We start from the raw sequence: 56076 nt of genomic DNA, 5'->3' as shown, positions 1-56076 counted from the left end.
TCAGCAGACCGACGCGCGCGAAATCGGGAATGAAACGGAAAATGCCGAACCACGAAGCGGCAAGATAAAGAGCGACGACCGAGAGAACAGCGACCAGGGACGGCAGGATCTGCTCGGAAACGAGCACCAGGCGCGCAAAGAACCGCTTTACCGCCACAAGCCTCGCAAGAGAGGGCCGAAGGGCAAATGCACCTTGTCTTTGCCTGCGGGGGCTCTTCGTCAATCCGGTCTCCGCCGTTTGGTGTTAGAGTAACAGATGGCGCTTCCGGCGATTGCTGGGCAATACGCTCGCATCACAAAAAGATAACACTCTTTGTGGCGAAGACGAGGGCGAAGGGCCAGCAAAGCCGGTTTTTCATGTCTATTCGAGAAAAAGTGATGGGTTTCTCAGCCGAGCCAGGCGGGGACGGAGTCGAGACCTATCAGTTCCTCATAGGTTCCGCGAGGACGAACCACGTGGAAATCGGCCCCCTTGACCAGAACTTCCGGTATCAGCAGGCGGCTGTTGTAAGTGCCGGCTTGCACGGCGCCATAAGCACCCGCGGAACTGACGGCGAAAAGATCGCCCGGCTTCGGCATCGCCATTTCACGATCGAGTGCCAGATAGTCACCGGTCTCGCAAACCGGACCGACGATATCGGCCTTGATCCGCGGCGCGTTGGCCGCCGAGATCACCACCGGGCGGATTTCGTGATAGGCGTCATAAAGCGTTGGGCGGATGAGGTCGTTCATCGCGCCGTCCACGATAACGAAGGTCTTTTCGCCGCCGTCCTTCACATAGATGACTTCGGTGACGAGAATGCCGGCATTGCCGACGATGAGGCGGCCCGGTTCGGTGACGATCCTGCAATCAAGCCCGCGCAGCTGGTTCTTGACGACCGCGGCATAGGCCTCCGGAGGTGGCGGCGGGTTGTTGTCGTCCTTGTAGGGGATGCCAAGGCCGCCGCCGACGTCGACGTGGTGGATATCGTGACCGTCGGCGCGAAGCGTGCTCACCAGCTCGCGCAGCAGCTTGAAGGCGTCTTCGAACGGCTGCAGTTCGGTGATCTGGCTGCCGATATGCATGTCGATGCCCGTGACTTCGATGCCGGGCATTTTCGCCGCCTGAGCATAGACGGCGCGGGCGCGCTCCCAGGAAATGCCGAACTTGTTTTCCTTCTTGCCGGTCGAGATCTTCGCATGCGTCCTCGCATCCACGTCCGGGTTGATGCGGAAGGAGACCGGGGCCTTCTTGCCCGCCTTGATGGCGCGCTGGTTCAGGATTTCCAGTTCCGGTTCCGATTCGACGTTAAAGCAATAAATTCCGGCTTCGAGCGCAAAATCCATCTCGCGCGGCGTCTTGCCGACGCCGGAAAACATGATGCGGCTTGCCGGAATGCCGGCCGCGAGCGCGCGGCGCAGCTCACCTTCGGAAACGACATCGATGCCGGCGCCGAGCTTGCCCAGCGTCTTCAACACCGCTTGGTTCGAATTCGCCTTCATGGCATAGCAGACCATGGCATCGATATCGCTGAAGGCTTCGGTGAAGACCCGGTAGTGGCGCTCAAGCGTTGCGGTCGAATAGCAATAGAAAGGCGTGCCGACGGCCTTGGCGATTTCCGGAACGGGGACGTTCTCGGCGTAAAGGATGCCGTCGCGGTATTCAAAGTGGTTCACGGGAATATGCCTTAGAGCAGGGGATCGAGGAGGAACGGCCTGTCGACGGTGCCCGGCTGTTTGGTCGGCTTCGACACGTCGCCTTCCTTCGTGGCCATCGCGCTCGGCGGATCGAGGTCGCCTTTGCGTCCGCATCCGGCAACGGCAAGGCCGACGACGGCAAAAACAACCGTCAGGCGGATGAGGTACGGCAAGCTGGTCTGCATAGGGGCCTCGTATCGAAGGGCAGAAGTTTGGACATCTTCATAGCGAAGTTTCTCAGCCTTGTGCACCCTGATTATTTTGTCAGTTGCGGCCGCGCCAGTAGGCGATCTGCTTTCTGACTTCGGAGGGTGCGGTGCCGCCGAAGCTCTTGCGGCTTGCGACCGATGCCTCGACCGTCAACACGTCATAGACCTTGTCGGTGATACCAGGGTTGATCGCCTGCAGATCGGCAATCGGCAGTTCGGCGAGGTCGCAGCCCTTGCTTTCGGCAAGTGCGACGGCGCGGCCAGTCACATGATGGGCATCCCGGAACGGAAGGCCTGCCTCGCGCACCAGCCAGTCGGCAAGGTCCGTGGCGGTTGAATAGCCCGAGCCGGCCGCCGCCTTCATCCGGGCGGTGTTGATCGTCATGTCGCGCACCATGCCGGTCATGGCTGCGATTGCCAGCTCCAGGCTCTCGGCGGCGTCGAAAACCTGTTCCTTGTCTTCCTGCATATCCTTGGAATAGGCGAGCGGCAGGCCCTTCATGATCGTCAGCAGCGCGACCAGCGAGCCGTTGATGCGGCCGGTCTTGGCGCGCACCAGCTCGGCCGCGTCGGGGTTCTTCTTCTGCGGCATGATCGAGGAGCCGGTGGAGAAGGCATCCGACAGGCGCACGAAGCCGAACTGCGGCGTCGACCAGATGACGATCTCTTCGGCAAGCCGTGACAGATGCATGCCGCAGATTGCGGCGATCGACAGGAACTCGATGGCGAAGTCGCGATCGGAGACCGTGTCGATCGAATTGCGGGTCGGTTCACGGAAGCCGAGCGCCTTGGCCGTCATGTGGCGGTCGATAGGGTATCCGGTGCCGGCAAGTGCCGCAGCGCCGATCGGGCTTTCGTCGAGATGTTCGATGGCGTGACGCACACGCGAACGGTCGCGGCCGAACATTTCCACATAGGCCATGCAGTGATGGCCGAAGGTGACGGGCTGTGCCGTCTGCAGATGGGTGAAGCCCGGCATGACGCTTTCGGCGTGCTCTTCGGCGCGGTCGAGGAAGGCCGCGATGAGGTTCGTCAGCATCGCCTCGGTTTTCTGCAGTTCCTCCTTCACCCAGAGCCGGAAGTCGAGCGCCACTTGGTCGTTGCGTGAGCGGGCTGTGTGCAGGCGTCCGGCGGCGGGACCGATCAGCGTCGCAAGCCGAGCCTCGACATTCATGTGAATGTCTTCGAGTTGGCGGGAGAACTCGAAATTGCCGCTCTCGATTTCTGACAGGATCGTGTTTAGCCCGTGAACGATCTTGTCCTTATCGTCTGTGGAAATGATGCCCTGATGGGCAAGCATCGTCGCATGGGCGATCGATCCACGGATATCCTGGGCAAACAGCTTCTTGTCGAAACCGATCGATGCATTTATCTCCTCCATGATGGCGTCGGGACCGGAAGCGAAACGCCCGCCCCACATCTGGTTGGAGGATTTGGTGTCCGTGGTGTCGGCCATGAAGCTGCCTGCCTTGAAGAATGCATGCTCTGGGGAATGAAATGACGACAAGAAAGCCGTTCGGACTGCCATCTCTGAAGTTGATCGGGATAGCCGCCGTCGCGGGCATCATTGCCGGTGCGGCAGCGGTTTACATTAAGGAGACCGGGTATGGCAATGGCGGCGCGCAAACCGCATCGGGCGAATGTAGTGCCGCCAAGCATCTCGCGGGGAAGATAGGGCCGCTCGCCAGGGGCGAGGTTGCGGCGATGGTTGCCGTCGATGAGCCGCGCAAACTTACATCGGTTGCCTTCAACGGTCCGGACGGCAAGCCGCTGACGCTCGAGAATTTCGCAGGCAAAACCGTGCTTCTCAATCTCTGGGCGACGTGGTGCGTGCCCTGCCGCGAGGAAATGCCGGCGCTGAACGCGCTGGCGAAGGAGATGGGCAACGACAAGTTCCAGGTCGTCGCGGTCAATATCGATACCGGCGATGACGAAAAGCCGAAGGCCTTCCTGAGCGAAACTGGCGTCGATTCCTTGCAGCTCTACCGCGACAATACGATCGGCGTCTTCAACAGCCTGAAGAAAGAAGGGCTTGCCTTCGGCCTGCCTGTCACTTTGCTGATCGACGACAAGGGCTGCCTGGTTTCGGCCATGAACGGCCCCGCCGCATGGGATAGCGGCGATGCGAAGGCACTGATCAAGGGCGCGGTGGGGACGTGAACATCGACAACCTAGAATCGTACCTCAAAGAGATCGCGCGACCATCGATATTGGAGGCACATTGCGGACCTTGCCGTGCGGCGCTACATTATGAACGAGCCTAAGTTGCGTGCTTAACGCATAAGTCGAGCCCGCGACCAAATTGACGCCGAAGGAGACGGCGTCTCTCAAGCTTTTGAAGCTTTAACTCGCTTCGCTCAGGTGGCAGGCGACGTAGCCCTATCGAACGCAGGTCAGTTTACTGGTGGAGGCGTAGATGGCAATTTCGCGCAAGCAGGCAGAGCGTTTGCTAACGGCGGACGAATGGCAACTCGTTCAAAAAACCCACCACCCGGCAATGCAGGACCTGTCGGATGCTGATCTCTCGGACCTCGCCAAGAGAATACGTGAAAGGCGCGATCGCGCACAAAGCGAGGCGAACAGGCAGCGCAGGGAAATCAGAGGCAAGGCGCAACCCAAAGGGGCGACGCCAGCACGCAAGGATACGGGCACGAGAGCCAAACTTGAAGTTCTGGCAATGGGCGTGCGTAGTGTGAACGCCGAACAAGCTCGTCGGCGTAGAATGCTTGCTAAAGTTCAGATGGTCGAGAACATGCGAGCCGCGTTGGCGCGAAAGAAAGAAGCGAAAGGCGAGAACGACGAGTCATTTAACGCACGCCAGGCCCATGCAGGCATGCACTCGATCGAAAGTTCAAAGCCCAAAAATCTCATCCGTCCTATGGAGCGAGGCAGATTGCGGAAGGCTGGCGCTGTTTCACAGGCAAAGCGCGACGCTCGCGGGGCATAGGCCTCGATGGCGTTTTGGTGAGCCGCGAAGCCTCAAATAGCAGGAATGGAAACCGACATCTCGCGGATCCGCGAGATCATCTGGCGCCTCAGCGCGTCGGGACCGGCGTCTCGCCGCGATAGTCGTAGAAACCGCGGCCGGACTTGCGGCCCAGCCAGCCGGCTTCAACATATTTGACCAGCAGCGGGCAGGGACGGTATTTCGAATCCGCCAGGCCATCATGCAGCACCTGCATGATCGAGAGACAGGTGTCGAGGCCGATGAAGTCGGCAAGCTGCAGCGGTCCCATCGGGTGGTTGGCGCCGAGCTTCATGGCCGTGTCGATGGCATCGACGGTGCCGACGCCTTCATAGAGCGTGTAGATCGCCTCATTGATCATCGGCAGCAGGATGCGGTTGACGATGAAAGCCGGAAAGTCTTCAGCAACCGTGACGGTCTTTTCGAGCGACGCGACGAAATTCTTCGCGGTCGCAAACGTTGTTTCGTCGGTGGCGATGCCGCGCACCAGTTCGACCAGTTTCATCACCGGGACGGGATTCATGAAATGAATGCCCATGAAGTGCTCGGGCCGGTCCGTCGCCGAAGCTAGCCGCGTGATCGAAAGCGAGGATGTATTGGTGGCGAGAATTGCTTCCGGCTTCAGGACCGGACAGACCTGCGCGTAGATCTTGCGCTTAACAGCTTCCTCCTCGGTCGCCGCTTCAATAACCAGATCGGACGGAGCGAGGTCGTTCAGGTTGGCCGATCCGGAGATAAGGGAAAGCGTCGCCTTGCGCTCTTCATCCGTCATCTTGCCGCTCGTGACGTGCCGGGCGAGATTGCCGTTGATGGTCGCCAGGCCTGATTCGATGCGCTCCTGGGACAGATCATAGAGTTGGACTTTGTAGCCCGCAGTTGCTGAGACCTGGGCGATGCCGCAGCCCATCTGACCCGCGCCGACAATCCCGATCATTTTCAACACCGCATTCATCGCCAACCCCCGCGGCAGTCGTCTTGCTCTGCCGTGCTTCTCTAAATGAAACTGCCGGGCAAAGTATCGCCCGGCAGCAGTAGTAGCGCTATAAATGATAATTTTCCAGTCTTTCGCAGATGCGAAAAGTGGGCAATCTGCTCGTTCAGAGAGCCTTCTGCAGTTCCGGCAGGGCTTCGAACAGGTCGGCGACCAGCCCGTAGTCGGCCACCTGGAAGATCGGCGCCTCCTCGTCCTTGTTGATGGCGACGATGACCTTCGAGTCCTTCATGCCGGCGAGGTGCTGGATGGCACCCGAGATGCCGCAGGCGATGTATAGATCCGGGGCGACGACCTTGCCGGTCTGACCGACCTGCCAGTCGTTCGGCGCATAGCCGGCGTCGACCGCCGCGCGCGAAGCGCCGACGGCTGCACCCAGCTTGTCGGCGACGGGCAGGATGACTTCCTTGAACTTCTCGGCCGAGCCGAGGGCGCGACCGCCGGAGATGATCACCCGGGCCGAGGTCAGTTCCGGCCGGTCGGAAGCCGACAATGCGTCCTTGACGAAGGTCGAAAGGCCGGGATCGGAAACGGCCGGGATCGCCTCGACCGCTGCGGAACCGCCCTCGGCGGCAGCGGCGAAGGAAGCGGTGCGCACGGTGATGACCTTCCTGGCATCGGTCGACTGCACCGTCTGGATGGCATTACCGGCATAGATCGGCCGCTTGAAGGTGTCGGCGGAGACGACCTCGATGATTTCCGAGACCTGCGCGACGTCGAGCAGGGCGGCCACGCGCGGCATGACGTTCTTGCCGGTCGAGGTGGCGGCCGCGACGATCGTGTCGTAGCTGGCGGCCAGAGAAACGATCAGGTCGGCGAGCGGTTCGCCAAGGTTGTTGGCGAGCGCATCGCTTTCGGCGAGCAATACCCTGGAAACACCTGAGAGTTTGGCAGCCGCGTCGGCGGCAGGCTTGGCGCCCTTGCCGGCGACGAGGATGGTAACATCGCCGCCGATTTGGGTAGCGGCGGTCAACGCCTTGGCGGTCTGGTCGGAAAGGCTTTGATTGTCGTGGTCAGCCAGAAGAAGAATGGCCATGGTCGTAATTCCTTTCTCGAACCTTAGAGGACGCCGGCTTCGGTCTTGAGCTTCTCGACGAGCTCGGCGACCGACTTCACCTTGACGCCGGCCTTGCGGCCCGACGGCTCTTCGGTCTTCAGGACCTTGAGGCGCGGCTCGGTGGAGACGCCGAAATCGGCAGGAACCTTCTTGTCGAGCGGCTTCTTCTTGGCCTTCATGATGTTCGGCAGCGAGGCGTAGCGCGGTTCGTTGAGGCGCAGGTCCGTGGTGACGACGGCCGGCAGCTTGACTTCGATCGTCTGCAGGCCGCCATCGACTTCGCGGGTCACGGTCGCCTTGCCCTCACCGATCTCGATCTTCGAGGCGAAGGTCGCCTGCGAAATGCGCAGCAGTGCCGCCAGCATCTGGCCGGTCTGGTTGGAGTCGTCATCGATCGCCTGCTTGCCGACGATGATCAGCCCCGGCTGCTCGGCTTCGACGACGCCCTTGAGGATTTTGGCGACGGCGAGCGGCTCGACCTGATCGTCGGTCTCGACCAGGATCGCCCGGTCGGCGCCCATTGCAAGCGCGGTGCGCAGCGTCTCCTCGGCCTTGGCCGGACCGATCGACACGGCGACGACCTCATCGGCCTTGCCGGCCTCCCTCAGCCGCAGCGCTTCCTCGACCGAGATCTCGTCGAACGGGTTCATCGACATCTTCACATTCGCAAGCTCGACACCCGTGCCATCCGGCTTGACGCGGATCTTCACGTTGTAATCAACCACCCGCTTCACGGGGACGAGAATTTTCATGGGGTCCTTCCTTCAACTCTTTCGCCAAGAAAATGCGCCCTTCGGCGCCGGTCCGATTGTCGAATGGCGACATGGATACGCGTTTTTCCTCCAAATACAACGCTCGCCGGTCGCAGACAGACAAATTGCTCCGGCAAATATATGCCGCTTACGTTCACGTCAACATTTGAGGTCCGGCTGCTCATGTCCGCCTCATAGCCGGCGTGCTTCGGACGGCCCGGGGCGTAACGATCTCGCGATCGAACAGAGGTACGCCTCTGCGGCGCATGAAGAAGACCAGAAAGGCGCCGGCGATGATTCCGCCGGCATGGTCACTCCAGGAAACACTGCCGCCCGGATCGACAATCAGCATGAAGAACTGCTGCCCGATCCAGAGCAGCAGCGGCACGAAGGCGGGAAGTGGCAAAGGAATGCGCGCGAAGACCAGCACCCAGACCCTCACGCGCGGGTGAAGGATGACATAGGCCGCGACCACGCCGGAAATCGCACCTGAGGCGCCTATCAGCGGTGCCTGCGAGTCGGACGCAAGCAGACCATGGCAGAGCGCGCCGAAGGCGGCGCAGATGAGATAGAACAGCAGAAAGCGAAAATGCCCCATCGCATCTTCGACATTGTCGCCGAACACCCATAGGAACAGCATGTTGGAAGCGAGATGCCAGAAGCCGGCATGGACGAAGGCATAGGTGACGTAGGTTAGCGGGTCGGGCGCGATCGCGAGTCCGGGAGCAAGCACTGCGTGGTGAAAAGCGACAGCCGGTATGTAGCCGAGGCCGACTGCCGCTGCCTGAGCCACCTGCTCTGGAACGAAGAAATCGGTGAAAAGCCAGACTGCGATATTCACGCCGATCAAGCTCAGCGTCACCCACTGCACTTTGATGTGCTTCAGCGTATTGGCATCGTGCAGCGGAATGAACATGAAAGCCTGCCCCCGGCAAATCCTAACCGGTGGGAGCCTACCTGTTTTTACCCGGAACCCAAAGCACGTCCGCATTGCCGCGATCATTCGCGTATCGCGCGGCAACAAAGAGGAAATCGGAAACCCGATTGACATATTTCAGCGCCGCCTCGCTGACGATTTCATCTGGGGTGCGCGACAGCGCCACCATCAAGCGCTCGGCGCGGCGCGAAATGGTGCGGGCGAGATGCAAATGTGCGGCTGCCGCTGAGCCGCCCGGCAGGACGAAGGATTTCAACGGCTGCAAGGCGGCATTCAGCGCGTCAATGTCGTGTTCAACCCGCGTTACCTGCGTGTCGACGATGCGGAGCGGTTCGTATTCCGGCGTCTCTCCCGTCTCGGGCGTCGCCAGATCGGCGCCAAGATCGAAGAGATCGTTCTGGATGCGGATCAGCATCTGGTCGAGATCGGGCATGCCTGCCGTGTGCAGCCGGGCGATGCCGATCGCCGAGTTCGTCTCGTCGATCGTGCCATAGGCTTCGACGCGCAGATCATGCTTCAGCCGCCGCGGTCCGGAAACGAGCGCCGTCGTGCCGTCGTCGCCCGTCCTGGTATAGATCTTGTTGAGCTTGACCATGCATCCTCCTTGGCAAAATCGTCAGGTCGGCCGCCCGCCGCCCGTCAGCCACAGCGTCAGCATGATGAGAATCACCGCGATCGCCTGCAGCAATATGCGCAACTGCATCAGCTTGTTGGAAAGGTTCGGATTGCCGCCCTTCATCATATTGAAGAGGCCGCGGATCAACACGAGCGCCACAAGGCCCATGACGATGATTGCGAGAATGTAGGTGACCGTGGACATGGCGTTCGGCTTTCTTGTTCAGTCGGTCCGGCGCATCAAACGGTAGAAGAGATCCGCCGGAAGCAGCCTCTTCAGGAGCATGCCCTGTTTTGCCGGAGTTGTTACAGGATAATGTGGCCTCGGAGCGTCCGAGTTCAATGCGTGTTTCAGCACGGTATAGACGGCATCCGGCTGAAGCTTATGTCGATTCTTCGTGCCTGTCCCCTCAAGCCGCGCGAGCTGCCGTCGGTAGTCTGCCGCATGTACCGAATTACCGATATCGACATGCTCTTTGAACTTGGCGAGCGCATTGACGGTAAAGCGGGAGGCGATCGGTCCCGGCTCGATCAAGCTTACATGGATGCCGCTGCCTTGAAGCTCCATACGCAATGTAATGCTCAGGCCCTCGAGCGCGAATTTCGATGCAATGTAGGCGCCGCGAAAGCGATAGGGTACCAACCCTAAAATGGACGAGCATTGCACGATGCGGCCCGAACCGCGCTTTCGCATCAAGGGCAGCACCTGGCGTGCCAGTTCGTGCCAGCCGAAGAAATTCGTTTCGAACTGCGCGCGCAGCACATCGGTCGTCAGATCCTCGACCGCGCCGGGCTGGCCGTAACCACCGTTGTTGAAAAGCGCGTCGATGCGCCCGCCGCTCGCCTCGGTCACATCCCGAACGAAGCCAGAGATCAAATCCGGCCGCGTATAATCCATCAGGAAAGCTTCGAGTCCGTCGGCACGCAGCGATGCCACGTCGTCGTGTTTCCGCGCTGTTGCAAAGACGCGCCAGCCGTCATCCTTCAGAGCTCGCGCGCAATAAGCACCGATGCCGGACGAGCATCCGGTCACGATGATGGTGCGCTGCTCCGCCATGGATTGATTCCTGTACAAAATGCGACTGGTTTCCCATATTCGACGGGAGGATACAACGACGAAAGCCGGCTGACGAAAGGCCGAAGATGGGGACGGAATGCCGAAGATAGTGCGGACGTTCTACGACGTGGCATACGACGCAATTTGCCATCTCATCGAGGATGACGGTTTCGCCATGGCAAGCCATGTTGCATTGTCGATTCTGCTTGCGGTTTTTCCCTTCCTGATCTTCGGCACGGCGCTTGCGAACTTCCTTGGCGCCGATCAGTTTTCCGCGACGGCCGTCCATCTCATTTTCGATACATGGCCGGAGGCGATCGCCAAGCCCGTTGCCGATCAAGTGCTTCAAGTCCTGACTATCCCGCGTGGCGGGCTGCTGACGGTCTCGGTACTGGCTGCCGCCTACTTCGCCTCGAACGGCGTCGAAGCGCTGCGCATTTCGCTCAATCGTGCCTACCGCGTGCAGGAAACGCGGCCATGGTATTTAACGCGCCTTGCCAGCCTCGGTTATGTCCTCGTTGCTGTCATCATTTTTGCCGCCATCAGCATCCTGCTCGTCGCCGTGCCGGTGGGGCTCAACTATGCGCGCGAATGGCTGTTGAACAACGACACCCTCGAATGGCTCCCCGACGTCATCCGCGAACGGCTGCCGCTCATTGTCGACGCACTTGAGATCGTCTTCAGCTGGCGAATCTACGGAACGCTCTTCGTGCTGACAGTCGGCCTGCTCGTCGTTCACCTCTGGCTGCCGGCCGGCCGGCGGCACGTTTATGACGTCATACCCGGCGTCCTGCTGACACTGCTTTTCTGGCTCGCCGGAGCCGTGATCTTCGCCTACTACCTTGCGACCTTTGCCAACTACACGGCCACCTATGCCGGTCTGGCATCGGTGATGGTCGTGCTGATTTTCCTCTACATGGTTGGCGTGATCTTCATCATCGGCGCAGAGGTCAACGCGGCGCTGATGAAATTTCGCGTACGCGCCATTTTTTCCCGCAACTTCCTGGGCGGACAGGCCAGCAAGTCCTCAAAGGCCGACAAGGTGCCGGATATCGGCCGCTGACAAGCCCTTGGCTCTCAATTCGGCAAGGCCGGTATGGCCTTCGCTTTTGGAGAGTTTGCGTCCCGCCGCGTCCGTCACCAGCCGATGGTGGTGATAAATGGGTTCCGGCAGACCGAGCAGGGCCTGCAGCAGCCGGTGGACGGACGTCGCATGAAAGAGGTCGAGCCCGCGCACCACATGCGTGACGCCCTGCAGCGCGTCGTCGATGACGACCGAAAGGTGGTAGCTTGATGGTGCATCGGAGCGTGAGAGAACGACATCTCCCCAAATCGATGGATCGGCTGCAATCTCGCCGGTTTGTGCGTCGCCGGTTTCGCTCCAGCGCAAGGTGCAGCCGAGGGATTGCAGCGCGCGCCGCATATCGAGACGCCAAGCGTGCTTCAGTCCCGATGCGAGCATCTTTTGCCGCTCACCCTCGCTGCGGTCGCGATCGTCGGCTGGATAGTGCGGCGAACCGTCCGGATCGCGCGGCCAGGGATTGCCGCCGGCTTCGGAGGCGGTCACTCTGGCCTTGACCTCGCCGCGCGTCAGAAACGAAGGATAGACCAGTCCGCGCTCGATCAGCGTGCGCAGCGCCGCCTGATATTCCGTGAAATGCGCGGACTGCCGCCGAACGGGTTTTTCCCAGCCGATCCCCAGCCATTCGAGATCGATGTAGATGCCTGCTTCGAAATCGGGTGTACAACGCGTCTGGTCGATGTCTTCGATGCGCAGCAAAAGACGTCCGTTCGCCGCCGCTGCCATGTCCTGATTGAGGAAAGCCGAAAGCGCGTGGCCAAGATGCAGCGGGCCGTTGGGGCTGGGTGCAAAACGAAAAACAGGCTTTTGACGCTGAGTCGTGGTCATGCTTTCTTCTGCCACGGATTCGAAACCATCGCGAGGCACTGTGCAGATCATTCGAGGCGAAGAGGATATCCGCGAGGGAATGGAGCATCTGCTGCGCCTCGACCCGCGGCTCGCAGTGATTGCCGAGGAGGCAGGCCCGATTCCGCTCCGCCTTCGCGAACCCGGGTTTGCGGGGCTTGCGCATATCATCGTCTCGCAGATGGTTTCGCGCGCAAGCGCCGAAGCCATCTGGCGGCGCATGCTTCCCCCAGATGGACTGCTGACGGCCGAAGGCTATGTCGCGCTTCATCCGGAAGCCTGGCGGCAGTTCGGCTTGTCGCGCGCGAAAGCGACGACGCTGTCGGGTATCGCCGACGCGGTGGCATCAGGCGATCTGGATCTCGCGGCACTTTCCGTGAAGCCGCCTGCCGAAGCGCTTGCCGAGTTGACATCCTTGAAGGGCGTCGGTCCCTGGACGGCAGAAGTCTATCTGATGTTTTGCGGTGGGCATGCCGACGTCTTCCCATCCGGAGACGTCGCGCTGCAGAATGCAGTTGCTGCGGCTCTTGGTCTCGAAAAACGCCCACAGGCAAAAGCGCTCGCCTCGCTTGCCGCGATCTGGTCTCCCTGGCGATCTGTCGCGGCAAGGCTGTTCTGGGCCTACTACGCGCAGAAACTGGGTCGTGGACTGCTGCCGGTCGGCTGATCGGCAACGCTCATGAATTAGCCTTTATTCGCTGAATTTATTGGACTTCACAAGGCTGTCACAACCGGCCTAATATAAGGATGCAGATGCCGAATCGCTCAGGAGAGTCCTTTGACGATTGCAGTCTCCCCCCAGGCCCTGCCGGCGCTCGTCCTGAACGCTGACTACAGGCCTTTGAGTTATTATCCCTTGTCGCTTTGGTCCTGGCAGGACGCGATCAAGGCGGTTTTCCTTGACCGTGTGAATATCATCGCAGAATACGAACATTCGGTTTCGTCGCCGAGCTTCTCGATGCGGCTTCCGAGTGTCGTTTGCCTCAAGACATACGTTCAGCCTTCACGGAACCCGGCCTTCACGCGATTCAACGTGTTTCTCCGGGACAAGTTCGAATGCCAGTATTGCGGCGAGCATGATGATCTAACCTTTGATCACGTCATCCCACGCGCCCATGGCGGCGAGACAACCTGGCAAAATGTCGTGGCGGCCTGTTCTCCCTGCAATCTCAGGAAGGGCAGCAAGCTGCCGAAGCAGGCAGGGATGTTCCCCACGCAGAAGCCGTATCAGCCGACCGTGCAGGATCTGCACAACAATGGCCGGCTCTTCCCGCCGAACTATCTGCACGACAGCTGGCTCGATTATCTCTACTGGGATACCGAACTGCAGCCGTAACGGCAGCAGTCTCTTTCAGGCCGACTTGCGGACGCCGACGAAGGCGAAGGCCGCAAGAACGAGGCTTGCAATCACATTCCAGCCCGCGAAGGACAGGCCGAGCACGCGGAGCGCTGCGTCGGTGCACGAAGGGCCGGTGATCGTATTGAGTTCCGTCAGCAGGTCGCCGGCGTTCTGCGTCATGCTGCTTGCGCTCGTCGAGCAGGTCGCAGGTCCCGCCCAGAAGTGCCATTCGACACCTGCGTGATAGACCCCCATTCCGGCTCCGACCACCATCAGCATCCCAGCCGCCAAAAGCAGCGCGCGGCCGATCCAGTTCGGTAGACCGAAAAAGGATGCAAGCGCTCCCAGGATCGCGATCGGGATGGCGTAGTAATAAGGCTGGCGCTGCAGCAGGCAGAGCGCACAGGGAATATAGCCGCCGATATACTGGAAACCGAGCGCTGTCCCAACCACGACTGCCATGCCAAGAGCCAGGAGCAGCGAATAGAGAACGACCGGGCGGGAAAATGGCGAGGCAATGGCAGTCATGGAGGAACTCCGGGAGGTTGGCTCAGTGTGCAAGGTAGCGGTATGCAATATAGAGCACCATCGCGACCACGGCACCGATGCTGACGATATGTCCGAGGCGCTTCTCGATGAAATGGCGGATCGATTCGCCATACCGCCGAAGCAGCCAAGCCAGGAACAGGAAGCGTGCGCCACGTGCAACGATCGCAGAGACGATGAACAGCCAGATATTGACGTGAATGACGCCGGAAAGGATCGTTACGATCTTGATCGGTGGCAGGTGCGCCAGCCCCGAGGTCACCAGCAGAAGCAGTATCGTTTCGTAGGTGACGTAGGACTTCATCTGCTCGAAGGCATCGAGCTTCCCATAAAATTCCAGTACCGGCTTCGCCACCGTCTCGTAGGCGTAGAAACCAAGCGCCCAGCCGGCAATGCCGCCGAGAACCGAGGCGATCGTCGCGACGATTGCATATCGATAAGAGCGCTCAGGTTTGGCCAGTGCCATCGGAAGGAAGAGGACATCGGCCGGAACGAGAAAGACGGAGCTTTCGACGAAGGCGATAACGGCGAGCCAGACTTCGGCCGATTTGCGGGCGGCGAGAGACATGGTCCAGTCGTAAAGTCTGCGGAGCATTCCATTCCTTTCGTGCTGCGGTGCAAAAGCTTTAGGGAACCGGTCCGGGCCTGTAAATCCTTTAACGTCGCGATAACGCCAGGCTGTTGGCGAAAATTTTCGTGATCCGAATGTCAGCGCCGCTCGCGGCATTTTGGCAGATTGCAAATCGGTCAGCCGGCTGCAAGCTGCTTTCGGGTCTAATTTACAGGTGCGACGAATGAAATTTAGGGTGATTGAAGGCGGCCTGGGCAAAGCGGCCGATGAGGTGGGAGCCGCAGCCCAAAGGCAGCCAAGCAGCGAAGATGTGCGGCGGGAAGCGGTCCGGCGTCTTCGTGAAAGCGGTTATCATACGTCCTACGTGCGACAGCTTGCGACAGGGGCTCCACAGCCCGAAGCACTGAGATATTTGAAGATGCAGCTCGATTTTGCGGCCCAAACGCTCTCTCGGCTCAATCCGATTCCCGAGGATTTCCACGCCGATGCCTATTGGCCTTCGGTGGAGCGTTCGCGCTGATCCGGCTGCGCCTGGCGCTTCGCCCGCATGACATTCATTTCCGCCCGTTCGCGCGCCATCTCGCTGACGGCGGCCCTTAATGCCGGGTGGTGCGCCGTGAACATGTTGAAGTCACGGCGGTCCAGCACCAGGAACTGGCAGAAATCGACAGCGATGACATCGGCCGTTCGGCGCCCACCCGTCAATAGCGCTATTTCGCCGAAAAAGGCACCGGCCTCCAGGCGAACTGGATCACCATCGACGCGCACCTCCACCGCGCCCGAGGAAATGAAATACATGCCATCGCCCCGGTCGCCCTTGCGCACCACCCTTTCGCCGGGAAGCGCCGATTTCGGCCGGAAAAGCAGCAGCAGCTCCTCCTGAGAATACTCGTCGACCTCCGAAAACAGCGGAAAGGTCTCGATGAGCTTTTCTATCTCCAGCTTATGCTCGCGCGCGCGTTTTTCACCGAGCAGGCGGTTTTTCTCGAGTTCGCGGCCCAGGATATCGAGCCGCCGGCGGCCATAATTGTCGTAAAGATGCGGCCATTTCCTATGGGCGCGCTTGTGAAGCACTTCGGCACCGTAGCAGACGGCCGGATTGAACGTGATCGACAGGATCGCGGTGGCGAGGATCAGGTCCTGTCCCTCCTGCGGCAACAGGCCGAGCGAGACCCCGAGGCCTGCCAGGATGAAGGAAAATTCGCCGATCTGCGCCAGCCCGCCCGACACGGTCAGGGCCATTCCGATCGGATAGCGAAGCATGATCACAATCAGGAAGGAAATGATCGCCTTGCCGACGATGATCAATGCCAGCGCACCGACCACGGCCATCGGCTGGCGCACCAGGATCGACGGATCAAACAGCATGCCGACCGAGACGAAGAACAGCACCGAAAAGGCGTTCTGAAGCGGCAGGGAGTCGGCAGCGGCCCTGTGACTGAGATTGGACTCGCTCATCACGACGCCGGCGAAGAAAGCGCCGAGCGCGAACGAGACGCCGAAGACTGCAGCGGAGCCGAAAGCGATGCCGAGCGCGACGGCGAGCACCGTGAGCGTGAACAGCTCGCGTGAACCTGTCCGGGCTACTCGCATGAGGAGCCAGGGGACGATCTTCGGTCCGAGCAAGATCGCCAGGATCGCAAAGCCGCCGACTTTCAGCAGCGTCAACGCAATCGTCAGCCAAAGCGGCAATCCTGGATCATGCGCGGCACCGTTGGCGGCGTGGCCGCCGAGGAATTCGGCGAGAGCGGGCAGCAGCACCAGCGCCAGAACCATGGCCAGGTCTTCGACGATCAACCAGCCGACGGCGACGCGGCCGCTGGCCGAATTGAGAAGGTTTCGCTCCTCCAGGGCCTTCAACAGCACGACCGTGCTTGCGACCGACAGGGCGAGACCGAAGACAACCCCCGCACCAAGACCCCAGCCCCACCATTTCACGAGCCCAATGCCGAGAAGCGTAACGATCACGATCCGCGCGATCGCGCCCGGTACCGCGACGCCGCGCACGGCCAGCAAATCGGCGGTGGAAAAATGCAGGCCGACGCCGAACATCAGCAGGACGACGCCCATTTCCGCCAGTTGGCTGGCAAGCGCCGTATCCGCAACGAAACCGGGGGTATACGGTCCCATAAGAATGCCGGCCACGAGATAGCCGACAAGCGGCGGCAGCCGGAGTCTGTCGGCGAGGTATCCGAGCCCCGCCGCAAAGACGAAACCTATGGCAATCGTCGCGAAAAGGGTTGCTTCCTGATGCACATCCGCCCCTGACGTTGGTTCGAGGCGGCCACTTTTAACGAAGTATCGGGGAAATTAAACACTTGATTTGAAATCGCGCGATTCAGGCCCGTCGCTTAGAAGACACCAGCTTGGCGCTAGGTTCAAAGCGAAGTATAATATTGCACTAAAACATAATATTGAGTCTCACTGGAGAGTTCCATGCGAGAACTAAAAGCTGTTGATCTCACATCCAACCGTTATTTCGAAGCCGTAGAATTTGGATATGTTCGGAAAGTCTTTCTCGAGGACGAAGCTTGCTGGGGTCTTTTTGACTCTGAAGGCGACGTCATCTTTGTCGGCGACGATCCGGAGGAATGCCAATCGTTCGCTGCAAAGGAGGAGATCAGGATTCAGACGATCCACTAGAGGCCGCGCGGTTGCTTTTTTGGAAGTCGGTGGTGCCCCATGCCGGGGTCGAACCAGCACTTCTTTCGAAACTCGATTTTGAGTCGAGCGCGTCTACCAATTCCGCCAATGGGGCAACGGATACCGACGAGCCGGGTGTCTAACACGCTCCCGCCTGCGCGCGCAAGACGGCAGGCGGGCTTATCGGGTTGATTTGATGCAACATCCGGGCGTTGCATACTGGAAGCCTATTGCATCAGTGAGCGGCGGCGGGCGCCGGGGCCGTCAGGCTGGATTTCTTCAGCGTGATCGCGAGGATTGAGGCGAGCAAGCAGAAGGCGCCGGCGGTGAAGAAAGCCGGCAGGTAGCTCGAGAGCTCGGTGCGCGAGAGCCCCGCGCCATAGGCAGCGGTCGCCGCGCCGAGCTGGTGGCCTGCAAAAACCCAACCGAAGACCAGGCCCGCCTTTTCCCGCCCGAAGCGGTCGGCGGCGATCTTGACGGTCGGTGGAACGGTGGCGATCCAGTCGAGACCGTAGAAGACCGCGAAGATCGAAAGACCGTAGAAGCTGAAATCGCTGAAGGGCAGGAAAAGCAGCGAGAGGCCCCGCAGACCGTAGTACCAGAAGAGCAGCCAGCGATTGTCGAAGCGATCCGACAGCCAGCCGGAGCCGATCGTGCCGAAGAAGTCGAAGATGCCCATCACGGCAAGGACGCTGGCGGCGGCGACCGGCATGATGCCGAAATCACCGCAGAGCGTGACGAAATGCGTCTGGATCAGGCCGTTCGTGCTGAGACCGCAGATGAAGAAGGTCGCGAACAGGATCCAGAAGGTCGAGGTTCTCGAGATTTCAAGCAGAATCGTGATCGGCGTCTTCAAGGCGCCGGTCAATGTGCCGCGCGCAGGCGGTGGCGTAATATGGGTCTCGCCAACCGAGGGCAGATTAACGTCCGAGGGACGGTCGCGCATGAAGGCTAGGACGACAAGAGCTGCAACCATGATCATGGCGCAGACAAAGAAGACCGTGGAGCGCCAGCCGTAGCGTTCGGTCAGCTCAGCCATCAGCGGCAGGAAGACGAGCTGGCCGGTGGCCGAGCTTGCGGAAAGCATCCCGACAACGAGGCCCCGATGCCTGGTGAACCAGCGTGTCGATATGGTCGCAGCAAGCACCATGGCCGTCAGGCCCGTGCCGAAACCGACGACGATGCCCCAGAGCAGCAGAAGTTGCCAAAGCGACGTCATGAACAGCGAGCCGATGAAACCGGCACCGATCAGCGCCAGCGCGAAAACGATGACCTTGCGCACGCCGAAATAGTTCATGAAGGCCGCTGCGAAGGGACCCATCAGGCCGAAGAGAAGCAGGCGAATCGCGAGCGCGGAGGAAATCTGAGAGGTTTCCCAACCGAACTCGTCCTGGAGCGGCTTAATGAGGACGCCCGGTGCGCCCATGGCACCGGCGGTGACCAGCATGGTCAGGAAGGTGGCAGCGACAACGACCCATCCATAATGGATGTTGCGACGGGCAAGGGTGGATGCAAGCGCAGCGGAGACCATGGGCAAATTCCATTCGTGGGAATGATGGATGGATCACAGATTTAGATGATGGTCATCATATTTCTTGCGTATTGATGATGGACGTCATATAAATTGTCAAGCGACTATTTCCGGAGCCGGTACATGCGCGTCAGCCGCGAGAAATTTGCAGAAAATCGCCAGAAGATCCTGGAGACGGCGGGTGTCATGTTCCGCGAAAACGGGTTCAACGGCGTCGGCGTCGCCGACATCATGAAAGCCTGCGGGCTGACGCATGGCGGTTTTTACGGGCACTTTCAATCGAAGGAAGAGCTGCAGCTGGAGGTAAGCCGTGCCCTGATCGCGAGGGTGGAGATCCGGTGGAAGGAATTGATCGCCAAGTCTCCGGAACGGCCGCTTGAGGCGCTCCTGGAGCATTACGTGTCCTGGTGTGCGGTGGATGATCCCGGTAACAGCTGCGTTTTTGTTTCGCTGATGGACGAGGTCAGCCGCAGCACCGGTGCCGTGCGGGAAATCTTCAACGACGGGCTTTCGGCCCTCGTCTCGATCCTCGCCGAGATCGTGCCCGGCGATACGCCCGAGGAGCGCCGCAAGAACGGATTCACGACGCTCTCGTCAATGATGGGGGCCGTCAGCCTGGCGCGCGCCGTCGAAAATCGCGAGCTTGCCGGCCAGTTCCTGTCGACGATGAGGGAGAAGCTGGCACCGGCAAAATCTGCCGATGCCTGAAGGCGCCGCTTTTGAAGCTCATGGGCGGCGATTGCCGCCCGCATCCAGGTTACTTGAAGCCTTCCACGTGATGCGGAACATACGGCTCTTCAAGGGCGGCGACGTCCTCGGCGCTGAGTTTGACCGTCAATGCGCCGACCGCATCCGACAGGTGGTGCGGCTTTGATGCACCAATGATCGGCGCGGTCACTGCGCTTTTCTGCAAGACCCAGGCAGTACCGATCTGGGCGCGGGAGACACCATGCGCTTTCGCCAGCTGGCCGACCGTATCGATGATCTTGCGGTCGGCATCCTCGGCCTGCTTGTAGAGGGTCTTGCCGAACTCATCCGTCTCGCTGCGGGCGGTCTTTTCGTCCCAGTCACGCGTCAGCCGGCCGCGGGCGAGCGGGCTCCATGGGATCACGGCGATCTTCTGATCTTCGCAGAAGGGCAGCATCTCGCGCTCTTCCTCGCGATAGAGCAGGTTAAGGTGGTCCTGCATGCTCACGAACTGCGTCCAGCCGTTCAGCCGCGATGTGTAGAGCATCTTCGCGAATTGCCACGCATACATCGATGAGGCTCCGATATAGCGCGCCTTGCCCGCCTTGACGACATCATGCAGGGCCTCGAGTGTCTCTTCGATCGGTGTCGCATAGTCGAAGCGGTGAATCTGGTAGAGGTCGACGTAATCGGTGCCGAGACGGCGAAGACTGTTGTCGATCTCGTCGAAGATAGCCTTGCGCGAAAGGCCTGCGCCGTTCGGTCCCGGCCGCATGCGGTTGAAGACCTTGGTGGCGAGCACGATATCCTCGCGCCGGGCGAAATCCTTGATGGCGCGGCCGACGAGCTCCTCGGAGGAGCCGTCCGAATAGGTGTTGGCGGTGTCGAGGAAATTGACGCCTAGGTCGAGCGCCTGCTTGATGATCGTCCGGCTCTCTTCCTCGCCGAGCGTCCAGGCGTGACTGCCTCGGCCCGGGTCGCCAAAGGTCATGCAGCCGAGACAAATCTTCGAAACTTCGAGGCCGGTACCTCCGAATTTGACATACTCCATGAGATGACTCCGTCACTAGATTTGAATACCCGAGGCGCCCCAGAGTTATCTAACGCCCAATCATCATAAATGTCAGCGACTTCGCCGAGAATGTTTTGCGGGATGAGCACGATAGTGTGAAACGAGCTTTGAAGCGCCAGCGACACACCTTGATCCGCTAAACTTGCACTCGATCACCGCAAGGTGTTAGCTACTGCAGCATTGAACGGAATTCGAATATGAAATTGCCCACCCGCGATCGCTACGACGATCTTTATCGCGATTTTTCATGGGAGATTCCGGAAGATTTCAACATCGGGCGTGCCGTCAGCGACGAATGGGCGGAGCGTGCGCCGGACCGCATTTGCCTCGAGCATTTCAGCCCGGACGGCCGCCATCTATCGATGACGTATCGCATGCTCTCGGAACGGTCTTCATCTTTCGCCAATGCTTTGACGTCGCTCGGTATTCGCTGCGGCGATCGCGTGGCGCTGCTCCTGCCGCAATGTTTCGAAACGGTAATCGCCCATGTGGCGATCTACAAGCTCGGCGCCATTGCGGTGCCGCTCGCACTGCTCTTCGGCGTCGAGGCGCTGGAGTACCGGCTGAAAACGTCGGGCGCGGCCGCGATCGTCACCAACTCGTTCGGCCTGGAGCGCGTGAAGCAGATTCGCGAGAGCCTGTCAGAGCTCAAGACAGTCATCAGCATCGATGGCGGCGAGGCGCTTGCCTTCGGAGCGCTTGTTGAGGCGCATCCGCCGCTTTTTGAAGTCGCAGAGACTGGCCCGGATGCTCCGGCACTTATGATTTTCACCTCCGGTACGACCGGGCCGCCCAAGGGTGCCTTGCATGGACATCGCGTTCTGGCCGGTCACATTCCCGGCATGCAATTCGCCCATGAAGGCTTTCCGCAGCCCGGCGACAAGGTCTGGACGCCATCCGACTGGGCCTGGGCGGGCGGCCTGTTGAATGCGCTGTTGCCCAGCCTTCTGCTGGGTGCGCCCGTCGTTTCCTCGCCGGCGCAGAAATTCGACGCCGATATGGCCTATCGCATCATGGCCGAGATGAAGGTGCAAAACGCCTTCATTCCGCCGACGGCGCTCCGCCTGCTGAAATCGGTCAGCGACCCGCGCACGAAATACGATCTCAACCTGCGGACCATCGGCTCCGCCGGTGAATCGCTCGGCCGCGAAACCTATGAATGGGCGCGCCAGACACTCGGCGTCACCGTCAATGAATTTTACGGCCAGACGGAGTGCAATTTCGTCATCTCTTCAAGCGCTGCCTATGGCGTAACGAAGGCCGGAGCGATAGGGCGGGCCGCGCCCGGCCATCGCGTCGCGATCGTCAATGCAAGCGGAGAGGAGATGCCTGCCGGAGAGACAGGCCAGATCGGCATCAAGGCGCCCGATCCGGTTATGTTTCTCGGCTACTGGAACGACGAGGAGGCAACCCGCAAGAAGTACGCCGGAGGCTGGCTGATGACCGGCGATATCGGCCACCAGGATGAAGAAGGCTACATCACGTTTCATGGCCGGGACGATGACGTCATCACGTCGTCCGGTTATCGGATCGGACCGGCCGAAATCGAGGATTGCCTCGTGGGCCACCCCGCCGTGCAGCTTGCCGCCGCCATCGGCAAGCCGGACCCGCTGCGTACCGAGATCGTCAAAGCCTATGTCGTACTGTCACCCGGCTACACGGCGAGCGAGGCGCTCGGCGCTGAAATCCGCGAATGGGTCAAGATGCGGCTTTCGATGCACGAATATCCGCGGGAGGTGGAGTTCGTGGATGCGCTGCCGCTGACGACAACCGGCAAGGTCATCCGGCGGCTCTTGCGGGAAAGGGCTGCGGCGGAGGCCGCCTAGCCGCGTCCTGCCAGGGACATGATCTTCTCGCGGAGCATCTTCGCCATATTGCGGGTGCTGCGATACATATGCAACTGGGCGGCAGCCTGACGGACGTCGCGGTCGCCATTCTGCGTCAGGCCGATCACGAGAGTTCCCATATCCTCGCGCTCCTGCCAGAAGCGGCTCATGATCGGGTGATCCGGAACGGCGCAAGAATCGGAGCGCACGATATTGGCGTCGTCGAGATGCCATTCCGTCAGTTCGGCCATCAGCAGCTTGCCGGGCGAATAGCGGGCATAGGCCTCGTCATAGGCTGTCTTCCAAGTATAGGCTTCACCGCCCATCATCAGCACGACGGTTGCGGCGATCGCTTTGCCGTTCAGGTCGATGGTGTGAATACGCACTGCGTCGATCGCCGCGAGGTTCGAGACGGCCTCACGGGCAAAGGCTGTATGATATCGGTCCGTCACCAGCGCGCTTCGCCTCTTGCCCTTCCAGCCGCCAGCTTCCATTGCCAGGAATTCCTCGAAGCGTGCATGGATCTCGCCGGGTTGACGTGCCACGGCGTAAACAGCCGTACCCAGCTCTTCCAGTTGCCGCCACTGCCGCCGCATCTCGCGCATATGCGAGGAAGAAACGGTACGGCCAAGATAGGCGGCGGCGTCCTCCTCGCTCTGCAGCATCGGCCGCAGGAGCGGATTGGCGACTGCGACAGGTAGATTGCGGCCCAGCGCGACCGCCTTTGCCATTCGGGCGAAGATGCCGTTCAACCGGATATCCGGCAGTACGAGCGTCGCGGGAAGGTTCAGGTCCGGGGCCGTCAGGCCTTCAAAAAGGTTGTCCAGCGTCTCGGCCGCATCCTCGGCATCGACCAGCGGGGTGCCAAGCGGAGCGAAGCTGTTCGACCATGCGCGGATGATCGATGGCCCCACGCCAAAACCGGGCCGCTCGACGGAAAACGGCATCAGGAAGCGCAGCCGGCTGCGCTGGCCGTTCTCATCACGCATAAGCGCGAAATTCACCCGACGGTCCTCAAGCCGCGGCATCGCCGGCGCCAGGAAGCGGCCGGTGAAGAAGACATTGGGTTCGATTGCCCGGTTCGAAAGGAAATCCAGTTCGTCCTGCAATTCATAGCCGAGCCTGCCGGGATAGACGCAGAGTTCGCGTCCGGGGCGCCCGATCTCGACGCGCGCTTCCGCCTGAGGCAAGTCGAAGCGTATTGCGGCGAGTTCGTGGACCATGCGGTTTGCATTGGTATCCGTGCTCTCGGTTATCGGGGGAACACGCACCATTATGAGACTCTCGTTTCTTCTATTGCCGGCAGACGGCTAAATGCAAAAAGGACAATGCCAAGAGCCTGCCGAACGGCGAGGTGCAGCAGGACGGCTTCGACACCCATGGCGCAAGCTGTGGCGATCGCGGTTCCAACGGTGCCGTAATGCGGGATCAAAGCGATATTCAAAGAGATATTTGCCGTGAGCGCGACGGCATAAAGCCCGACGCAGAGGTTCTGCTTTCCTGCCATCATCAGCAGCGTTTCGGCCGGCCCGACCAGGGCCTTGGCAAGGATTCCCGCAAGCAGGATCCCCATCAGCGCATAGCCAGCCGTGAAAGCCGCGCCGAAAAGCGACAGCAAAAAGTGGCCGGCTGCAACGACGGCAAGCCCGAGCGCGAGAGCTGGCCAGAAGGTCCAGCGCGCAGCGTCGATCGCGGCTGTAGCAAGCTGCTCACGCGTGCCCTCGGCGATGAGGCTGGAGAAGCGTGGGCCCGATGCCGCCTTTACCGAGAACATGATGAAATGCACCAATGCCATCGTCTTTGCAGCGGCAAAATAGATGGCGACGTCATGCGGCTCGAGGAAAATGCCGACGACGACGACATCCGAATTGGTCAGCAGGAAGCTCACACCTTCGATCAGAAAGATCGGGAACGCCACATTCAGCCAGGCGAGGAAATCAACCTTGCGCGGCCCTCCGCTATAGTGGCGGCGCAGGCGGAGGAGGGTTGCGACGTACTGACCGACGGCGGTGACATAGGTCGCGGCGAGTGCCGCCTTCATTGCGGTGACTGCGGAATGCTCGGCACCAGCTCGGATCGCCGCCAGCATGAAGACAATGATGAGGACCGGCCGGATGACATAGACCGGGCTTAGCGCCATGACCGGCCAGTGATTGGCGCGCGAGGTGCCTTCCAGGATGTCGCCGAGGGCGATCATCGGCATGGCGAGAAGTCCAAGGAAGACGGGAAGGAGATAGTAGGGCTCAACCCTGTCGCCAAAAAAGTGAAGCCCAGCCATGCCAACTGCCATCACTAGCGTTCCCGAAAGCATGGCGAAGATGCGGGCCGTTCCGGTCAGGCCGCGAATTTCTTCAAAAGCGCCTGCAGCCTTGTACTGCGGCAGGAAGCGAACGATGGCAGTATGGAAGCCGAGGCAGGAGAGATCGCCGAAGACGACGATCAGAACCCAGACAAACACGAAGATGCCGTACTCATATTCGCCCATGAGACGCGCGAGAACGATCTGGGAAATGAAGGCGAGCGCGGCGCTAAAAATGCGGATCGAGAAAGCCGTAAGCGCCATCCGCTGCGCGGTAGCCCTGTCGCCGCGCCCCGTCAGGAGGCCGGCAAGCATGCGCAGCAGACCGCTTCCCGCAGGGCGCAGGCTAGCAGGCAGCATTCTCTCCGCCGTTTCAATGACCGCCATTACGAACACGCAACACTCTGAACTCAGGCAAATCGTCCCGGAAGTCTTGCCAGTTCAGCGTTAAGAAACGGTTGTGGCGAACACGAAATCCTTAACCACCGGTGATAAATCACGCAAAAGAAAATGCCGCCCGGAGGCGGCATTTTATGCTTCATGCCATTGCTTACGCTTCGGCAAACGCGCCGTGGCAATGCTTGAATTTTTTGCCCGAACCGCAGGGGCAGGGCTCGTTCCGGCCGACCTTGCCCCAAGTGGAGGGGTTGTTCGGATCGCGGTTTTCCGGCGAAACGATGACTTCGGACGCCTGGTAGATCGGCGCGAAATCGTTCTCGCCCGTGTCCGGGTCAAGATGCTGGGCTTGCATCACCGGCAGTTCCGGTTCGGCAGGCGCCTGCTGCACCAGTTCAACGCGCATCAACTGCGCAGTCACGGCCTGGCGCAGGCTGGTGAGCAGCGTCTGGAAGAGCTCGAAGGCTTCGGACTTGTATTCCTGCAGCGGATCGCGCTGAGCGTAGCCGCGGAAGCCGATGACGGAGCGCAGGTGGTCGAGGTTGACGATGTGCTCGCGCCAGAGGTGGTCCAAGGTCTGCATCACGACCGAGCGCTCGACGTAATGCATGATATCCGGGCCGAACCGCTCTGCCTTTTCGGTGAAGCCAGCGTTGGCAGCCTCGGTGATCCGGTCGCGGATATCGTCCTCGCCGATGCCCTCTTCCTTGACCCAGTCCGCGATCGGGAGATCGAGATTGAGAACGGCAGCCGTCTGCTCCTTGAGACCCGCAGCGTCCCACTGCTCAGCATAGGCGCGTTCCGGAATATGCTTGGCGACGAGATCCTCGATGACCTCCCGGCGCATGTCGGAGACGGTCTCGGAGATGTTGGCAGCTTCCATCAGCTCGACGCGCTGTTCGAAGATCACCTTGCGCTGATCGTTCAGAACGTCGTCGTATTTGAGCAGGTTCTTGCGGATATCGAAGTTGCGGGCCTCAACCTTCTTCTGCGCGCGTTCCAGAGCCTTGTTGATCCAGGGGTGGACGATTGCCTCGCCTTCCTTGAGGCCAAGCTTCTGGAGCATGCCATCCATCCGGTCTGAGCCGAAGATGCGCATCAGGTCGTCCTGAAGCGACAGATAGAACTTGGAGCGGCCCGGGTCACCCTGACGGCCGGAACGACCACGGAGCTGATTGTCGATACGGCGGCTTTCGTGGCGTTCCGTCGCGATGACGTAGAGACCACCGGCAGCAAGCGCCTGCTCCTTGAGCTTCTTGATCTCTTCGGCAATCGCCTCAGCCTGGGCGTCGCGTTCCGGACCGGGCTCGACTTCGCCGAGCTCACGTTCGATGCGCATGTCGAGGTTGCCGCCAAGCTGAATATCGGTACCACGGCCCGCCATGTTGGTGGCGATCGTCACCGCGCCGGGGACACCCGCCTGCGCGACGATGTAGGCTTCCTGCTCATGATAGCGGGCGTTCAGGACCTGGAAGTCCTTGAAGCCCTGCTTGCGCATCATCTCGGCGAGCAGCTCCGACTTTTCGATCGAGGTCGTGCCGACGAGAACCGGCTGGCCGCGCTTCTGCGCGTCGGCGATCTCGGCGATGATCGCCTTGTATTTCTCCTCGAAGGTCCGATAGACCTCGTCGTCCTCGTCGATACGCTGGATCGGCAGGTTGGTCGGTACCTCGATGACATCGAGTCCGTAGATATTGCCGAATTCCTCCGCTTCCGTTTGCGCCGTACCGGTCATGCCGGCAAGCTTGTCGTACATGCGGAAGTAGTTCTGGAAGGTGATCGAGGCCAGCGTCTGGTTTTCCGGCTGGATCTGCACCTTCTCCTTGGCTTCCAGCGCCTGGTGCTGGCCTTCCGAATAGCGGCGGCCCGGCATCATGCGTCCAGTGAATTCGTCAATGATGACGATTTCATCATTGCGGACGATATAGTCCTTGTCGCGCTGGAAGAGCTTGTGAGCCTTCAACGCGTTGTTGATGTGGTGGACGATCGCGACATTCTCGATATCGTAAAGCGAGTGGCCCTTGAGCAGACCGGCTTGCTTGAGAAGGCCTTCGAGCTTTTCCGTGCCTTCTTCGGAGAAGTTTGCGGAGCGCTGCTTTTCGTCGATTTCGTAATCTTCGGGCGAAAGTAGCGGAATGAAGGCATCGATCGTATTGTAGAGATCGGAGCGGTCGTCGAGCGGGCCGGAGATGATGAGCGGTGTACGGGCCTCATCGACCAGGATCGAGTCCACTTCGTCAACGATCGCGAAGTTATGGCCGCGCTGGACCATCTGGCTCTTCTCATACTTCATGTTATCGCGCAGATAATCGAAGCCGAGTTCGTTGTTGGTCGCGTAGGTGATATCGCAATTGTAGGCGGCAGCGCGCTCCTCATCCGAGAGGCCGTGGACGATGACGCCGGTGGTGAGCCCGAGGAAGCTGTAGATACGCCCCATGTTGGCGGCGTCGCGCTGTGCGAGATAGTCGTTGACAGTAACGACGTGGACGCCATTGCCGCCGAGCGCATTCAGATAGACGGGCAAAGTCGCGACCAGCGTCTTGCCTTCGCCGGTCTTCATTTCGGCGATGTCGCCGGAATGAAGGATCATGCCGCCGACGAGCTGGACGTCAAATGGTCTCAGGCCAAGCACGCGGCGCGCGGCTTCGCGCACAACAGCGAATGCAGGAACGAGAATGTCGTCGAGCGTCTTGCCGTCTGACAGCATCTTTCGGAACTCGACTGTCTGGCCGGCGAGCTGTTCATCGCTCAACGCCCTCGTCTTCTCTTCGATCGAGTTGATGGCGTCGACGTTCGGCTGGAAGGACCGCACGCGGCGATCATTGGCAGAGCCAAATATTTTGCGGGCGATACCGCCAAAGCTGACCATATTACTGGCCCTTTCTTAATTCTTCCCCGGCTCTTCTTATCCATACACCCAGCCGAAAATCAGGCATACGTCTCGAAACGCCAGGAAACTTTTCTGGACGCGAGGTTGCGTGAGAGATAAGAGGGGGGTCGAATGATGTCAACGGATTTGGCTGATATAGAAAGGCCACATTCCAGTGTTGATGGCTGTCTGGGGGCTGGATTCACGAATGCTGAAGCCGGTGGTGTAACTCTGAAAGGTTATTTGATGTTGAGCTACAACAAACTTGCCGTGGTGGCGCTTGCAACTTTTGTTGCGCTACAGGCACCGGCTTACGCGGAAGACAAGCCGGATGCAGTCATCGCCAAGGTCGGCGATCTGGAGATCCATCAGTCGGAACTCGACCTGGCCGTCGCCAATCTCGATCCCCAGCTGGCGCAGCTTCCGGACGATCAGAAGAAGGTTGCCGCTCTTTCGGCCGCGATCGATGTCAAGCTGCTTGCCGCGGATGCCGCAGCCGAGAAGCTTGATCAAACCGATGAGTTCAAGAAGCGCATTCAGTATCTCTCCGACCGCGAGCTGCATAATGCGTATTTCAAGAAGCATGTCGTCGATACCGTTACCGACGATGAGGTGAAGGCGCGCTACGACAAGGAAGTCGCTGGCCTTCCGAAGCAGGAAGAGGTTCACGCCCGCCACATCCTCGTGAAGACCGAGGACGAGGCCAAGGAGGTCATCAAGCAGCTCGATTCCGGCAAGGACTTCGCCGAGCTTGCCAAGGAAAAGTCCACCGATCCGAACAAGGCTGACGGCGGCGACCTCGGCTATTTCACCAAGGGCCGGATGGTCAAGGAATTCGAGGACGCGGCCTTCGCCCTCGATAAGGGCACCTATTCGAAGACACCGGTGAAGACCGATTTCGGCTACCATGTCATCAAGGTCGAAGATAAGCGCGATGCTCCGCCACCGCCGTTCGACCAGGTGAAGGACCAGGTACGCCAGCTCGTCATGCGCGACAAGTATCTTGCGCTCCTTGCCAAGGCGAAGGAAACGACCAAGGTCGATATCATGGATGCGACCCTTCAAAAGGGTTACGACGATGCGAACAAGCAGCCGGCACCGGGCGACCAGGCGGCACCGGGCGACCAGCCGGCGGCTCAGCCGCAGCAGTAATCTCCATTCAGGGCCCGGTTTTTCCGGGCCCTTCACTATTATCGTTTGTTGTCGCATTTCCGGATGGTGAGGCGGTTTTACGCCACCGGCAAAATGCTCTTAAGCAGGTATGATGATGTCCGCTACCGTGTCTCCACTCGCTCCGAAAACCTTTGCCACGATGCCGGCTCTCCGGGGCGTGCGCATGGCGACCGCCTCCGCCGGGATCAAATACAAGAACCGGACGGACGTCTTGATGATGGTCTTCGACAAGCCGGCGGCCGTTGCGGGTGTCTTCACGCGTTCGAAGTGCCCGTCCGCGCCGGTTGATTTCTGCCGGGCCAACCTGCCCCATGGCGTGGCGCGCGCCGTTGTCGTCAATTCCGGCAATGCCAATGCCTTCACGGGCATGAAGGGACGCCAGGCAACGGCGCTGACGGCGAAGTCGGCTGCCGCCGCCGTGGGCTGCGCAGAGAACGAAGTCTATCTGGCTTCGACCGGCGTGATCGGCGAGCCGCTGGACGCATCCAAATTCGCTGGCGTTCTCGACAAGATGCACGCGGAGGCGACCGGGGAGTTCTGGTTCGAAGCCGCCAAGGCGATCATGACCACGGACACCTATCCGAAGGTCGCCACGAGAACTGCCGACATCGGCGGCGTGAAGGTGACGATCAATGGAATCTCCAAGGGCGCCGGGATGATCGCGCCCGACATGGCGACCATGCTTTCCTTTGTCGTCACCGATGCCGATATTGCTCCGGCCGCCCTGCAGTCCCTGCTTTCCGACGGCGTCGGGCCGACCTTCAATTCGATGACGGTCGATAGCGATACGTCCACCTCCGATACTCTGATGCTGTTCGCCACAGCTGCCGCTGCTGATGACGGTCAGGTTCGCGTCGAGCATGCCGACGACCCGCGGCTTGCCGGCTTCCGCAAGGCGCTCAACGAAGTGTTGAAGGACCTGTCGCTGCAGGTCTGCCGCGACGGCGAGGGCGCAACAAAGATGCTCGAAATCACCGTGACGGGCGCCGAGAGCGATGCGGCTGCCAAGCGTATCGCGCTCTCGATTGCCAATTCGCCCCTCGTGAAGACCGCCGCTGCAGGCGAAGATGCCAATTGGGGCCGCGTCGTCATGGCCGTCGGGAAGGCTGGCGAGATGGCCGACCGCGACCGGCTTGCCATCTGGTTCGGTGATATCCGGGTTGCGGTCAACGGCGAACGCGACCCCGATTATTCGGAGGAAGCAGCCTCGAACGTGATGAAGAAGCAGGACATTCCGGTCAAAGTCGATCTCGGTCTCGGTAAGGGCGAGGCCACGGTCTGGACCTGCGACCTCACAAAAGAGTATGTGGCGATCAACGGCGACTACCGGAGCTGATCGTCATTGTCTGAACCACTGTCACAGAAAGCAAATCTGCCACTCGTACGCAGACTGGAAGCTGTCGGTTTCCGGGCGTGGCCGGCCTCGACCGTGCAATATGATGGCAGCTGGCAGATAAGGCTGACGGCTGGCCATCCGTCAAACCGTCTGAATTCGATCGTGCCGCTCGATCCGTCCGATTATCGCGATGCCGTGGTCCGGCTGGAGAAGGCAAGCCGCAAGTTTGAAGCCTATGGTCGTGCCGCCGTTCTGCGCCAAACGCCGCTTGCCTCGCCGGTGCTGATTGATTTCGTCAAAGAGCAGCAATGGACACATTTCGACGAGACGGTCGTCATGACCTGCGAGCTGGCGCATGCCGAGCTGCCGGACACGCTCGATCATCTCCCGACCCACGACGTCGGCCGCTTCGTCGATGCCAATCTGGCGACGGATCAGGCGCCGGTGAAGCTGAAGCCCGCACTTGCGGAGATCATCAACGCGATCAAGCCGCCGTGCGGTCTCTTCATGATCGAAGATCCGGCAACCGGGCCGCTTGCGACCGTGCTTTGCGTCCAGGACAATGATCTCGCCGGCATCATGTCGCTTTCGGTTGCAAAAGAGCGGCGCCGCGAAGGATTAGGCCTTGAAATACTGACCTCTGCCCTCCGTTGGGCGCGCATGCGAAGCGCCCGCTCCGCGTGGCTGCAGGTAAAGGCAACGAACGCGCCGGCGCTGGCGCTCTACGAACGCCTCGGTTTCCGCGAGGCCTATCGCTACAGCTACTGGCGGCAGGATCAGGCGCAATGAGCGATACCGGCAAGAAGATCGTCCTGGTTGCCGCCTGCGCGCTGATCGATTCCGACGGCCGTATTCTTCTTGCGCAGCGGCCGGAAGGAAAGTCGCTTGCCGGTCTGTGGGAGTTTCCTGGCGGGAAGGTCGAACCGGGCGAGACGCCGGAGGAGACCTTGGTACGCGAACTCGAGGAAGAGCTGGGCATCAAGACCAAGGTTGCCTGTCTCGCGCCGCTGACATTCGCCAGCCACAGCTATGACACATTCCATCTGCTGATGCCGCTCTATGTCTGCCGGCGTTATGAGGGCATTCCGCAGGGCAGGGAAGGCCAGGCTCTGAAATGGGTAAAACCCATGGCTCTCAGGGACTATCCGATGCCGCCCGCCGATGAGCCGTTGATCCCGATGCTGCAGGATCTCCTTTAGCGAATTGTTACTTTCTTAGGGCAAAATGTTGATTTCGGCAGTGCCCGTTAATCGATCATTTATCACCTTCTGCCAAGTATCGGCCTCAATCAAGCAACTCGCGTATCTGTAAAGGGCTTGACGCATGGACGACGATTTCTGGAAAGCTGTCCGGGAGAAAGAACAGAGCTCGAATGCCTCGCGCAGGACGGGCGCGCTCAACCTTGCCTTGCTCTTCGGGACGGCTGTCGTCGCCTTGACGCTTATCCTCACGCCGATGCTCGCCGACAAGTCCAGGTCGAGCGTTTTTGCCAGTGCGCCGGCTGAGTTCGATACAATCACGACGGGATCGATTCCGAAAGAGGAAAACGGCAAACGATATACGATCCGCCGCAGCGTCCTGCAGGAGACGCCTGGCTCCGTCTGTGTGGTCCAGGGGTACGGCTCAGGCGCGGGCTGTTGACGAAATTGGATATCCGCCGATGGCGGGGAAGGTTGGGCATGCGTAGGCTGAGGGCTTTTGTTGCAGACGCGCGTGGCGCGACGGCTGTCGAGTACGGTCTCTTGGCAGCCCTGATTTCAGCGGCCCTTATCGGTGGACTGACGACCTTCGGCAACAGCCTGCAAGATACCTTCGACACGGTGTCCAACAACCTCGCCAATCACGCGACGCTGAACTGAGACTCTGATTACGGCTTCAGCTTGTGCTCGTCCACGCGCAGGGCGTCGGCAAGCCGCGCTTTCGCCGAGCCGGGCTGCAAAGGCTTCTGCTGGCTCTCATGCGGCGCCCACCCCGATGCATAGATGATCGAGAATGTCGCCCTTATCCTGCCGTCCGGATCGGAATAGCGCTCCGCGTAGATTTCGGCTGCGCGCAGAAAGAATGCGCGGGTGAGCGGCTTTCGGCTGCGCGCGGCGAGCGGATTGGCCATGCCCATGGCTCGCAAATCCTTCATCAGCGGAAAGATGGAATCATAGCGCACGGTATAGGTCTCGGCATCGACCACCGGCAGCGCGAAACCGGCGCGTTGGAGGAGACCGCCAACGTCGCGCACGTCCGGGAAGGGGATTATACGCGGGCTCGCGCCTCCGGTCATTTCCGCTTCCGTTGCTAGCAGGACATCCCGGAGCTCCTGAAGGGTCCCGGCGCCGGGGATCGCGGCGAGAAACAGGCCATCCGGCTTCAGCGCGCGACGAATCTGGATGAACACGCCCGGCGTGTCGTTGGTGAGATGCAGGTTGAGCGGCGCGAGAACCAGATTGGCCGATTGTGGTTCGAGCGGCACATCCTCGAGCGGCGCCGTGACCAAAGCTTCGCCCGGCGCGGCAAATTCCTGCTCCGTCTCTATTCGCTTCATTGCGCCGATCTTGCCGGTGGCAATCGCCGCCCGCGCCACTGCGCCGGTCATGCCATGCAGTTCCACCGCGGTTTCGAAATGGCGCTCGACGACAGCCAGCCGGTCGGCAAGTTCCTCGGCGGCGATATCCAGGAGGAAGGCGGCTTTCGGATCGGCATTTTTCCGCGCACGACGGCGGTTTGCTGCGATCACGGCCCGGTCGAAGATCATGTCCATGTGATGTCCATAGTCCTGCAGGCGAAAGGCGGCAAGGCGGATTTTCCTTTTGCCGGGAAACCGCTACTCTCCGCTGATGGGGCTCATCAATTTCGAACGGCCGAGGGCGGTACGATGGACGCATTTCCTGCGGCCGTTTTCCGTGCTTGCCGACCTGCTCTATCCACCGGCCTGCGCCGCGTGTGGTGTCATGACTGCGGATCACCGCGGGCTTTGCCCGAAATGCTGGTCCGGCGTGCGCTTCATCGAACGGCCCTATTGCGAGGTGCTGGGGCTGCCGTTCTCGCATGATCTCGGCTCGGGCATCCTGTGCGCCGAGGCGATTGCCAATCCGCCAGTGTTCGATCGCCTTCGCTCGGTCGCAACGCATGATCATGCCGTCCGCGATCTCGTCCACGGCCTTAAATATCGCGACCGCACCGATCTGGCGCCGATGATGGCAGGCTGGATGCTTCGTGCAAGCGACGGTATGGTCGAGGCCTGCGATGCACTGGTCCCGGTCCCGCTTCACCGCGGAAGAATGCTGTCACGCAAGTTCAATCAGGCCGCAGAGCTTGCCCGGCATATCGCTTATCTGTCCGGCAAGCCGCTGTTTCCTGCCACCCTGCTGCGCGTCAAGCGCACCACCCAGCAGGTCGGACTTGGCGCAAAGGCGCGCGAGGACAATGTGCGCGGCGCTTTTGGGATCGCCAAGGGCCGCGAAAACGATGTCTTCGGCAAGCGGATCGTTCTTGTCGACGACGTCTATACGACCGGCGCGACCGTCGGTGCCGCGTGCCGCGTGCTTCGCAAGGCGGGTGCCGCGGACATAACGGTTTTGACCTTTGCAAGGGCTCTTTCAGAACCTATATGACAAAAACAAAAACGGCATCCATCCGGAGACCAAGCATGGCACCCGTCACCATCTATACGCGGCAGTTCTGCGGCTATTGCGCCCGCGCCAAGTCCCTCCTTACGGAGAAGGGCGTCGACTATGTCGAACATGACGCGACCTTTTCGCCGGACCTTCGCCAGGAGATGATTGGCAAGGCGAACGGTCGGACGACCTTTCCGCAGATATTCATTGGCGCGCAGCATGTCGGCGGCTGCGACGATCTCTACGCACTCGATCGGGCCGGCAAGCTCGACCCCATGCTGGTAGGCTGAGGAAGACCGATGACGTTCAAGGCTGCTGCCGTTCAGATGTGTTCAGGCGTCGATCCGGTGAAGAACGCCGCTTCGATGATGCACTTGGTGCGTGAAGCAGCAGCCCAAGGCGCAATCTATGTGCAGACGCCGGAGATGACCGGCATGCTGCAGCGCGACCGGGCCGCGGCCAAGGCCGTGCTTCGCGACGAAACCAACGACATCATCGTTAAAACGGCATCTGCCCTTGCCGCTGAGCTTGGCATCTACATGCATGTCGGTTCGACTGCGATCGCGCTCGAGGACGGCAAGCTCGCCAATCGCGGTTTTCTCTTCGGCCCGGATGGCAGAATCCTCAATCGTTATGACAAGATTCATATGTTCGATGTCGATCTCGACAACGGCGAGAGCTGGCGGGAGAGTGCCGCTTACCGTCCCGGCTCGGAAGCGCGCGTCCTGTCGCTGCCTTTCGCCGAAATGGGTTTCACCATTTGCTACGACGTTCGGTTCCCTGCGCTTTTTCGCGCTCAGGCGATTGCCGGTGCGGAAGTCATGACGGTACCTGCCGCGTTCACCAGGCAGACGGGCGAGGCACATTGGGAAATTCTGCTTCGCGCCCGCGCCATCGAAAACGGCGTTTTCGTCATTGCCGCAGCCCAGGCTGGTCTCCATGAGGACGGCCGTGAGACCTACGGCCATTCGATGATCATCGACCCATGGGGGAAGGTGCTGGCTTCCGCCGGCGGTGCGGGCGAGGTGGTGATCGTCGCGGACATCGATCGAGCTGCCGTCAAGGCGGCGCATGACAAGATTCCGAATCTGAAGAATGGGCGGGAATTCTCGATCGAAAAGATCCCGGGGGCAGTCGTGGGAGGCGTCGCCGCTTGATCCGTTATTCCCTCAATTGCGAAAACGCCCACGAATTCGAAGCCTGGTTTTCCGAAGGTGCCGATTTCGAACGCCAGCTTGCGTCAGGCTTCCTCACCTGCCCGGTTTGCAACTCCACCTCAATATCGAAGCAGCTGATGGCCCCTTCCGTCTCGACCGCCCGCAAGAAGGAGGAGAAGAAGACGCTGGCGATGGACACGGTGCGCCGGGAAGCCTTCGAAGAGCTCAAGAAAGCTATCGCGCACGTCAAGGCCAATGCCGAGGATGTAGGCACACAATTTCCCGAAGAAGCCCGCAAAATCCACTACGGCGAGGCGGATGCTCGCGGCATCATCGGACAGGCGACGATCGACGAGGCTCGGGCACTGGTCGAGGAAGGCATTGAAATTGCGGCTCTTCCGGTGCTGCCGGACGACGTGAATTGATCGTTTATTCGGGCCGCTTCGCCAGCAGCATGTAGTTCACGTCCGTATCCTTCGACAGGTTCCACTGGTTTGCCAGCGGATTGAAGAAGACGCCGGTGCGCTCGATTATCGTCATGCCGCTTGCCGCAAGCGGCTTTTCCAGCTCTTCGGGGCGGACCAGCTTCTGATACTGATGCGTGCCGCGCGGAAGCCAGCGGAGGATGTTCTCGGCGGCGAAAATCGCAAGAGCGGCGGCCTTCATCGTGCGATTGATCGTGGCAACGTACATCAGCCCGCCGGGACGAACCATTTTCGCGCAGGTCGTCATGAAGAAATCGACGTCGGCGACATGTTCGACCACTTCCATGTTCAGCACGATGTCGAAGGTCTCGCCGGCTTCGGCGAGCTGTTCGGCCGTGACCGCACGATAATCGACCGAGACACCCGATGCCTTGGCGTGCGTCGAAGCGATGCCGATGTTCTTTTCGGAAGGATCGGCGCCAACCACGGTTGCACCCATGCGGGCAACGGGCTCCGAAAGCAGACCCCCGCCGCAGCCGATGTCGAGCACGCGCAGGCCTTCCAGCGGCCGCGGGTTCTTGGGGTCACGGCCGAAATTCTCGGCGGCCTTGTCGCGGATATAGGTCAGGCGCACCGGGTTGAACTTGTGCAGCGGCTTGAACTTCCCGGTGGGACTCCACCATTCCGCCGCCATCGCGGAAAAGCGGTCCACCTCGCTCTGGTCGATCGTACTCTTTGCCGCATCGCTCATGCGCCTGCTCCTTGCCTTGCTTGTCCAGTGAAGTCGGACGATCGGCAGCATAAGTCAAGGGGCGGGCAGACGGGGAACGGCAAGACGCGCCTCGAGGGCCGCGCCCATCGCAAGAACATGCTCGTCGGCAAAGCGTCGCCCGACGATCTGCAGTCCGACCGGCAGGCCATTCGTGGCCAGCCCGACCGGTAGGGAAAGCGCCGGCAGTTGCGGCAGCATGTTGAAGGGGCAGGTCATGTCGAGCCCGACGAAACGGCCATCCGCATCGGTGCCGACATAGTCATCGTCGCATTCGCTGGCGAGCGGCGCGGTGATCGCACAGGTGGGGCAAAGCAGCGCGTCGTAGGATTCGAAAAGCTTTGCCATATTGCGCCACATCGAGGTGCGCAACAGTTCCACGCGCTTGTAGGCGGTGGCATTCATCGAAAGTCCGCGTTCGATCGCAGCTACGATGGCTGGATCCATTTTTTCCCGGTACTCGGCGATTGTTTCGCCAAAGAAACCGGACATGAAAACGCACCAGAGATCGAACCATTCGTCGTTCACCGAGCGCGTCCAGTGCATCGGGACTTCATCGACGATGGCGCCCGCGCCGCGCAGTTCCTCAGCGGCGGCCAGTATGACCTGCTCTACTTCCGGCTGGATCCGGTAGTAGCCGAGGTCCATCGACAACGCGAAGCGTTTGCCTTCCAGGTTGCCGTTTCGCGCCACTTGCGACACAAAGCCGATCGGCAGCGAGGAAATATCCTCGTCGCTCGGGCCGCATGTCGTTTCCATGAAGGCGATGGCGTCGCCCACCGTGCGCGCCAGTGGGCCGAAATGCGAGATGTTGTCGAAGACACTCGGCAGGATCGTCATCGGAATCCGTCCGAGACTCGGCTTCAAGCCGACCGTGCCACAGAATGCCGCGGGAATTCGCACCGAGCCGCCCATATCCGTGCCTTCCGCGAGAGGAACGACGCCGGTGGCGACCGCAACAGCCGAGCCCCCGGAGGAGCCGCCGGAAGTCCGCGCTGGATTCCATGGATTGCGGGTTACACCCCAGCGAGGGCTGCTGGTGAAGCTCGCAAAGGCGAATTCCGGCGTCGTCGTCTTTCCCATTAGAATTGCACCGGCGGCTTGCAAGCGCCGGATACAGAGCGCCGTTTCGCCGGGCACCCAATCGCCCTTGGTCCAGGAGCCCAGCGTCGTCAGATCGCCCGCAGTCGGGGTCAGATCCTTGGCAGCGAATGGCACTCCGTGCAGCGGGCCGACCGCTTCGCCGCGGGCGACGGCGCGGTCTGCGGCGCGGGCAGCTTCGAGCGCCTGGTCCTCGCGGATGACGGTGAACGGGTTCAGGGTTTCGCAGACGGCCTTCGCGCGCCGAAGCGATTCGGCCACCACGCTTTCGGAGGTGAACAAGCTCCTTCGGATTCCGCTTGCGATTTCCATTGCGGGAAGGTCCAGCGGATGTAGCGTTGCGGTTTCCAGTGGCGTGTTCATTGTGTCCTCTGCCAGTTCCATCGGGTCATTGCATTTCGGTGCCAAAGCGTGCTTGCTGCGCAAACCGTGTTATGCGGCTTTTTGATCGCCAGGGCCATTCATGAGTTCCGTTCCGAGAACAAGCACCCAGATGCCGTCCTTCGACGTCTGGAATGCGAGCCTTGCCAATGCCGCGAACGCTATCGGTTCGCGTAGCTTTCCAGACGCGTTGACTTCGGCGCTCCGCCTCCTTGCGCCGTTCCAGATGATGAATGGCTTCATCTATTCGCCTGATGGCCATGCCTTCGATCTCTACAACGAGAAGATCATTGCCGCGCGCGCGATCATCGTCGATCGCTATCTCGCCGGGGCCTTCGTGCTCGATCCGTTTTACGACGCAATCCGCAATCACCGCCGCGAGCGGATGATCGTGATGCGTGAAGTCGCACCGGACGATTTCCAGCAGTCTGAATATTACCGGCTGCATTACGCGGCGACCGAGATCGTCGACGAGATCGGTTTCGTCATGATGCTGGAGAACGGCTTTACCGCCGTGCTTTCGCTGTCGCGAATCGGATCGGCCCCGCTCTTTTCGACGGAGGATCTGGAGCGACTGAAATCCGCCGCTCCAGTTGTCTGCGCTTTCGGTGAACGGCACTGGTTTCATGTTTCCGGCCTTTCGCTGGAGATCAAGAATGCAGCACCTGCGGCGAGGATCGAGCATCCCCTTCTGACGAAGCGCGAGCTGGAAATCGTCACGCTGGTCCTCAAGGGGCATTCCAACCTCTCCATTGCCGCGGTCCTCGAGCTGTCTCTGAACACGGTTAAGGTTCACCGCCGGCAGATTTACGCGAAACTCAATATTTCCAGCCAGGCCGAGCTCTTCCGGCTCTTTCTGGCGTGAGGCCGGCCCGATCGGGCGGGCCTCGTTTCGATGTTATTCGGCGAAATCCATCTCGGGAGGAGCTGCCTGGAACAAGCGCGTCAGGTAGGCGAGATAGACGATACCTATGAGGAGCCAGAAGAGGCCGAGCATCTTGGCGTGAACGTCAAGCTTCCAGAGCAGGAAGAGGTCGCAGACTGCAGCCAGAGCTGGAATGACCAGACCGATCAGCGCGCCGAGCGGTTTCACCTGCGCATCACCCTTCATGTAGAGCGCAACGACCGAGACGTTGACGGCGGTGAACGCGAGGAAGGCGCCGAAGTTGATGAAGGAGGTCGAGGTCGTGACGTCCATCGTGAGTGCCAATAGACCGACGATGCCAACGAGGACAAGGTTCAAGATCGGCGTATGCCACTTGGGATGAAGGTTGCCGAAAAAGGAAGACGGCAGCACTCTGTCACGGCCCATCGCGTAAAGCAGGCGGCCGACACTCGCCTGCGCAGCAAGACCCGAGGTGAATTGCGCAACAACAAGGGTTGCAAGGAAGATCGTGACAAAGAGATCGCCGCCGATCGATTTGGCGATTTCAGTTGCTGCGGCGTCGACAGAGACGAAGTCCATGCCAGGATGAGCGAGCTGCGTGAAGTAAGCCGCGACGACGAATATCAGCCCGCCGGCAAGCGCCGTAATCAGGATCGCTTTCGGCATGGTGCGCCTCGCATCCTTGGTTTCTTCAGTTAACGTCGAAACGGCGTCGAAGCCAAGGAAGGAATAGGCGGCGATCGCCGCACCGGCGACGGAGGCCGAGAACGGGACGTCAGCCTTGAAGAACGGTGTCGCGGAAACCAAGCCGCCCGGGCCGCTTGCTGCGATCACATAGCGTGCGGCGAGGAAGACGAAGGCGATAAGCACGCCGAGCTGCACCAGCATCAGAATAAAATTGACACGGTTGGCGAAAGCGATGCCGACGACGTTGACAAGCGTGGTGAGCACGATGAAGCCGAGGATCCAGGCGTAAGCCGGAATGGCCGGAAAAGCGGAAGTCAGGTAGGCGGCTCCGATCAGCCAGATGACCATGGGCAGGAAGAAATAGTCGAGCAGCACCGCCCAGCCGACGAGAAAGCCGACGCTGGGGCTGATCGATTTGCGGGCATAGGTATATGCCGATCCGGCCACCGGATAGACACGGGCCATGACGCCGTAGCTGATGGCGGTAAGCAGGATCGCTGCTGCCGCAACAAGATAGGCCATTGCCGTCGTGCCCTGGCTTGCAGTCGCGAGCGCGCCGAAGGTGCCGAAGACGATCATCGGCGTCATGTAGGCCAAGCCGAAGAGCACGACGGACCAAAGTCCGAGCGCCCGGTCGAGTTTCACTCCATCAGTCATATGTTCCGCCTCCGCGAAGAGTTGTTGTTTGTTTTTTGAAACTGCGCAGGTGCAGGTCATTCCAGCTGTTCCGCGCAGGTCTCGCCTGCATTTTCTTATTATGAAGAAAAGATGAACGAGCGCGCGGCAGCCGAACATAACCCCAAGGTGTTATGTGGAGATGGTGATACTCAGCCGTGTGCTTACCGCAGGAAGTCATCAGCGGTCATCAGCTCGAGTTGAACGGAAAAGCGGTTTCGCAGCAGTTCCAGCGAGGCTTCATGCGTTTGGTCGTCGCCGCTGCAGAGGGCATCCTCGATGAGTATGATGCGGTACCCAAGGTCGACGGCCCCGAGCAACGTCGCCATGACGCAGACATCAGTTTCGCCGCCGGTGATCACCAGCGTTTCGACTGCGTGGCTTTGCAAAGCCATATCGAGCCTGCCGTCGAGCCATGGGGAATAGATTTTCTTGTCGAATAAGGAAGCCGGCGGCACCAGTCGTTGCAGCGCGGGGACAAGCTCCATTATCTCCGCAGGTAGATGTTCGCCGGTCATCATCCACCATTTTTCATAGTAATCACGCCAGGAGCCTTTTGCCGCGTCCTTCGTTTCCGGCGTCAGGAAGCGCGTAAAGATGGTGCGTTCGGGATAGGTCGAGGCGATCTCAAAGACCTGCGGCAGTACGCGATCCATCCACACGACATGCCAAGGCGTGTCTTCCGCAAAGAGACGTTGCATGTCGACACAGATATGGCGCCAGTTTTCGAGCGTGCTTTTGTTCAATGGAAACTCCTCCGTCCCCTAATTCGGCAGAGGGTCGTCGGGGTCCTTGGATATCGTTGGGACGGAGTGGCGTACGCCGCGGATCAATGAGGACCAGCAGTGGCTCACGGGATCGCAAAGATGCTGATTTCGTTCGCGATGCCGCGAAGCGCGACTTTTTGCGATATGGGATTGAGACCGCGATCCGTCAGAAGGTTGAAGGCGCTCGGGTCGCCAAGCACGGAGCCGGTGGCGAAGATTTCACGAGAGGTGGCAAGGTGCTGAACGCGCGAGGCGATATTCACCGTTTGCCCGAAGTAATCCTGCCGCTCGTTGAGGTTAACGGCGATGCATGGGCCCTCATGGATGCCGATCTTTAAAAGCAGGTCCTCGCTGCCGCGCTCGTCGTTGAGTTTGCGCATCGCCTCGCGCATCCGCATGGCTGCGACGACAGCGCGATCCGGAGTCGGGAACGTGGCCATCACCGCGTCGCCGATCGTCTTGACGACGGCGCCCGCCTCCGCTCCCACGATTTCGTTGAGGATACCGAAATGCGTTTTCACCAGATCGAATGCCGCCAGGTCACCAACCCTTTCATAAAGCTCGGTGGAGCCGCGCAGGTCGGTGAAGAGGAAGGTCAGGCTGGTGATCTTCAGACGCTGGTCCACTTCTATGGTGTCCGTGCGAAAGATATCGCGGAATGTCTGGTTCGAGAGCAAGCGCTTGGCAGTCAGGAAGGGACGGCGGCGGCCAAGCAATTCGTGCAGCGCGTCGTTTGCAACGGCGACCGATGGCAACGTGCGAACATCGGTGTGGTTTTCCAACGAAATGCGCATCGGGCCGGGCCGCAGCTTGAGAGGCTCGCTGTGCCGGTGGGCTCGGTCGAATACGAGCGAAAGACTCTGCCGCTCTTTCGTCGGCTCGCCTTTGACATCGAGAAATTGCGCCGAGTGGGTGACCGGCTCGAAGACGATGACGAACTCTGCCGGCAACTGCAAGGAGATGACCGCCTTCTCGCCGGGCGGCAGTTCCAAGCATTCAACGATGAATTCGTCGATCTTTTCCTCAAACCCGTCCTCGGGCAGATCGACCCCTGAACTCCAGTAGATTTGCCGGTAATACTCCAACGGCGGCAATTCATGAGGATTGTGGGCTTCAATGTGGCGCACGCGGGGACTGATGGTGAAGGTCACCTCGACCATCTCGTCCAGTGTCGGCTCATAACCGGCCGCGCAAAGCGCGCAGCTATACTCGTCGCTCTGCACGGTCCTCAGGGAGGTATTGGCATCCAGCACGCCGCCGCAGCCTGGGCAGAGTACGTTCCATGACAGGTCGAACACGCCCAGCTGAGACGCGTGCAGAAAGGCGTTGATCACCTGTTCTTCGTTGAGCCCCTCGCTGGCGGCGAAGGCAAGTGGATTGACACGACAAAGCTTGCGGTCGGGCGCTTCACGGACCAGACGTTCGATAGCATCAACGACTTTCGGCTGTGCCGACTGGCGCAGAGCTGAGAATAAAGTCTGAGCTTCACTCATGGATGCATCTTACACTGAATTGGACGCGCGATCAGCGAATTTCTCCAAAGAGGGTGCAGTTTGCACCAGCCGCAAATCGGGCTCGGCCTGACCGCCGACTTTGGACTGATTTTCTTGCGGCACGAGGTTTCGCTCCAACCTGCTATTCCAATCTCAATGCGTCCACCTTGCCACCCCACTTCAAACTCGCTAAGAGACGCCGCAACTTGGGCCCTTGGGCGCAAGGCCTAAGAAGGGTTCCAGAACTCCCAATTCCCGGGCTCTTTGGCCATGCCGCTTTCCAAGGCTTTGTGGTGCCGGGTCGGGCTTTCGTCTCTCCCGGCGGTTTGCTGTGGTAGAGGCTTATGGCACGCATCGTAATGAAATTCGGCGGCACGTCCGTCGCTGATCTGGACCGCATCAAGAACGTTGCTCGCCACGTCAAACGCGAAGTCGATGCCGGCCATGAGGTGGCCGTCGTCGTGTCCGCGATGTCCGGCAAGACCAACGAACTGGTCGGCTGGGTGCAGGGCACGCCGAAGGTCGTCGGCGCCAATTCGCCTTTCTACGATGCGCGCGAATATGATGCCGTCGTCGCCTCCGGCGAGCAGGTGACGTCGGGGCTGCTGGCGATTGCATTGCAGGCGATGGACATCAACGCGCGCTCCTGGCAGGGCTGGCAGATCCCAATCCGCACGGACAATGCGCATGGCGCAGCGCGCATTCTCGAAATCGACGGTGCCGATATCGTCAAGCGCATGGGCGAGGGGCAGGTTGCCGTCATCGCCGGGTTCCAGGGTCTTGGACCGGACAACCGCATCGCGACGCTCGGCCGCGGCGGCTCGGATACGTCGGCGGTTGCGATTGCGGCGGCGGTCAAGGCCGATCGCTGCGATATCTATACGGATGTCGACGGCGTCTACACGACCGATCCGCGTATCGTGCCGCAGGCGCGCCGTTTGAAAAAGATCGCCTTCGAGGAAATGCTCGAAATGGCGTCGCTCGGCGCCAAGGTTCTGCAGGTTCGCTCGGTGGAACTCGCTATGGTGCACAAGGTTCGTACCTTCGTGCGCTCCTCTTTCGAAGATCCCGATGCTCCGGGCATGGGTGATTTCTTGAACCCGCCCGGAACGCTGATTTGTGACGAGGATGAAATCGTGGAACAGGAAGTAGTCACCGGCATCGCCTACGCCAAGGATGAGGCTCAGATCTCGCTTCGCCGTCTCGCAGACCGGCCGGGCGTCTCGGCAGCGATCTTCGGGCCTTTGGCCGAGAGCCATATCAATGTCGACATGATCGTCCAGAACATCTCCGAGGACGGCTCCAAGACGGATATGACCTTCACCGTGCCTTCGGGCGACGTCGAGAAGGCAATCAAGGTGCTTGGCGAGAACAAGGAAAAGATCGGCTACGACGTCGTCCAGAACGAATCGGGGCTGGTCAAGGTTTCGGTTATCGGCATCGGCATGCGTTCGCACGCAGGCGTTGCTGCCACCGCTTTTAAGGCTCTTGCCGAAAAGGGCATCAATATCAAGGCGATCACGACCTCGGAAATCAAGATTTCTATCCTGATCGACGGTCCTTATGCTGAACTCGCTGTCAGGACTTTGCATTCCTGCTACGGTCTGGATAAGAATTGATTCCCAGCAGGTGTGCCGCACGTTCGAGTTAAGTAGAAAGTGGCGGCCTGCCGGGTTATCCTGCTTTTGATTTGGAGCTTGAGACGCAATGAGAGACCTTTCCGGCGGTCCGCGCGTGTTGCTCAAGCGGCTGCGCGAGTTGATGGCGGAGCCGCTGGAGCCACAAGAGCGTCTCGATCGGATCGTTCGCCAGATCGCCAGCAACATGGTGGCGGAGGTCTGCTCCGTCTATGTGCTGCGCGCTGACGGCGTTCTCGAGCTCTATGCAACAGAAGGCCTGAAGAAAGAGGCTGTCCACCTGTCCCAGCTGAAGATGGGGCAGGGGCTTGTCGGCACGATCGCGGCTTCGGCGCAACCGCTGAACCTTTCCGACGCGCAATCGCATCCAGCCTTCCGCTATCTTCCGGAGACCGGCGAAGAAATCTACCATTCGTTCCTTGGCGTGCCGATCCTGCGCACCGGGCGCTCGCTTGGCGTTCTCGTCGTGCAGAACAAGGCGAGCCGCACCTACCGCGAAGAAGAGCTGGAAGCACTCGAAACCACGGCGATGGTGCTCGCCGAAATGATCGCCACCGGCGAGCTGAAGAAGATCACCAAGCCGGGTCTCGAACTCGATCTGACGCGTTCGGTGACGATCGACGGCGATACCTACAATGAGGGCATCGGGCTTGGTTATGTCGTACTGCACGAGCCGCGCGTCGTCGTCACCAACCTGCTGAACGAGGACTCGGAGAAGGAGATACGCCGACTTTCGGAGGCGTTGGGCTCGCTCAGAATTTCGATTGACGATCTGCTGTCGCAGCGAGACGTCTCGATGGAGGGTGAGCATCGCGAAGTTCTCGAAACCTATCGCATGTTCGCTCACGACCAGGGCTGGGTGAGGAAGCTCGAAGAAGCGATCCGAAACGGGCTCACGGCAGAGGCCGCGGTCGAAAAGGTGCAGAGCGATACCAAGGCGCGTATGATGCGCTTGACAGATCCGTATCTGCGCGAACGCATGCATGATTTCGAGGATCTGGCGAACCGGCTGCTGCGGCAGCTCACCGGATATTCGGGCCGGACAGCGGGCGATGGATTCCCGAACGATGCGATCATTCTGGCGCGCGCCATGGGCGCGGCCGAGCTTCTCGATTATCCGCGCGCCAATGTGCGTGGCCTTGTGCTGGAAGAAGGCGCGGTCACCAGCCATGTGGTGATCGTCGCGCGCGCCATGGGCATTCCGGTGATCGGGCAGGCGGCCGGCGTTGTAGCGCTTGCCGAAAACGGCGACGCTATCATCATCGATGGCGATGAGGGCCATGTGCACTTGCGGCCCCTGCCGGAGCATCAGCGGTCCTACGAGGAGAAGGTGCGCTTCCGGGCCCGCCGGCAGGAACAGTTCCGGGCGCTGCGCTCCGTCGAACCGCTCACCAAGGACGGACAGCGCATCTCTCTGCTGATGAATGCCGGCCTTCTGGTCGATCTGCCGCAGCTCGCGGAATCGGGGGCTGAAGGAATCGGGCTTTTCCGCACAGAACTGCAGTTCATGATCGCGTCGACCATGCCGAAGGCGGAGGAGCAGGAGCTTTTCTACCGCAACGTCGTGAAGCAGGCGGCCGGCCGCGTCGTCACCTTCCGCACGCTCGATATTGGTGGCGACAAAGTAGTGCCCTATTTCCGCGGCCATGAGGAAGAGAATCCGGCGCTGGGCTGGCGTGCGATCCGCCTTGCACTCGATCGGCCGGGACTGCTGCGGACGCAGCTTCGTGCCATGCTGAGGGCTGCGGCGGGCATCGAGCTGAAGCTCATGGTGCCGATGGTGACCGAGGTCTCCGAAATCGCCGCGGTGCGCGAATTGCTGCAGAAAGAAGTGCAGCATCTTTCCCGCTTCGGCCACGGTTTGCCTCGCAAGCTGCAATTCGGCGCGATGGTGGAGGTGCCGGCGCTGCTCTGGCAGCTTGACGAACTGATGGCGGCAGTCGATTTCGTCTCTGTGGGGTCCAACGACCTCTTCCAGTTCTCGATGGCGGTCGATCGCGGAAATGCACGGGTCTCGGACCGCTTCGATCCGCTTGGCAAGCCGTTCCTCCGTATTCTTCGCGAGATCGTGCGGGCCGGCGAGCGCAATAACACTCCTGTCACGCTTTGCGGTGAGCTGGCAGGCAAGCCGATTTCGGCGATGGCGCTGCTCGGTATCGGGTTCCGTTCGGTCTCAATGTCGCCGGCCTCAATCGGGCCGGTGAAAGCGATGCTGCTTGCGCTCGAAGTTGAAGCCCTTTCCAAAGTCGTGAACCAGGCGTTGGACGATGTCGTGTCTACGACGCCGGTACGCGAGGTGCTTGTCGGCTTCGCCGCGAGTAACAATATTCCCCTTTAGCAAACCATAAAAAGAATCGGAGTGAAGGGTGGCGAAGCTTCCCGTTGAAAAGATGCGCGAGCTGGAACGCCGCTTCAGTGAAATCGAAGCGCGCATGTCGGCTGGCCCGTCCGCCGATGTCTATGTGAAGCTCGCATCCGAATATTCCGAGTTGCAGTCGGTCGTCGCCAAGATCCGCGCGTATGAAAAGGCCGTTGCGGAACTCGCCGATCTCGAAGCATTGCTCGGGGACAAGTCCGTCGATCGCGAGATGCGCGATCTCGCCGAATTGGAGCTGCCGGAAGTCAAGGAGCGCATCGACACGCTGGAGCAGGAAATCCAGATTCTGCTGCTGCCGAAGGACGCGGCCGACGAAAAGAGCGCTATCCTCGAGATCCGCGCCGGCACAGGCGGTTCGGAAGCAGCACTTTTCGCCGGTGATCTTTTTCGGATGTACGAACGCTTCGCCGCGGCGAATGGCTGGAAGGTCGAAATCCTTTCCGCAAGCGAGGGTGAAGCGGGCGGTTATAAAGAAATTATCGCCACGATTACCGGCAAGGGCGTTTTCGCCAAGTTGAAGTTCGAGTCCGGCGTGCACCGGGTGCAGCGCGTGCCCGAAACGGAAGCCGGCGGACGCATCCACACGTCGGCGGCGACAGTCGCCGTGCTGCCGGAAGCTGAGGAAATCGATATCGAGATCCGGCCGGAAGACATTCGCATCGATACAATGCGTTCGTCGGGCGCGGGGGGGCAGCACGTCAATACCACGGATTCGGCTGTCCGCATCACGCATCTGCCGACCGGCATCGTCGTCACCAGCTCGGAAAAGTCGCAACACCAGAATCGCGCCAAGGCCATGCAAGTTCTGCGTTCGAGGCTCTTCGATGCAGAACGGCAAAGGGCCGACAGCGAACGATCTGCCGATCGCAAGAGCCAGGTGGGGTCCGGTGATCGCTCGGAGCGAATACGGACCTACAATTTCCCGCAGGGACGCATCACCGATCACCGGATCAACCTGACGCTCTACAAGCTCGACCGGATGATGGAAGGCGAGATCGATGAAGTGGTGGATGCACTGCTTGCCGACTATCAGGCAAGTCAGCTGGCGCAGCTTGGCGAGCAGCAATGACGGGGGAAGGGCCGACGGTTTCCGAAACTTTGGCCGAAGCCCGCCGCCGCTTCATCGAAGCCGGTATCGCCGATCCCGTGACAGACGCGAGACTGCTCGTTGCCGGACTGCTGAAATTCTCATCGACGGAAATGCTGTCGCGCGGCGATGAGCGCCTCGCCGAAGAAAAGGTAGCGCTGATCAAGGTTGCGGTGAAAAGACGCCTGGCGCATGAACCGGTCCATCGCATCCTCGGCGAGCGGGAATTCTACGGATTGCCGCTCTCGCTTTCCGAAGGAACACTGGAACCCCGGCCCGATACGGAAATCCTCGTCGATACGATACTTCCTTTTTTGAGAGGTCTTGCAAAAACGGAAGGCCATCTCCATATCCTTGACGTAGGAACCGGAACCGGGGCGATATGCCTCGCGCTGTTGAGCGAATGTCCGGAAGCATCGGCTATCGGTAGCGATGTATCGGCAGATGCCCTGAGCACGGCAAAATCAAACGCTGAAAGAAATGGACTAGGGGAGCGTTTCGAAGTCGTGCAGTCGAGCTGGTTTCAGAACATCAGTGGCACGTTTCACGCGATCGTCTCAAATCCGCCCTATATTGCTTCCAATGTCATTGCCAACCTAGCTCCTGAAGTGACGAAATTTGATCCGGCGGCAGCACTGGACGGTGGCCCTGATGGGCTTGACGCGTACAAAGCGATAGCCAAGGATGCGGCCAGGTTTATGCGGCCAGATGGCGTCATAGGATTAGAAATCGGCTACGATCAGCGGAATGATGTGACGGCGGTCTTCGAGGCTGCGGGCTTCCAGTGTGTCGGATCGGCAAAAGACTATGGCCAAAATGACCGGGTGCTCGTGTTCGCACTCAATGCTTGAGCGACAAATTGCAGCATGGGAACAGAACAATATTGCTATTGCGAAGAAAGGGCTTGGATTTCCGAGGGAAGCAATATAGGTTGCCCCTACGTGTTGGGCAGTCAGGAATGAACACAGATTCGTTCGGTACTTGGTCAGCCTCGGGGGTCCACTCTTTTAAACGAGAGTTTCAAAGGTTGAACACGACCCAATGCGTGAATCAGTCAATATGACTTGAGAACAAGCGGCGGGTCGGCGCGAAGGCGCATTATGCTTGCGGCACGAAGGCTCTGAGTCGGTTTTCCGGCCACGGCGGTTGGTGCCATCAATCCACACAAACAGAGAATTCAGGTGAGCGATCTATGAGGCCAGGACAGCAGAACAAGCGCGGTCGAGGGCGTGGTAACAACAACGGCGGCGGAAATAACAATAATAACAATTTCAACCGCAAGGGCGGCAATCCGCTGACTCGGAGCTACGACAGCTCCGGCCCCGACGTGAAGATTCGCGGTACGGCTCAGCATATTGCTGAAAAATACGCGCAGCTTGCCCGTGATGCACAAAGCTCCGGCGACCGCGTCATCGCTGAAAATTACCTGCAGCATGCAGAGCACTACAACCGGATCATTGCGGCCGCCCAGGCGCAGATGCAGGAACGCTTCCAGCGCGATGATCGGAACGAATACACGGACCGCGACGGTCTCGAGCGCGAAGGTGACGAGCTGGATACGGTAGACGGCGACGAAGTTGTTGTCGTTCAGCCGCCGCGCGAGCAGCATCGCCGCGAGCAGCGCGCGGAAGCGGCAGCCCCGGCTCCGGCTCCGGCTCCAGTTGCGGAGCAGGAAGCCATTGACGGGACCGGTCCGCAGCCGGAAATCGAAGGAATTCCAGCCGAAGTCGCCATGGAGGAAGAAACCTCCGCCGCCCCGCGGGAGCGCCAGCCTCGCCGCCGCAATGCCGGCAGTCGCCCGCGCCGTCCGCGCCGTGGCGCCGAGGGTGAAGATGCCGGTGAGGGCGCTTCAAACGAGACGCCTGCGCCGGCGCTGGCGGAAGCGGCTTCCGAGTAATTTCGTTTCAAGACGATGGTTTGATCAAAGGCCGCTCCCCGAGCGGCCTTTTCTTTTGCGCGACGGGTTATCGGCATTGCCGCTTGACATATTCATACCTCGCCGGCTATACGTCAATCCATAGCCAATGAGGTATGAATTTCCGGTGACGAACACCCATGATGCGCTTTTCAGGACGCTTGCCGACCCGACCCGGCGGGCCATCTTCGAACGGCTGTGCCGTGAGGGGGAGAAGACGGTCGGCGCCCTGACGGCGCAGGCCGGCGTTTCGCAGCCGGTCGTTTCGAAACATCTCAAGGTTCTGAAGGACGCCGGCCTGGTTCGCGACCGTCACGAAGGCCGCCAGACGCACTATAGCGCGCAGCGTAAGGCGCTCGCCCCATTGGTCGACTGGACGAGCCAGATGGCCGGCTTCTGGGAAAGTCGGTTCGACGATCTCGAAGATTTGCTCAAAAGGATGGACCAATGACCCTGACCTCGACCGAAACACTCTCCGTCGTCGTCGAACGCCACGTTGCTTTTCCGCCGGAAAAGATCTGGCGGGCGCTGACACAGCCGCATCTGATCGAGGAGTGGCTCATGAAGAACGACTTCAGGCCCGTCTTGCACCACATCTTCAAACTCAGCGCCGACTGGGGTGCCGTCGATTGCAAAGTCCTGGAAGTCGAGCCGAACAGGACGCTTTCCTACACCTGGGCAGCTCATGGACTCGAGAGCGTTGTCATCTGGACACTGACGCCGACCAGCACGGGAACGCACCTGCGCATGGAGCAATCTGGCTTCCGGCCGGATCAGCAGCAGGCCTACAACGGCGCCCGGTTCGGCTGGCAGAAGTTCTTTGCGAATCTGGAGCAGGTTCTGGCGCGGGCGGACTGAGGCCAGTCCCGACGGATAAAGCCGACTGGCGCAGCGAGACTCTTGCCCGGATCAGGGCGCTTATCCGGCGGACAGATCCCTCGCGTCTCTGCCATTCCAGCCTCGAGGGCAATATCAGGCGTGCCATCCATGCGCGGGAGGCGAAATCGACAAGGAAGCCTTGAGGGCGCTCATGTCGCTCGCCGCCAAGCCGCGAACGAAGAAGACAGCATCGAGTTGAGTGAAAAACGGATTTATGACCGACGGCCGGCATCCGGCTTCGTTGAGGAGGAGCGATCATTGAATTGGAATAAATATATCCGGCAGGTCCATCGTTGGCTTTCCATGGTCTTTACGGTGACGGTCATTGCCAACTTCGCCGCCATGGCGTTGGGGACGCCACCCGCCTGGGTGGTTTACTCGCCGTTGCCGCCGCTCTTCCTGCTGTTGTTCACCGGCCTCTATCTGTTCGCCCTACCCTATGTCGGCAACCGGCGCAGCGCATGACGCACCAATTTGAGAACGAAGAGCCACCGCCCGGTGCGCTCAAGCCGGACGGATTTTCCCGCCGCATGCCCCTTTAAACTCTACAGATTCTCCACCATATCCTGACCAGGTTTGTTCGCGGCAAATGCCAGATGCGGCGGACAGGGCTCGCCTTTTGAGGGAGCTCAATCTCAGTCATCGGCCTGCGCCTTATATTAGGGCAGGGCGATTTATGGAGGTACAGCATGAATATTGAAAAGTACTCCGAGCGGGTGCGGGGTTTCATCCAGTCCGCCCAGACTTATGCTCTGGCGCAGGGGCACCAGCAATTTACACCGGAGCATGTCCTCAAGGTCCTGCTCGACGACGACCAGGGCATGTCCGCTTCGCTGATCGAACGCGCCGGCGGAGATCCCAAGGCCGCCCGGCTTGCAAACGATGCGGCGCTCGCCAAGCTGCCAAAGGTTTCCGGCGGCGGCGGCAACATTTATTTGTCCCAGCCGCTTGCTAAGGTCCTGTCGACGGCGGAAGAGGCAGCGAAGAAAGCCGGCGACAGTTTCGTCACGGTCGAGCGGCTGCTGCAAGCTTTGGCGATCGAAAGCTCGGCTTCGACGTCTGCCACCCTTAGAAACGCCGGCGTGACCGCGCAGGCGCTCAATCAGGTCATCAACGAGATTCGAAAGGGGCGCACGGCCGATTCCGCGAACGCCGAGGAAGGGTTCGATTCCCTGAAGAAATACGCACGCGATCTGACCAGTGAGGCCCGGGAGGGCAAGCTCGATCCGGTTATTGGCCGTGACGACGAAATCCGCCGTACGATCCAGGTCCTTTCGCGCCGCACCAAGAACAATCCGGTGCTGATCGGCGAGCCCGGCGTCGGCAAGACGGCGATCGTCGAGGGTCTCGCCTTGCGCATCGTCAATGGCGACGTGCCGGAATCGCTTAAGGACAAGAAGCTGATGGCGCTCGACATGGGCGCTCTGATTGCCGGCGCGAAATATCGCGGCGAGTTCGAAGAGCGGCTGAAGGCCGTGCTCAACGAGGTGCAGTCGGCAAATGGCGAGATCATTCTCTTCATTGACGAAATGCACACGCTGGTTGGCGCCGGCAAGGCCGATGGGGCAATGGATGCCTCCAACCTTCTGAAGCCTGCCCTTGCCCGCGGTGAACTGCATTGCGTCGGCGCGACCACGCTCGACGAATACCGAAAGCACGTCGAAAAGGATCCGGCGCTTGCCCGTCGCTTCCAGCCTGTGTTGGTCGAGGAGCCGACCGTCGAGGACACGATCTCGATCCTGCGCGGCCTCAAGGAAAAATACGAGCAGCATCACAAGGTGCGTATCTCGGATTCCGCGCTGGTGGCTGCCGCGACGCTGTCCAACCGCTACATCACCGACCGCTTCCTGCCGGACAAGGCCATCGACCTTGTCGACGAGGCGGCTGCCCGGCTGCGCATGCAGGTCGATTCCAAGCCCGAGGAGCTCGACGAACTCGACCGCCGCATTATCCAGCTAAAGATCGAACGCGAGGCCCTGAAGAAGGAAACGGATGCCGCATCTGCCGATCGCCTCACGCGGCTTGAAACCGAGCTGACAGGTCTTGAGGAAGAGGCCGATGCCCTGACGGCCCGCTGGCAGGCGGAAAAGCAGAAGCTCGGTCTTGCCGCCGACCTGAAGAAGCAGCTCGACGAAGCCCGCAACGAACTGGCGATCGCCCAGCGCAAGGGCGAGTTTCAGCGTGCCGGCGAGTTGACCTATGGCGTCATTCCGGAACTGGAAAAGAAGCTGACGGAAGCCGAGCAGCAGGACAGTGATCGCAGCGCCATGGTGCAGGAGGTGGTGACCCCTGACAACATTGCGCATGTCGTCTCCCGCTGGACCGGCATTCCTGTCGACAGGATGCTGGAAGGCGAGCGCGAGAAGCTGCTTCGCATGGAAGACGAGCTCGCCAAATGGGTGATCGGCCAGGGGGATGCGGTCCAGGCCGTGTCACGCGCAGTCAGGCGTTCGCGCGCCGGCCTGCAGGATCCGAACCGGCCGATCGGCTCATTCATCTTCCTAGGCCCGACGGGCGTTGGCAAAACCGAGCTTACCAAGGCGCTCGCCCGCTTCCTCTTCGACGACGAGACGGCAATGGTGCGCATGGACATGTCGGAATACATGGAGAAGCACTCCGTGGCCCGGCTGATCGGCGCCCCTCCCGGCTATGTCGGCTATGATGAAGGCGGTGCACTGACCGAAGCTGTTCGCCGCCGGCCGTATCAGGTCGTGTTGTTCGACGAGATCGAGAAGGCGCATCCCGATGTCTTCAACATCCTGCTGCAGGTTCTGGACGATGGCCGCCTGACGGATGGCCAGGGCCGGACGGTCGATTTCCGCAACACGATGATCATCATGACCTCGAACCTCGGCGCCGAGTACCTGACCCAACTCAAGGAAGGGGACGACAGCGACACCGTTCGTGCGCAGGTGATGGAGGTCGTACGCGCTCACTTCCGGCCGGAGTTCCTGAACCGTGTCGACGAAATCATCCTGTTCCATCGCCTGAAGCGTGAGGAAATGGGCGCGATCGTCGATATCCAGTTGAAGCGGCTGATCGCACTCCTTGCCGAGCGCAAGATCACGATCGACCTCGACGAGGATGCCCGAAACTGGCTCGCCAACAAGGGTTATGATCCGGTCTATGGCGCACGGCCGCTGAAGCGGGTGATCCAGAAGTACGTCCAGGATCCGCTCGCCGAGCAGATACTCTCCGGCCAGGTGCCCGACGGGTCGACGGTGAAGGTCACCAGCGGCACGGACCGCTTGCTGTTCCGTACGCGCAGCTCTGCTGTCAACGAAGCAGCCTGAGAACCGGCGATCAGAGAAGGAAAATGGCGGCTTCGGCCGCCGTTTTTGTCTGAACTATTTGCTGGCGACCTGATCGACCGGCTGATTGTTCAAAAGCGTGTCGATGCGTTTGCGCTCGTCCTCGAACTTCGCCAGCGCATCGCCGTCAAGTGACTTGCCGCCCGGCAGGCGGATGCGCAGCGGATCGACCTTGGTGCCGTTGACGATCAGCTCGTAGTGAAGGTGCGGGCCGGTGGATTCGCCTGTCGTGCCGACCCAGCCGATCACCTGGCCCTGGCGCACCTTGGCGCCGGGAACGATGCCCTTGGCGATGGCGCTCTGGTGATTGTAGGAGGATTCGTAGCCGTTGGCGTGACGGACAATGGTCTGGTTGCCGTAGCCGCCGGAGTCCCAGCCTGCTTTTTCGACGGTGCCGTTGCCGGTCGCGATGATCGCCGTGCCGCGCGGGGCTGCCCAGTCTACGCCGGTATGCATGCGGGCAAAGCCCAGGATCGGGTGGCGGCGCATGCCGAAGCCGGATTTGAAGATGCCGTTCGGAACCGGATTGCGAAGCAGAAACTGGCGGATGCTCTTGCCGTCCTGATCGAAATAGTCGACGTTCCCGTCTGGATCCTGAAAGCGGTAGAAGCGCGTCACCGTGTCGCCGAAGCGGGCATTGACGTAGAGCAGCTCCGAATCCGCCGTCGCGCGGCCGCTGGAATCGGCGACCGAAAAAAAGGCCTCCAGGAAATCCGTCGGCCTCAGCTGCGCCTGGAAGTCGACGTTTGCCGCAAGCAGCTTGATGATCAGCGCCGTCATCTCCTTGGTCATGCCATAGGAGAGAGAAGCCCGGTAGATGCCGTCGTAGACGCTCGGCAGGTTCTGGCCGGCCGGTACCGATTGGGAATTGTCGTCGAAAGCGGTGGCGACCGCGTCAAGCATGGGCGGCTCGCTCGCCTGGACGAAGCGGTTCTTGTCGTCAAGCGCGATCGTGACAAGATGACGGGTTCCGCGATAGACACTGGCGCGGATAAGCCTCGCCTGTTCCCCCTTCTGGATGATGCCGATGCGCAGGACATCGCCCTTGGAGAGTTCTTCACTGCCGAACAGCGCAGACAGGTTGGCCGCCAGCATCTTTGCCTGCGGTTCAGGATAGCCTGAATCGATCAGCGCCTTGGCAATCGTAACGTCCTGACGAGCCGGAATGATGTCGTCTGCGAATTCCTCGGTCTCCGGCGTGATCGATTCCGGCGCGGAGACCGTCATGTTCTGCTCGAGAACACGCGCCGACAGGCCGGAGGTCAGATCGATATCGTTGTCCTCGTTCGAGAAACGTTGAGGGTCGACATAGTAGAGCGCGGAGACCTGCGTTGTGCCGTCGGTCAGCGCCGAACCGTTCGAGCGGACATTCTCCTCGATTTCGTCCAGGGTCATGCCGGGCAGGGTTTGAAACTCGCTTTTCCCGGTCGGGAAGGCAATGGTCTTGAGGCTGACTTCGGATTCGACATCCGAACCGTAGATCGCGCCGGTGCGCGCCGCCGGAGCAGGCTGCCCCTCGTCGGCGGAAAAGATCGCGAGGGCGTCGAAATCCGGATAGTCTTCTGTCGTGACATGATTTGCGGCAAGCCGCATCTTCACATGCGAGAACGGCTGGCGGCGGACGACTTCCTTGTCGCCGTCGTGAACCACAGTCGAGACTTCCATGATTGCCCGGTCAGAGGGCTTGGCGGCGATTGCGGGTGCAATCAGTCTGTCCCCGCGGGTGACGCCGGTATCAGCAAGAGCATCCGCATTGGCGCTGGCATAGGCTTCAGCCGGGATTGCAAGCTGCTGGCGTCCGTCGAGGGCCGCAAAGAGGGCCACACCCATCAGAACGCTGGAGGTGATGCCGGTGAGGAACGTACCCGAAAGCCAGCGCAGCGAAACCTCGCGCCTGTCTGGCGCCCGTCTGCCATCGGCGAGAAGCGGAGGCTCGTTGCCCAACGAGCGTATCATCATCTTCTCCGTCATCATGGCAGTTTTGTCCGCGTCCTTTCATGGTTCATCGGCGCCGCCCCGGGCTGGGCCGAAAGATGTGCATATTCCGGGCATGGAAGTCAAATCGCGCCACGCGCGCAATCTATGCGCCTATCCCTGCCTGAATCGTGCGCCCGTGAAACCACGCGCCCTTGAGACCATCCGATTGTGATCTTGTGAGGGCGGAATAGTGGCGGAGGCGATTTTGAGCCGTTTTGCAGCAGCACACGGCCTGCCGGTGCGGGGCATTGGACCCTACGACCGAGCCCTCCAGTTGCCCAAGGAGGATTATTGTTAAAAATCAATCGGTTGTAAGAAAGTTCACTTTTTTCCGAAAAGCGGTGTTGACTATGTCTGAGGGAAGGACTTATAAGCCGCGTCACTGAACGAGGGCGGCGGCGCTGCTGGCGACGAAGTTTCTCGCTCTAGGGTTTCCGGATTGGCTGGATTGCTGATTGATGGTTTGAGG

55 protein-coding genes, 1 tRNA gene and 1 pseudogene (1 of these 57 only partly in view) are annotated in these 56076 nt (G+C 60.3%); 29 read left to right on the top strand and 28 right to left on the bottom strand.

What is annotated here, in order from left to right; all coding sequences use genetic code 11:
- From HGP14_RS25245 to argH, 4 genes are all read right to left on the bottom strand, one after another.
- Positions 1–223, bottom strand: the start of a protein-coding gene (locus tag HGP14_RS25245) for a TIGR02302 family protein (RefSeq protein WP_168832619.1). Its footprint begins 2435 nt before the window's first position; 223 of the gene's 2658 nt are visible here — the first part of the coding sequence; the start codon lies at positions 221–223; its stop codon lies off the left edge, out of view.
- Between the two features lie 164 nt (positions 224–387).
- Positions 388–1656: a diaminopimelate decarboxylase gene (gene lysA, locus HGP14_RS25240; protein ID WP_168832618.1), complete on the bottom strand. Its 1269-nt coding sequence runs from the start codon at positions 1654–1656 to the stop codon at positions 388–390.
- A gap of 11 nt (positions 1657–1667) precedes the next feature.
- Complete coding sequence (lptM, locus tag HGP14_RS25235) at positions 1668–1862, bottom strand: LPS translocon maturation chaperone LptM (protein ID WP_168832617.1); 195 nt, start codon at positions 1860–1862, stop codon at positions 1668–1670.
- Positions 1863–1941: 79 nt separating this feature from the next.
- On the bottom strand, positions 1942–3342 hold the full coding sequence (gene argH, locus HGP14_RS25230; protein ID WP_168832616.1) for an argininosuccinate lyase: 1401 nt from the start codon (positions 3340–3342) through the stop codon (positions 1942–1944).
- A 41-nt stretch (positions 3343–3383) separates the two neighbouring features.
- Here argH and tlpA point away from each other — a divergent pair, with 41 nt between their 5' ends.
- Positions 3384–4046: a thiol:disulfide interchange protein TlpA gene (gene tlpA, locus HGP14_RS25225; RefSeq protein WP_168832615.1), complete on the top strand. Its 663-nt coding sequence runs from the start codon at positions 3384–3386 to the stop codon at positions 4044–4046.
- Positions 4047–4302: 256 nt separating this feature from the next.
- Complete coding sequence (locus tag HGP14_RS25220) at positions 4303–4833, top strand: hypothetical protein (protein ID WP_168832614.1); 531 nt, start codon at positions 4303–4305, stop codon at positions 4831–4833.
- A gap of 88 nt (positions 4834–4921) precedes the next feature.
- Here HGP14_RS25220 and HGP14_RS25215 read toward each other — a convergent pair whose 3' ends face one another.
- From HGP14_RS25215 to HGP14_RS25185, 7 genes are all read right to left on the bottom strand, one after another.
- Positions 4922–5803, bottom strand: a complete 882-nt coding sequence (locus tag HGP14_RS25215; RefSeq protein WP_168832613.1) for a 3-hydroxybutyryl-CoA dehydrogenase — start codon at positions 5801–5803, stop codon at positions 4922–4924.
- A gap of 145 nt (positions 5804–5948) precedes the next feature.
- Positions 5949–6878 carry an electron transfer flavoprotein subunit alpha/FixB family protein gene (locus HGP14_RS25210; RefSeq protein WP_168832612.1) on the bottom strand — a complete coding sequence of 310 codons (930 nt, stop codon included), beginning with the start codon at positions 6876–6878 and terminating at the stop codon, positions 5949–5951.
- 23 nt (positions 6879–6901) lie between these two features.
- A complete protein-coding gene (locus tag HGP14_RS25205; RefSeq protein ID WP_168832611.1) occupies positions 6902–7651 on the bottom strand; it encodes an electron transfer flavoprotein subunit beta/FixA family protein in 750 nt (249 codons plus the stop codon).
- Positions 7652–7832: 181 nt separating this feature from the next.
- Positions 7833–8567 carry a rhomboid family intramembrane serine protease gene (locus tag HGP14_RS25200; RefSeq protein WP_168832610.1) on the bottom strand — a complete coding sequence of 245 codons (735 nt, stop codon included), beginning with the start codon at positions 8565–8567 and terminating at the stop codon, positions 7833–7835.
- Positions 8568–8604: 37 nt separating this feature from the next.
- Positions 8605–9183: a cob(I)yrinic acid a,c-diamide adenosyltransferase gene (locus HGP14_RS25195; RefSeq protein ID WP_168832609.1), complete on the bottom strand. Its 579-nt coding sequence runs from the start codon at positions 9181–9183 to the stop codon at positions 8605–8607.
- A gap of 21 nt (positions 9184–9204) precedes the next feature.
- Positions 9205–9408, bottom strand: a complete 204-nt coding sequence (locus HGP14_RS25190) for a twin transmembrane helix small protein (protein ID WP_168832608.1) — start codon at positions 9406–9408, stop codon at positions 9205–9207.
- A gap of 18 nt (positions 9409–9426) precedes the next feature.
- Positions 9427–10260 carry an SDR family oxidoreductase gene (locus HGP14_RS25185; RefSeq protein WP_168832607.1) on the bottom strand — a complete coding sequence of 278 codons (834 nt, stop codon included), beginning with the start codon at positions 10258–10260 and terminating at the stop codon, positions 9427–9429.
- A 97-nt stretch (positions 10261–10357) separates the two neighbouring features.
- Between HGP14_RS25185 and HGP14_RS25180 the strand changes: the two genes are divergently transcribed.
- On the top strand, positions 10358–11323 hold the full coding sequence (locus HGP14_RS25180) for a YihY/virulence factor BrkB family protein (protein ID WP_168832606.1): 966 nt from the start codon (positions 10358–10360) through the stop codon (positions 11321–11323).
- On the opposite strand, the gene gluQRS is transcribed toward HGP14_RS25180, so the two are convergent.
- Positions 11288–12169: a tRNA glutamyl-Q(34) synthetase GluQRS gene (gluQRS, locus tag HGP14_RS25175; RefSeq protein WP_168832605.1), complete on the bottom strand. Its 882-nt coding sequence runs from the start codon at positions 12167–12169 to the stop codon at positions 11288–11290. The two genes, HGP14_RS25180 and gluQRS, sit on opposite strands and share 36 nt — an antisense overlap.
- On the opposite strand from gluQRS, the gene HGP14_RS25170 reads away from it, so the two are divergent.
- Positions 12168–12854, top strand: coding sequence for a DNA-3-methyladenine glycosylase (locus HGP14_RS25170; protein WP_168832604.1), 687 nt, complete (start codon positions 12168–12170; stop codon positions 12852–12854). The genes gluQRS and HGP14_RS25170 overlap by 2 nt on opposite strands.
- A gap of 111 nt (positions 12855–12965) precedes the next feature.
- A complete protein-coding gene (locus HGP14_RS25165) occupies positions 12966–13523 on the top strand; it encodes an HNH endonuclease (RefSeq protein WP_168832603.1) in 558 nt (185 codons plus the stop codon).
- A gap of 15 nt (positions 13524–13538) precedes the next feature.
- On the opposite strand, the gene HGP14_RS25160 is transcribed toward HGP14_RS25165, so the two are convergent.
- Positions 13539–14054, bottom strand: coding sequence for a disulfide bond formation protein B (locus HGP14_RS25160; RefSeq protein ID WP_168832602.1), 516 nt, complete (start codon positions 14052–14054; stop codon positions 13539–13541).
- A 22-nt stretch (positions 14055–14076) separates the two neighbouring features.
- Positions 14077–14667: a YqaA family protein gene (locus HGP14_RS25155; RefSeq protein ID WP_168832601.1), complete on the bottom strand. Its 591-nt coding sequence runs from the start codon at positions 14665–14667 to the stop codon at positions 14077–14079.
- Positions 14668–14866: 199 nt separating this feature from the next.
- Here HGP14_RS25155 and HGP14_RS25150 point away from each other — a divergent pair, with 199 nt between their 5' ends.
- A complete protein-coding gene (locus HGP14_RS25150; protein ID WP_168832600.1) occupies positions 14867–15163 on the top strand; it encodes a hypothetical protein in 297 nt (98 codons plus the stop codon).
- On the opposite strand, the gene HGP14_RS25145 is transcribed toward HGP14_RS25150, so the two are convergent.
- Entirely contained in the window at positions 15133–16899 is a 1767-nt protein-coding gene (locus tag HGP14_RS25145; protein WP_168832599.1) for a cation:proton antiporter, read from the bottom strand. The genes HGP14_RS25150 and HGP14_RS25145 overlap by 31 nt on opposite strands.
- 180 nt (positions 16900–17079) lie before the next feature.
- Here HGP14_RS25145 and HGP14_RS25140 point away from each other — a divergent pair, with 180 nt between their 5' ends.
- Complete coding sequence (locus HGP14_RS25140; protein ID WP_168832598.1) at positions 17080–17286, top strand: hypothetical protein; 207 nt, start codon at positions 17080–17082, stop codon at positions 17284–17286.
- A 30-nt stretch (positions 17287–17316) separates the two neighbouring features.
- On the opposite strand, the gene HGP14_RS25135 is transcribed toward HGP14_RS25140, so the two are convergent.
- Together HGP14_RS25135 and HGP14_RS25130 are read right to left on the bottom strand one after the other, a co-directional pair.
- Positions 17317–17401 (bottom strand) — tRNA-Leu (locus HGP14_RS25135).
- 120 nt (positions 17402–17521) lie between these two features.
- Positions 17522–18817 (bottom strand): MFS transporter, encoded by a 1296-nt coding sequence (locus HGP14_RS25130; RefSeq protein ID WP_168832597.1) that lies wholly within the window; start codon positions 18815–18817, stop codon positions 17522–17524.
- A gap of 123 nt (positions 18818–18940) precedes the next feature.
- On the opposite strand from HGP14_RS25130, the gene HGP14_RS25125 reads away from it, so the two are divergent.
- On the top strand, positions 18941–19525 hold the full coding sequence (locus tag HGP14_RS25125; RefSeq protein WP_168832596.1) for a TetR/AcrR family transcriptional regulator: 585 nt from the start codon (positions 18941–18943) through the stop codon (positions 19523–19525).
- A gap of 49 nt (positions 19526–19574) precedes the next feature.
- On the opposite strand, the gene HGP14_RS25120 is transcribed toward HGP14_RS25125, so the two are convergent.
- Entirely contained in the window at positions 19575–20555 is a 981-nt protein-coding gene (locus HGP14_RS25120; RefSeq protein ID WP_168832595.1) for an aldo/keto reductase, read from the bottom strand.
- A gap of 218 nt (positions 20556–20773) precedes the next feature.
- On the opposite strand from HGP14_RS25120, the gene HGP14_RS25115 reads away from it, so the two are divergent.
- A complete protein-coding gene (locus tag HGP14_RS25115) occupies positions 20774–22402 on the top strand; it encodes an AMP-binding protein (protein ID WP_168832594.1) in 1629 nt (542 codons plus the stop codon).
- Here the strand turns inward: HGP14_RS25115 and HGP14_RS25110 are convergent.
- From HGP14_RS25110 to secA, 3 genes are all read right to left on the bottom strand, one after another.
- Positions 22399–23676, bottom strand: a complete 1278-nt coding sequence (locus tag HGP14_RS25110; protein WP_168832593.1) for a GNAT family N-acetyltransferase — start codon at positions 23674–23676, stop codon at positions 22399–22401. The genes HGP14_RS25115 and HGP14_RS25110 overlap by 4 nt on opposite strands.
- Positions 23676–25088, bottom strand: a complete 1413-nt coding sequence (locus HGP14_RS25105) for a lipopolysaccharide biosynthesis protein (RefSeq protein WP_168832592.1) — start codon at positions 25086–25088, stop codon at positions 23676–23678. Before HGP14_RS25105 ends, HGP14_RS25110 begins: the two co-directional genes overlap by 1 nt.
- Positions 25089–25251: 163 nt before the next feature.
- Positions 25252–27966: a preprotein translocase subunit SecA gene (secA, locus tag HGP14_RS25100; protein ID WP_168832591.1), complete on the bottom strand. Its 2715-nt coding sequence runs from the start codon at positions 27964–27966 to the stop codon at positions 25252–25254.
- A 246-nt stretch (positions 27967–28212) separates the two neighbouring features.
- On the opposite strand from secA, the gene HGP14_RS25095 reads away from it, so the two are divergent.
- The 6 genes and pseudogenes from HGP14_RS25095 (at position 28213) to HGP14_RS25070 (ending at position 32334) form a co-directional block, all read left to right on the top strand.
- Positions 28213–29118 carry a peptidylprolyl isomerase gene (locus HGP14_RS25095; RefSeq protein WP_168832590.1) on the top strand — a complete coding sequence of 302 codons (906 nt, stop codon included), beginning with the start codon at positions 28213–28215 and terminating at the stop codon, positions 29116–29118.
- A 115-nt stretch (positions 29119–29233) separates the two neighbouring features.
- Positions 29234–30475: a bifunctional glutamate N-acetyltransferase/amino-acid acetyltransferase ArgJ gene (gene argJ, locus HGP14_RS25090; RefSeq protein WP_168832589.1), complete on the top strand. Its 1242-nt coding sequence runs from the start codon at positions 29234–29236 to the stop codon at positions 30473–30475.
- Positions 30444–31264, top strand: a pseudogene (locus HGP14_RS25085) (GNAT family N-acetyltransferase). The gene argJ and the pseudogene HGP14_RS25085 overlap by 32 nt, the downstream one beginning before the upstream one ends.
- Positions 31261–31674, top strand: a complete 414-nt coding sequence (mutT, locus tag HGP14_RS25080) for an 8-oxo-dGTP diphosphatase MutT (RefSeq protein WP_168832587.1) — start codon at positions 31261–31263, stop codon at positions 31672–31674. The pseudogene HGP14_RS25085 and the gene mutT overlap by 4 nt, the downstream one beginning before the upstream one ends.
- A 124-nt stretch (positions 31675–31798) precedes the next feature.
- Positions 31799–32116 (top strand): hypothetical protein, encoded by a 318-nt coding sequence (locus HGP14_RS25075; RefSeq protein ID WP_168832586.1) that lies wholly within the window; start codon positions 31799–31801, stop codon positions 32114–32116.
- Between the two features lie 38 nt (positions 32117–32154).
- Positions 32155–32334: a Flp family type IVb pilin gene (locus tag HGP14_RS25070; protein WP_168832585.1), complete on the top strand. Its 180-nt coding sequence runs from the start codon at positions 32155–32157 to the stop codon at positions 32332–32334.
- An 8-nt stretch (positions 32335–32342) separates the two neighbouring features.
- On the opposite strand, the gene HGP14_RS25065 is transcribed toward HGP14_RS25070, so the two are convergent.
- Positions 32343–33227: a methyltransferase domain-containing protein gene (locus HGP14_RS25065; RefSeq protein ID WP_168832584.1), complete on the bottom strand. Its 885-nt coding sequence runs from the start codon at positions 33225–33227 to the stop codon at positions 32343–32345.
- A 76-nt stretch (positions 33228–33303) separates the two neighbouring features.
- Between HGP14_RS25065 and HGP14_RS25060 the strand changes: the two genes are divergently transcribed.
- Genes HGP14_RS25060 through HGP14_RS25045 form a run of 4 tightly spaced genes read left to right on the top strand, consistent with a single transcriptional unit; the run spans position 33304 to position 35665 of the window.
- Positions 33304–34080 carry a ComF family protein gene (locus tag HGP14_RS25060; RefSeq protein WP_168832703.1) on the top strand — a complete coding sequence of 259 codons (777 nt, stop codon included), beginning with the start codon at positions 33304–33306 and terminating at the stop codon, positions 34078–34080.
- 35 nt (positions 34081–34115) lie between these two features.
- Positions 34116–34373, top strand: coding sequence for a glutaredoxin 3 (gene grxC / locus HGP14_RS25055; protein ID WP_168832583.1), 258 nt, complete (start codon positions 34116–34118; stop codon positions 34371–34373).
- A 9-nt stretch (positions 34374–34382) separates the two neighbouring features.
- Complete coding sequence (locus tag HGP14_RS25050) at positions 34383–35240, top strand: carbon-nitrogen hydrolase family protein (RefSeq protein ID WP_168832582.1); 858 nt, start codon at positions 34383–34385, stop codon at positions 35238–35240.
- Complete coding sequence (locus HGP14_RS25045) at positions 35237–35665, top strand: DUF1178 family protein (RefSeq protein WP_168832581.1); 429 nt, start codon at positions 35237–35239, stop codon at positions 35663–35665. Before HGP14_RS25050 ends, HGP14_RS25045 begins: the two co-directional genes overlap by 4 nt.
- 4 nt (positions 35666–35669) lie before the next feature.
- Here HGP14_RS25045 and ubiG read toward each other — a convergent pair whose 3' ends face one another.
- Positions 35670–36416, bottom strand: coding sequence for a bifunctional 2-polyprenyl-6-hydroxyphenol methylase/3-demethylubiquinol 3-O-methyltransferase UbiG (ubiG, locus tag HGP14_RS25040; protein ID WP_168832580.1), 747 nt, complete (start codon positions 36414–36416; stop codon positions 35670–35672).
- 54 nt (positions 36417–36470) lie between these two features.
- Positions 36471–37898, bottom strand: coding sequence for an amidase (locus HGP14_RS25035; RefSeq protein WP_168832579.1), 1428 nt, complete (start codon positions 37896–37898; stop codon positions 36471–36473).
- A 100-nt stretch (positions 37899–37998) separates the two neighbouring features.
- Here HGP14_RS25035 and HGP14_RS25030 point away from each other — a divergent pair, with 100 nt between their 5' ends.
- Positions 37999–38781 (top strand): helix-turn-helix transcriptional regulator, encoded by a 783-nt coding sequence (locus HGP14_RS25030; RefSeq protein WP_168832578.1) that lies wholly within the window; start codon positions 37999–38001, stop codon positions 38779–38781.
- 33 nt (positions 38782–38814) lie between these two features.
- Here the strand turns inward: HGP14_RS25030 and HGP14_RS25025 are convergent, their stop codons facing one another.
- The 3 genes from HGP14_RS25025 to HGP14_RS25015 all read right to left on the bottom strand — a co-directional run bounded on the left by HGP14_RS25025 (position 38815) and on the right by HGP14_RS25015 (position 42424).
- Positions 38815–40146: an APC family permease gene (locus tag HGP14_RS25025; protein ID WP_168832577.1), complete on the bottom strand. Its 1332-nt coding sequence runs from the start codon at positions 40144–40146 to the stop codon at positions 38815–38817.
- 182 nt (positions 40147–40328) lie between these two features.
- Positions 40329–40865: a cysteine hydrolase gene (locus HGP14_RS25020; RefSeq protein ID WP_168832702.1), complete on the bottom strand. Its 537-nt coding sequence runs from the start codon at positions 40863–40865 to the stop codon at positions 40329–40331.
- Positions 40866–41014: 149 nt separating this feature from the next.
- On the bottom strand, positions 41015–42424 hold the full coding sequence (locus HGP14_RS25015) for an adenylate/guanylate cyclase domain-containing protein (protein WP_168832576.1): 1410 nt from the start codon (positions 42422–42424) through the stop codon (positions 41015–41017).
- Positions 42425–42768: 344 nt separating this feature from the next.
- Here HGP14_RS25015 and HGP14_RS25010 point away from each other — a divergent pair, with 344 nt between their 5' ends.
- From HGP14_RS25010 to clpB, 9 genes are all read left to right on the top strand, one after another.
- Positions 42769–44043, top strand: a complete 1275-nt coding sequence (locus HGP14_RS25010; protein WP_168832575.1) for an aspartate kinase — start codon at positions 42769–42771, stop codon at positions 44041–44043.
- A gap of 88 nt (positions 44044–44131) precedes the next feature.
- Complete coding sequence (gene ptsP / locus HGP14_RS25005) at positions 44132–46399, top strand: phosphoenolpyruvate--protein phosphotransferase (RefSeq protein ID WP_168832574.1); 2268 nt, start codon at positions 44132–44134, stop codon at positions 46397–46399.
- 28 nt (positions 46400–46427) lie between these two features.
- Complete coding sequence (gene prfA, locus HGP14_RS25000) at positions 46428–47507, top strand: peptide chain release factor 1 (RefSeq protein WP_168832573.1); 1080 nt, start codon at positions 46428–46430, stop codon at positions 47505–47507.
- The gene (gene prmC, locus HGP14_RS24995) at positions 47504–48376 is read left to right on the top strand and encodes a peptide chain release factor N(5)-glutamine methyltransferase (RefSeq protein WP_168832572.1); all 873 of its coding nucleotides are present in this window, start codon (positions 47504–47506) and stop codon (positions 48374–48376) included. The genes prfA and prmC overlap by 4 nt, the downstream gene beginning before the upstream one ends.
- 341 nt (positions 48377–48717) lie before the next feature.
- Complete coding sequence (locus HGP14_RS24990; RefSeq protein WP_168832571.1) at positions 48718–49422, top strand: DUF4167 domain-containing protein; 705 nt, start codon at positions 48718–48720, stop codon at positions 49420–49422.
- Positions 49423–49567: 145 nt separating this feature from the next.
- Positions 49568–49891 carry an ArsR/SmtB family transcription factor gene (locus tag HGP14_RS24985; RefSeq protein WP_168832570.1) on the top strand — a complete coding sequence of 108 codons (324 nt, stop codon included), beginning with the start codon at positions 49568–49570 and terminating at the stop codon, positions 49889–49891.
- On the top strand, positions 49888–50298 hold the full coding sequence (locus HGP14_RS24980) for an SRPBCC domain-containing protein (RefSeq protein WP_168832569.1): 411 nt from the start codon (positions 49888–49890) through the stop codon (positions 50296–50298). Before HGP14_RS24985 ends, HGP14_RS24980 begins: the two co-directional genes overlap by 4 nt.
- Before the next feature lie 279 nt (positions 50299–50577).
- Entirely contained in the window at positions 50578–50784 is a 207-nt protein-coding gene (locus HGP14_RS24975; protein ID WP_168832568.1) for a hypothetical protein, read from the top strand.
- A gap of 224 nt (positions 50785–51008) precedes the next feature.
- Entirely contained in the window at positions 51009–53612 is a 2604-nt protein-coding gene (gene clpB / locus HGP14_RS24970) for an ATP-dependent chaperone ClpB (protein ID WP_168832567.1), read from the top strand.
- Positions 53613–53666: 54 nt separating this feature from the next.
- On the opposite strand, the gene HGP14_RS24965 is transcribed toward clpB, so the two are convergent.
- The gene (locus HGP14_RS24965; RefSeq protein WP_168832566.1) at positions 53667–55604 is read right to left on the bottom strand and encodes a M23 family metallopeptidase; all 1938 of its coding nucleotides are present in this window, start codon (positions 55602–55604) and stop codon (positions 53667–53669) included.
- Positions 55605–56076: the final 472 nt, after the last annotated feature.

Origin of the sequence: Rhizobium sp. P32RR-XVIII, from assembly GCF_012641395.1 — a bacterium.
Taxonomy (GTDB): Bacteria; Pseudomonadota; Alphaproteobacteria; order Rhizobiales; family Rhizobiaceae; genus Rhizobium.
Note: the sequence above shows the minus strand (reverse complement) of the source record. Positions and strands in the feature narration are given on the sequence as shown.

Excerpts from the sequence above, each read along its gene's own strand:
- HGP14_RS25060 (WP_168832703.1), top strand. The coding sequence starts at position 33,304 with ATGGGGCTCATCAATTTCGAACGGCCGAGGGCGGTACGATGGACGCAT.
- HGP14_RS25075 (WP_168832586.1), top strand. The coding sequence starts at position 31,799 with ATGGACGACGATTTCTGGAAAGCTGTCCGGGAGAAAGAACAGAGCTCG.
- HGP14_RS24980 (WP_168832569.1), top strand. The coding sequence starts at position 49,888 with ATGACCCTGACCTCGACCGAAACACTCTCCGTCGTCGTCGAACGCCAC.
- HGP14_RS25170 (WP_168832604.1), top strand. The coding sequence starts at position 12,168 with ATGCTTTCTTCTGCCACGGATTCGAAACCATCGCGAGGCACTGTGCAG.
- HGP14_RS25065 (WP_168832584.1), bottom strand. The coding sequence starts at position 33,227 with ATGGACATGATCTTCGACCGGGCCGTGATCGCAGCAAACCGCCGTCGT.
- HGP14_RS25050 (WP_168832582.1), top strand. The coding sequence starts at position 34,383 with ATGACGTTCAAGGCTGCTGCCGTTCAGATGTGTTCAGGCGTCGATCCG.
- grxC (WP_168832583.1), top strand. The coding sequence starts at position 34,116 with ATGGCACCCGTCACCATCTATACGCGGCAGTTCTGCGGCTATTGCGCC.
- HGP14_RS25130 (WP_168832597.1), bottom strand. The coding sequence starts at position 18,817 with ATGGTCTCCGCTGCGCTTGCATCCACCCTTGCCCGTCGCAACATCCAT.
- gluQRS (WP_168832605.1), bottom strand. The coding sequence starts at position 12,169 with ATGACCACGACTCAGCGTCAAAAGCCTGTTTTTCGTTTTGCACCCAGC.
- HGP14_RS25030 (WP_168832578.1), top strand. The coding sequence starts at position 37,999 with ATGAGTTCCGTTCCGAGAACAAGCACCCAGATGCCGTCCTTCGACGTC.
- clpB (WP_168832567.1), top strand. The coding sequence starts at position 51,009 with ATGAATATTGAAAAGTACTCCGAGCGGGTGCGGGGTTTCATCCAGTCC.
- tlpA (WP_168832615.1), top strand. The coding sequence starts at position 3,384 with ATGACGACAAGAAAGCCGTTCGGACTGCCATCTCTGAAGTTGATCGGG.
- HGP14_RS25010 (WP_168832575.1), top strand. The coding sequence starts at position 42,769 with ATGGCACGCATCGTAATGAAATTCGGCGGCACGTCCGTCGCTGATCTG.
- HGP14_RS25035 (WP_168832579.1), bottom strand. The coding sequence starts at position 37,898 with ATGAACACGCCACTGGAAACCGCAACGCTACATCCGCTGGACCTTCCC.
- HGP14_RS25120 (WP_168832595.1), bottom strand. The coding sequence starts at position 20,555 with ATGGAGTATGTCAAATTCGGAGGTACCGGCCTCGAAGTTTCGAAGATT.
- HGP14_RS25220 (WP_168832614.1), top strand. The coding sequence starts at position 4,303 with ATGGCAATTTCGCGCAAGCAGGCAGAGCGTTTGCTAACGGCGGACGAA.
- HGP14_RS25110 (WP_168832593.1), bottom strand. The coding sequence starts at position 23,676 with ATGGTGCGTGTTCCCCCGATAACCGAGAGCACGGATACCAATGCAAAC.
- lptM (WP_168832617.1), bottom strand. The coding sequence starts at position 1,862 with ATGCAGACCAGCTTGCCGTACCTCATCCGCCTGACGGTTGTTTTTGCC.
- ptsP (WP_168832574.1), top strand. The coding sequence starts at position 44,132 with ATGAGAGACCTTTCCGGCGGTCCGCGCGTGTTGCTCAAGCGGCTGCGC.
- secA (WP_168832591.1), bottom strand. The coding sequence starts at position 27,966 with ATGGTCAGCTTTGGCGGTATCGCCCGCAAAATATTTGGCTCTGCCAAT.
- HGP14_RS25025 (WP_168832577.1), bottom strand. The coding sequence starts at position 40,146 with ATGACTGATGGAGTGAAACTCGACCGGGCGCTCGGACTTTGGTCCGTC.
- HGP14_RS25215 (WP_168832613.1), bottom strand. The coding sequence starts at position 5,803 with ATGAATGCGGTGTTGAAAATGATCGGGATTGTCGGCGCGGGTCAGATG.
- HGP14_RS25020 (WP_168832702.1), bottom strand. The coding sequence starts at position 40,865 with ATGCAACGTCTCTTTGCGGAAGACACGCCTTGGCATGTCGTGTGGATG.
- HGP14_RS25125 (WP_168832596.1), top strand. The coding sequence starts at position 18,941 with ATGCGCGTCAGCCGCGAGAAATTTGCAGAAAATCGCCAGAAGATCCTG.
- HGP14_RS25180 (WP_168832606.1), top strand. The coding sequence starts at position 10,358 with ATGCCGAAGATAGTGCGGACGTTCTACGACGTGGCATACGACGCAATT.
- HGP14_RS25140 (WP_168832598.1), top strand. The coding sequence starts at position 17,080 with ATGCGAGAACTAAAAGCTGTTGATCTCACATCCAACCGTTATTTCGAA.
- HGP14_RS25195 (WP_168832609.1), bottom strand. The coding sequence starts at position 9,183 with ATGGTCAAGCTCAACAAGATCTATACCAGGACGGGCGACGACGGCACG.
- HGP14_RS25150 (WP_168832600.1), top strand. The coding sequence starts at position 14,867 with ATGAAATTTAGGGTGATTGAAGGCGGCCTGGGCAAAGCGGCCGATGAG.
- HGP14_RS25105 (WP_168832592.1), bottom strand. The coding sequence starts at position 25,088 with ATGGCGGTCATTGAAACGGCGGAGAGAATGCTGCCTGCTAGCCTGCGC.
- argH (WP_168832616.1), bottom strand. The coding sequence starts at position 3,342 with ATGGCCGACACCACGGACACCAAATCCTCCAACCAGATGTGGGGCGGG.
- HGP14_RS25155 (WP_168832601.1), bottom strand. The coding sequence starts at position 14,667 with ATGCTCCGCAGACTTTACGACTGGACCATGTCTCTCGCCGCCCGCAAA.
- HGP14_RS25115 (WP_168832594.1), top strand. The coding sequence starts at position 20,774 with ATGAAATTGCCCACCCGCGATCGCTACGACGATCTTTATCGCGATTTT.
- HGP14_RS25190 (WP_168832608.1), bottom strand. The coding sequence starts at position 9,408 with ATGTCCACGGTCACCTACATTCTCGCAATCATCGTCATGGGCCTTGTG.
- HGP14_RS25070 (WP_168832585.1), top strand. The coding sequence starts at position 32,155 with ATGCGTAGGCTGAGGGCTTTTGTTGCAGACGCGCGTGGCGCGACGGCT.
- HGP14_RS25205 (WP_168832611.1), bottom strand. The coding sequence starts at position 7,651 with ATGAAAATTCTCGTCCCCGTGAAGCGGGTGGTTGATTACAACGTGAAG.
- mutT (WP_168832587.1), top strand. The coding sequence starts at position 31,261 with ATGAGCGATACCGGCAAGAAGATCGTCCTGGTTGCCGCCTGCGCGCTG.
- HGP14_RS24990 (WP_168832571.1), top strand. The coding sequence starts at position 48,718 with ATGAGGCCAGGACAGCAGAACAAGCGCGGTCGAGGGCGTGGTAACAAC.
- HGP14_RS24965 (WP_168832566.1), bottom strand. The coding sequence starts at position 55,604 with ATGATGACGGAGAAGATGATGATACGCTCGTTGGGCAACGAGCCTCCG.
- HGP14_RS25160 (WP_168832602.1), bottom strand. The coding sequence starts at position 14,054 with ATGACTGCCATTGCCTCGCCATTTTCCCGCCCGGTCGTTCTCTATTCG.
- HGP14_RS25015 (WP_168832576.1), bottom strand. The coding sequence starts at position 42,424 with ATGAGTGAAGCTCAGACTTTATTCTCAGCTCTGCGCCAGTCGGCACAG.
- ubiG (WP_168832580.1), bottom strand. The coding sequence starts at position 36,416 with ATGAGCGATGCGGCAAAGAGTACGATCGACCAGAGCGAGGTGGACCGC.
- HGP14_RS25200 (WP_168832610.1), bottom strand. The coding sequence starts at position 8,567 with ATGTTCATTCCGCTGCACGATGCCAATACGCTGAAGCACATCAAAGTG.
- argJ (WP_168832589.1), top strand. The coding sequence starts at position 29,234 with ATGTCCGCTACCGTGTCTCCACTCGCTCCGAAAACCTTTGCCACGATG.
- prmC (WP_168832572.1), top strand. The coding sequence starts at position 47,504 with ATGACGGGGGAAGGGCCGACGGTTTCCGAAACTTTGGCCGAAGCCCGC.
- HGP14_RS25095 (WP_168832590.1), top strand. The coding sequence starts at position 28,213 with ATGTTGAGCTACAACAAACTTGCCGTGGTGGCGCTTGCAACTTTTGTT.
- HGP14_RS25210 (WP_168832612.1), bottom strand. The coding sequence starts at position 6,878 with ATGGCCATTCTTCTTCTGGCTGACCACGACAATCAAAGCCTTTCCGAC.
- HGP14_RS25185 (WP_168832607.1), bottom strand. The coding sequence starts at position 10,260 with ATGGCGGAGCAGCGCACCATCATCGTGACCGGATGCTCGTCCGGCATC.